This window comes from Stenotrophomonas sp. STEN023 (assembly GCF_056760135.1).
Genome location: NZ_JBRREF010000027.1, coordinates 1 through 55595, shown reverse-complemented (window position 1 = coordinate 55595; position 55595 = coordinate 1). Strand labels below are relative to the sequence as shown.

The window sequence follows — 55595 nt, the reverse complement described above, 5'->3', positions numbered from 1 at the left end:
GGCAAGCACAGCGCGGCTGGGAGGTACCGTTCTTGGCGGAAAGTACCTGGGGAGCCCCAGCCGCGCTGCGCTTGCCCGGGCCACGCAAGATGGCGCCGGCATTCAACAATCAACGTTCCGGCAATTACCGTTCGCGGAAGGCTTCGCGTGCCTTCAATACCGGCTTGAGCAGATACTCCAGCACGGTTTTTTCGCCGGTGCGGATTTCCACCGAGGCGATCATGCCCGGGATGATCGGCAGCTCTTTGCCGCCGGCTTCCAATGCGCTCTTGTCGGTAAGCACGGTCACACGGTAATAGGTGCTGTCGGGACGACCAGCGCCGCCTTTCTCTTCGTCCTTCAATGTGTCTGGACTGATCAACTCGACTTTGCCATCCAAGCCGCCGTAGATGCCATAGTCATATGCGGTTATCTTCACTTTCGCCGGCAAGCCAGGGCGTAGGAATGCGACATCGGAAGGACGGATCTTGCCTTCCACCAACAGCTGGTCTTCCAGTGGAACGATCTCAAGAATGTGCTCGCCGGGCTGGATCACGCCGCCCACCGTGTTGACCCGTACGTTCTTCACCGTGCCGCGTACCGGTGCGGTGATGGTGGTGCGCTCAACCACGTCGGCGCGACCGACCAGGTTCTCGCTGGTTTGCGAAAGTTCCATTTCCAGCTTGACCAACTCGGAGTTTGCATCCGAACGATAACGGTTTCGGCGTTCCACAATCTGCGAACGGATGTCGTTGGCCTGCCTGCGCATGCGCAACAGTTCCACATCTGAAAGCAGGCCCTTGGCCGCCAGTGGCTGTGCAAGGTTGATCTCGCGCATGGACAATGCATAGCTCTGCTCAAGCGAGGCGACGCCTTCTTCCAGGGCGCGGCGACGGGCGTTGAACGCGCGGGTCTCGCTGGCAACTTCGTCTTCGAATTGACGCACCTGCTCATCGAATACCAGTGGCTCGCCATAGGCTTCAGCGCGCAGGCGGGCGATGGTGGCCTTGAGCGAGATCACCTTGCTCAGCGCCTCGCGGTAGCTGGCGTTGGCGCGGGTGGGGTCAATCTTCAGCAGCACCTGGCCGCTTTCGACGACATCACCTTCGTGCGCCGACATTTCAGCCAGGATGCCGCCTTCCAGGCTCTGGATGACCTGCTCGCGGCTCTTCGAGACGATCTTGGCCTCGCCCTTGGTGATCTCCTCAACGCGGGCAAAGTGGGCCCAGGTGATGCCGACCACCACGACCAGCAACACCATGTAGGTGACGATACGCGAGCCCGGTGTGGTCTGGGCAAGCAACGATTCGGAGACATCATCCATGAAGGCCGCATCGGCGGCGCTGATCGATGCTGTGTCTTTCTTGGTTTTCTTCCAAGGGAACATCACTGAGCCTCCTGTTGTTGCGGCTTGGTTTGGCGCACACGGGCTGGCGCGGATTGGATGGTGGGTGCTGGTGCAGGTGCAGGTGCAGGTGCAGGTGCAGTGCCGTTCGCAGCTGTGCGCGCAACGGGGGTTGCAACGACAGTTGGGCTGGCTGTGGCCGCAGCCGCCGTTCCCGGCGGACTGACAGCTGGCGCAGCCGGTGTGCGTGGTTCGCCATTGGCATTTGCGCCCAATGCGGTGAGTACATTGGCCTTGGGGCCATCGGCGACGACGCGGCCGTTGTCCATCACGATCACCCGCTCCACTAGATTGAGCAGGGAAGGGCGATGGGTGACCACCACAAGTGTCTGGCCTTGTGTTGCACGGTGCAGGTGTTCAAGGAACAGGGCTTCAGTCTGTGCGTCCATGGCGCTGGTGGGTTCATCCATCAGCAACAGTCGTGGGCGAGCGAGCAGGGTCCTGGCCAGTGAAATCAGCTGCCGTTGGCCGCCGGACACGCCATCGCCGTTCTCGCCGATAGGCAGGTTGACGCCGCGTGGGTGTGAGGCGGCAAACTGGTCCAAGCCAGTCAGCCGCAGCACACGTACGAACTCATCAACACTGGCATCCGGGCAGCCCAGCATCACGTTCTCGCGCAGGGTGCCATGAAACAAACGCGCTTCCTGATTGACGAAGCCTACCGACTTGCGCCAATCGGCAGGATCAATCTGGTTGACATCCAGGCCGTCTGTGAATATTTGCCCCTCGGTCGGCGAGTACAGGCGTGACATCACCCGCAGGAGGGTCGATTTGCCGCTGCCGATGCGGCCGAGAATGGCGACGCGCTCGCCCGGTGCGATGGACAGGTTGATATCGGTCAACACCGGCGGGTTGGGCTGCATCGGTGGCGCTGGATAGGAGAAGCCTATCTTCTTCAGCGTAATTTGGCCGCTCAGATCAGGCGCCGGCAGGTAATCCTGGCCAGGGTCGCGGTCCTGCGGCATGGCCATCAGCTTGTTCAATGACTCCAGCGCAGCCTTGGCCTGCTGGAAACGCACGGCCAGGCCGATCACCTGGCCAAGTGGTGCAGTTGCACGGCCAGCCAGCATAACGGTGCCGATCAGCGCGCCCATGCTGAGCGTGCCGGCGGTGATCAGATAGACACCGGTGATGACCAGTACAACTGTCTGCAGCTGCTGCAGCAGGGTAACCGTACCGGTGGCAATGCTGGACAGCCGCCGTGACTTCATCGATGTGGCCGACTGCAGGGCGCTGAAATGCTGCCAGCGGCGCTGCATGTTGGCGGTGCCGCCGGTGGACTTCAGCGTCTCCATGCCTTCGATGGATTCGATCAGCACTCCCTGCTTGAGCGAGGACTCACGCAGGTTTTCCTTCATCACCCGGGCCAGCGGCCACTGGATGCTGACCGAGATGATGATGATCAGCGGCAGGATCAATAACGGAATCCAGCCAAGTGGGCCGCCAATGGCGAAGATCACGCCAACAAACATCAACACGAACGGCAGGTCGGAGATCGCCGCCAGTGTGGCCGATGTAGCGAAGTCGCGCACGGACTCGAATTCACGCAGCTGATTGGCAAAGCTGCCGGATGAGGCAGGCTTGTGCTCCATCTTCACTGACAAGGCCTGGCGGAACAGCATGGCGCCAAGGACCAGATCGGCCTTTTTGGCGGCAACGTCCAGCAGATGCGCACGCACGAAGCGGATGACCGCTTCAAAGACCATTGCGATGACCACGCCAATGCCCAACGACCAAAGCGTGACGAAGGCTTGGTTGGGCACCACACGGTCATAGACGTTCATGGTGAAAAAGATGCTGGCCAAAGCGAGCACGTTGGCCAGTACAGCCGCGATCGCCGCGCTGCGGTAGTAGCGACGGTAGCGCCACAAGGTGCTGAACAGCCAGTGACCCTTGGTCTCTGGCAGCGCCTCACCAGCACGATTGTCCACATGGGCGCGCGGCTTCACCAGAATGGCGTGCCCGGAATACATCGCTTCAAGCTCTTCGTACGACAGATCCACCGGCTCGGCGGAAACCTCCGGCAGAATCACCGAGAAGCGCAGGTGGCGTTTGTTCTCCTCGTCGCGCACTTCCCTGCGTTCAAGCAGGATGCAGCCACCCTGGCTCTTGCGTAGCAGGATGATAGGCATCACCTGCGCAGGCAGCTGGGCCAGGACACGCTTCACTACGCCGCCGGTCAGGCCAACATTGCTCAGCGCCTTCAAGGCAAGTGAGGGTGATAGCGCACCATTCCACGGCAGCCCGGCAACCAATGCCGCCGGGCTACGGATCATGTCGTAGTGATCACACATCCAGGACACGCTTTGCAGCAGCGTGTCCTCGATGCTGATCTGGTCTTTCGTCATCACGACGGCTTCATCAGCCGGTGCAGTTGGGTTGGTCATGGCAGTTCCAGATGGAGCCACCCGCAGCAGCAGGTGGGTTTTTATCCGGGAGTGCAAAGTTCCCATTGCTCCCGACGAGGAGCGAAAGTCTGGGGTCGGGCGCCGCAATGGCGAATAGGATTCGTCCCAAATTTGTCGATTTTGTTCGGCTTCTGCTTCGGATGCGGTGGCTTATGCCTTGCGCGGCGCAGGAGTGCCCGCTGTCGAGGGTGAGCTTTTCCGGGGCATGTCGTGAATGGTGTAGATCATGAGTGGCATCGCTCAAGTGATGAGCGGATTCATCGGGCAAAAAAACTCGGTACCACCTTCAATTTCGCCCACTGAAACTATGGGCGTGGTGATCTTACGTATGAACCGTGTCGGATCGTGCTGTGTAGTCGATCTTTAAGACTAACCCTATGTCAGTTCGCGAATACCAGCCCTACTGTTATCACGGGTGAAACATCCTGGCGTTGATGTCGCGAGCAGCGTATGTGCGAGTGACTGCCTGAGAGTGTACCCAATAGACCCGACGCTCTGCCGTCTGTAGGAGCTCCCTGGTTTCCTGCCTTGGAACTGGGGGCTCTTCACCAGATGGCTCTGCTCCATATAGAAAGACTCCATCGCAAGACGGCGAATCGTGCCGGAGCCTGGAGTCTCCAGTGACTCAAAAACAACGAGTGAAAAGTAATGACTGCGATGGTATCGGTGGTTAGTGATGGTTCTGTGGTGCAGGCTCAGCAGCTTGCGGGTATGGGCGGTGGCAAGACCAAGCGCATCAGCGCAGTCAAGGGTGCCCGCTATGTGCTGACTGAGATGCACGGCGGCGTTGCTGCCGGCGATATCAGCGTCAAGCGCGTTGGCAACAACCTGGTGATCGAGCAGGAACTGGCCGGCGCCGAATCGACCGCCGTGATCATCGAGGACTTCTATGGCAGCCATGGCCAGTTGCTTGGCCTCGGCGCCGACGGCGAGTACCTGGAGTATTTGGTCGTTACCGAGCACGGCACTGCCGATGCTGCTGCAATGAGTGATGGTGCCTCTTCGCTGATCACCTTGGCCGCAGGTCAGCCTGTCGCCAGCTTCCAGTTCGCAGAGGGCAGCTCCTCCGTGCTCAGCACCACACTGGCTGGTATAGCCGCAGTTGCGGGTGGCTTTGCCTTGAGCAGCAATAGCAGCGGCGGCGGAAAATCGCAGCCTGCGCCGGTTGCCAGCGGCTTTATGCTGGCGGATCAGGCTGCAGGAGCGATGGCGAACGATCCAGCTCCGAGTGCCATTGATACTTCGGCACCGACCGTGACGGATGATGGCAGTATCAGCACTGCAATCGTGAGCGAGGTTGCCGAAGCCGAAGCGGAGAGCATTGTCGCAGGGACGAACGCTGTCCCCGAATCTGCGGTTGTGGAAGAGATCAACGCAGACAATGAGCTCGGCCCTGAAGCGGGCGACAGCAAGAATCGCGTGCGCCCCAATTCTCCGTTGACGGACGGTGCGGTCAAGGCGGCTGGCTCGGTCGCGGCTTACTCCGTGGACACGGTGCCCGTCATCGAGAAAGTAGTGGACGACCATGGGGCGATCACCGGCACCATACAAAATGGTGGCTACACCGACGATGGCTACCCGACCATCATGGGCAGTGCCGATCCCGGCGTCAGGGTGCATGTTTACCGTGGCCGATACCTGTTGGGCTACGCTGACACCAACGCCGAAGGTGAGTGGAAGTTCACCCCGTCGTCCCCGCTCGCCACGGGCAAGCACTCGATTACGGTCATTTACGAATATCCGGACAATGATGTCAGTGAGGAGTCCGAGCCGTATGTGATCATCGTGGACAAGATCGCGCCGGGTATTCCGCAGATCACCGGCATTGTGGACGACGAAGGCCGTATCACCGGCGCTATCACCGACCAGGCCATCACCGATGACAGCCGGCCGACCATCAACGGTACGGCGGAAGCGAACGCAACGGTGATCATTTACGACAAGGGCAAGGAACTCGATCGTGTGCCGGTTGGCGCGGACGGCAAGTGGAGCTACACGCCGGGCACGCCGTTGGCTGATGGCCTGCATATGCTGAGCTACTCGGCGGTGGATCAGGCTGGTAACGTTGGTCAGCAATCGGCTGTTGCCGAGTTCACCGTTGATACGCGCCCGGAGAAGGTCAACATCTACTACGCCGGTGATGATGTGGGCAGCGTAACGGGTGAGGTGTTCAGTGGCGGCGTCACTGACGACAGTACCCCGACGCTGTTTGGCACCGCTACGGCCGGCGGTCTTGTGACCATTTACAAAGGCAGCGAAGTGCTTGGCCGGGTTACCGCCGATGTCGACGGCACCTGGGAGTGGGAGATCACCCCGGAAACCCAGCTGTCTGAAGGTACGCACAGCTTGCATGCCACGGTAACGCTGGTTGCCAAGGGCGAGAGCCTGCCGAGCAAGCCGTTCAATCTGACAATTGATCTGACGGTACCGAGCGTGCCCACCATTGAGCAGGTGCTGGATGATGTGGGTGCTGTACAAGGCCCGCTGCAGAAGGGTGCGACAACCGATGATGCGACCCCGACGCTGAAGGGTAAGGCGGAAGCGCACAGTACGGTGATCATCCTCAACAAGGGTGTAGAGGTCGATCGCGTTGTGGCCAACGCGGACGGTGAGTGGACGTACACGCTGGTGCCGGCGCTGAGTACTGGTGGGCACAGCATTACCGTGGTCGCGCTGGACAAGGCGGGCAACGCCAGTGATCCGTCGGAGGCGTTCGACTTCAGCGTGACTCTGCCGCTTGCTGTTGCGCCGAGCATCACCTCCATCTATGACGATTTCGGCGCTGAGAAGGGCGAGCTGTACAGCGGTTCCTCCACTGACGACACCAAGCCGCTTATCTCAGGCAGGACAGTACCGAATGGCATCGTGATTTTGATGGACAACGGTGTTGAGATCGGGCGACCGCAAGCTGATGCCTCTGGCAAATGGTCGTTTACTCCGCTGGAGGCGATGGCTTACGGTCTGCACAATATCGTTGCAACGGCGGTGGAAAGCTCGGCTTCCTCGGCTGTCTTTGGCTTCCGTGTTGTGGAGCCGAATCGTAGCAGCGGCTTTGAAGATTTCAGCAGCATGACGTCGATTCGTTTGGGTGAATATTTAACGAACCATGTGCTTCCGTCGGGTTTGGCGATCAAGGGGATCTACGCCAGTGGGGTCATGTCAGGGGGTACAACGGATCAGTCTCTGCGACCGGAAGATGCTGGGAATGCTCTTCAACTGGTTTCTGCTGGGTATCTTGTCGTAACGCTGCCCTCGGAAAGTGGCGAGGTAAGTTTCGCACTTAATGCCTACGCTAGTACGAGTTCAAAAATATATCGCATATATTTTTATGATCAATCTGGTAAGATTATCGGGACAGAATATAGCGAAGTTGGCGTATCCGGCTCTCAGCGTATTCACTACCAAGCACCGGCTGGAAAGGCGATCGCCAGTTTTCAGGTGCACGCAGCCCACTCGGAGGCCTCGTCTGCACTCCTCGATGGTGTGCAGTGGGGGCCGCATCGACTTCCGAGTGACATCTCCATCTCATCGGCGGAAACCGATGAAGCGGGCGCACGCATTGTCTACGGCAAAGTGGACAACATGCCCTATAACGTGCCGGACATGGTGATCCAGGTCTCCACCGATGGCGGGGTGACCTGGGTAAATGCAAGCTTCTCTGAGGGCTCATGGGCTGTCATCCAGAAGGACATGCCGCCGGGTGACTGGACGGCGCAGGTGCGTATCGTCGAGCTTTCGAGTGGGCTTTCGATTGGCTTGACCGACTCCAAACAGGTGCAAGCCATTGCGAACGGTGCGCCGAAAATTCAGCGCATCGCCGATGCCGAAGGCATGTATACGGCGGAAAAGGCTGCCGATGGCTCTGTCGTGGAGGTTTCGCTGATGGGCACGGGTGCAAAGGTCGGCGACAAGGTGCATATCAAATGGGGCACGGTCACCTATGACCATGTGCTGACGCAGGCCAATATTGACGCCGGTCAGGTTGCCATCAAGGTGCCTGCAGCGCAGGTGCTGATGCAGGGTGTGGATGCGGACTTCCTGGTCACCGCGCAGATCATTGCGGCCAATGGTTCGATTGGCCTTGTTTCGCAACCGCAGAAGGTGGTAGGTACGTATACCGTGTCGGCGGCAAAGGCCGATGCGCTGACGGCTGAGCCCGAGGACAATGCCTATGCGGTTGCTGGCTTCAAGGTCAGCACCAGTGGTGTGATGGCGGTGACCGGATTGACCTCGGCCACGCATGCCGGGTTGACGCTGAGTGATGCAGTGAAGGCCAACGCTACGTTTGTGATGGATAAGCCTGTTCGCGAGATCGCATTGCGGTTCAGTGGCATCGACAGCGAGCAGGGCGTGACGATCCAGTTCTATGACGTCAAGGGAAACCTGATCGAAGAACAGACGATTCACGGCAACGCCACAAGCTTCCATGCCAATGCATACAGCTATAGCCCGCAGGACGAGCGTGTGGACATCGGGTCGTTCAAAATCATTGCCAATGAGCCGAGCGTGACGCTGGATCGCTTCACCTGGAAGGAAGTCAGCCACAAGACGGAAAGCCGTGAACCGGCCATCATCGACTCCAACATGGAGAGCTTCTATGGCACGGACGGTGACGACGTGGTGACGCTCACCGTGAAGATGGATGATTACTTCATTGGTGCTGTTGCCGGCATCCATGGTGGTGCGGGCATTGACACGCTCAAGGTTGCCGGGCCATCTGGCACCATGGTGAAGGGTGTGGCTATCAGTTCGATGGAGATCATTGAGCTTATGGGAAGCGTCGCGCAAACTCTGCAGCTTGATGTCAGCGATGTGCTGCGTAACGGGCAGATCGATGCGTTCTACGCGGGCGAAACGAACCGCGTGCAGATGATGATAAAGGCGTCTGCCAGTGGTCACCTGTATCTTTCCGATCAGCTGGTCGGCGGGGCATCTGTGCAGAACGCAAGCGGTGGCACGCCCGGTGACATGGGGGATTGGGCCAAGGGTGCAACGGTCGCAATCGATGGCGTGAGCTATGTGTCCTATAAGCATTCGAATCTTGCTGTTGAGGTCTTGGTGCAGCAGGGCGCAAAGGTCACGCTTGAGAATAGAGCGGAGTACAAACAGTATGGCCTTCACTCTCTGATGAAGGGCGGTCTTGAGCTTGACCAGGCGCATGACGATGCCATTCGGGATATGGGCGGACAGGTGTTGGCTGGGTCAGAGGCCGCGTATTTCCCTGGTGGTACAGATAGCGCTGCCAGCCAGCATGCTGATCACTCCGCTGCATTGCCGCTGCACTCGACGCAGTTCAATGGGGTAGGTTCTTTCAACGCCACGGACTTCTCGATCGAGGCTTACTGAGGTTGCTGAAGAAGCAGCAGGCGCCTGTTTCCTGCTGCGGTCTGTGCCACTCCTGCTATATCAAGTGAAGTGAGTGCGGCGGTCGGCCTTCGGGCGGCCGCCGCGCAATTTCTGTCGATTCGCCTGATTCATGAAGTGCTGATGCCGGTTCTGCCGGGAAATTGCACGGTTGTGAGCGGGTTGGAAATTCAGGTCGCACTTGGCGATCCTGCGTCGCATCCGATGGTTATGGAACCTCTCGACAAGTTCATGAGAATTGGCGTTCGCTGCACCGAGTGTTGGGTAGCTCATCCGGAATATCCCCGCGCTTGAGAACTTCGAAGAAGCATTCGCATGCAGTGTTGTCGCCGCAGAATCCAGCCACCCTCATTGAGCACACCAGTGGATTGGCTTTCAGGTGATTCGTATGTTTGCCGCTTCGAAGCTGACTGCCAGGCAGCCATTCATACCGCTCGAATCAGCATCTGCCGGTCGTGTTGGTTATGCATCGGCCACTCCACGACACGTTGGTAAAGCAGGTCCAGGGCAGTACTCGGATACAGTTTGCTCTATTGCGTCTTGATCTCGGTGATATCAGTTAACCACTTGGTCTCTGGTTCCAATGCAGTCCAGCGCGCCACGGCAGTCTTCTTGCAGTTCGCAGATGAAACCGAGCAAGCGCTCGTTGTTGAGCTGGCGGGGCTGACCGGGTGTTTGCTCCAGTCGTACTAACCGCCGGGCGATACCCGCAGGCACCGGCTCATCAGTTGATCCGGAAGCGCTCCGCGGCCGCGTTCGATCACCTGATATCTCAGGTTGATCCTTTGGCAAAGAGCGTCGCCGCTTCTCAATAAATCCTGCTCATTCCTCACTCGCGCCAACTCACGCTTTGGCTGGGCAAGTTCTTCGTCTCAGCGTGCAAAGGTCGCTGGGCTCGGGCCTCACACCTCCAACGGGTCAGCAGGATTTCTCGAATCCGAGACTCCGGCGCTACCTGGACGCAACTGACTCCGGGACGGCTTGCTTGTTCAACCGCGCCACGCCTCAAATCTACGCTGAGAATCCTTCGTTCGGACATGAAAACTCATCAAGAACTCGGCCGGCCCTCTCGCAAGTGTTCGTGGAAACGAGGGTAACCGCTTTTAGGACTCAGCTGATGTCGGGGTGGCGATCACGGAGGTATCGTCGCAGCGGCTTGCGTCAACAGCAGCGCTGCACTTTTGCGGACGCTGCAAGCTATTGGGTCCTGTCAGCGAGTGATGGACCTTCTGCTTGCCCGCTTTATTTCTTTACGTAGATCAAGGTGCGAATTTTACCTTGGCGCTCGGCGTGTTTGCTGCGCCAAGGCAGCGTTCGCAGTTGCGGGTTCAGGAAATCAGCTGGAGCTAATCTGTATCCGCGCTTTTAGCCTGCTGCTGCATCGGTTTCGCGGCTTACTCGGTTCCAGCGGGATGTGGCTTGCTGTTCCTGAAGTTCGAGCCGTTTCTATTCGCATCAGTCACAGTGACTGTCCCGCTTGGTACGGCGCAGCGGTGGCGTGTGGGCATTCTTCCTAAGAAACGGTCAAAAAACGTAGCGCGGTTTGAGACTCGTCCTATGTATAGCTTGTATTGGGATGGGGATACTGCGCTCACCTAAGAAGCCGGCTTGAAAAAGTCGGTTCAAATTCTGTGGCGCCTGAAATATCGGGCCCATCAATCTACACATGATCATTCAGGTGCTTCAGCGATGAACGTCAGCGTTTCCGTAGTCAGCGATAAATCCATTGTTCTGAACAAGCCGCTGGCCAATGCCAAGGGTGGCAAGTCGGTGCGTGTCAAGGCAATCAAAGGCGGCCACTACCTGCTAGCCGAGGACGGCAGTGGTGTTGGCCCCGAGAACATCACCGTCAAGCGCGTGGGGAAGAACCTGCACGTCGCACTTGAAGGTTCCGATCCGGATCACCCTGAGTTGATCATCGAGGAGTTCTTTGGTTCGGACAGTCAGCTGGTCGGTCTTGGCGAAGATGGCGTCTACCATGAGTACATAGCCGCTGATGGCGATAGCGACAGCGCTGCAGCGTTCCTGATTGATGGCATGTCTTCGCCATTGGCGCTGGGTTATCCCCAGCTTGCCGGCTTCGGCGAAGGCCTGGCAGTTGCCGGCGGTGGCATGTTGCTGCCGTGGGCATTGGCAGGTATTGGTGGGCTGGCTGCTGGTGCCGTTGTCGAGCACAACAAGAGTGGTGACGACAAGGTCAAGGACACTACCCCGCCAGAAAACAAGGGCATTGGTTCCATCATCGACAACCAGGGCCCGACCAAGGGGGGCATTGCTTCGGGTGACGTGACCGACGATGGTCGTCCGACACTGGGTGGCTCTGGGCAGGATCCCGGTGACAAGGTCATTGTGATTGACAATGGCAAGGTCATCGGCGAAGTCATCGTCGATGGTGATGGGAATTGGAGTTTCAGGCCCAAGGAGGACTTGGGCGAAGGTGAGCATTCGCTGCAGGTCGAGGTCAAGGACCCTTCTGGCAATAGTTCAGGTCCGTCCGAAGAAATTGTGATCATCATTGACACGACGGCGCCTACCAAGCCAGACATTGAGAGTGTCATCGATGACCAGGGGTCGGTTACCGGTCCTATCGTCAACGGTGGCCATACCGATGATAGGCAGCCGACGTTGTCGGGCAAGGGTGACGCCGGTGACACTGTCACCATCATCGACAATGGCAAAGTCATTGGCGAAGTGCAGGTGGGCAAGGACGGGAGCTGGACGTTTACGCCTGACAAGCCGCTTGTCGAAGGCAAGCATGTGCTCGAGGTTGTAGTCACCGATCCCGCTGGTAATAGTTCCAAGCCGTCCGATGAGTTTGTCGTGAATGTCGATACCACGGAGCCGAGCAAGCCGAGTGTTGGAGGAGTCATTGATAACCAAGGCCCGATAACCGGCCCGGTGGATAATGGTGGGGTAACCGACGACAGCAAGCCGACGCTGTCGGGCAAGGGTGACGCAGGTGATACCGTCACCATCATCGATAATGGCCAGGTCATTGGCAAAGTGCCGGTGGGTGACGACGGTACCTGGACCTTTGTCCCGGAAGAAGCGTTGGAGGAAGGCAAGCATTCAATTGAAGTGGTGGTGACTGATCCAGCTGGCAATAGCAGCGGTCCGTCGGATGAGTTCGTGGTCATTATCGACACAACGCCACCGGCCAATGGCGGCATTGGCAGCATCATCGATGATGAAGGTGCGATCACTGGCCCTGTGAGCAACGGTGGCGTGACCGACGATGCCAAGCCGACACTGTCTGGCAAGGCTGAAGCGGGCAGCATGGTGTATATCTACGACAACGGTGTTCTGTTGGACAAGGTTCCGGCGGATGCCGCAGGCAACTGGAGCTACACCCCGAGCACACCGCTGACCGATGATCGGCATGACTTCACCGTGAAGGCGGTGGACAGCGCAGGCAATGCGAGCCCGCTGTCCGACGTGTTCTCGATCAACATCGACACCGTTCCGCCGGCAGCGCCGGTGATCCTGTCGGTGTATGACGACCAGGGCGACTCGACCGGTGAGCTGCTGTCCGGTGCCATCACCGATGACAGCAAGCCGATGTTCAGTGGTACCGCTGAGCCCAACAGCACCATTGTCCTGAAGAACAGCAAGGGCGATGTGATCGGTAGCGGCACGGCGGGCGCTGATGGCAAGTGGAGCGTCGAGCCGACGTATCCGCTGGGGCTGGACAAGCACGGCATCACCGCAGAAGCCGTGGACAAGGCTGGTAACACCTCGCTGCCATCTGATCGTTTTGATCTGCAAGTGATTGGTGACGTGGTGCCTGCGGTGCCGGCGATCACCTCGGTGATTGACGATGTTGGTAGCAGCACCGGTCCGCTGCAGAAGAACGCGGTCACCGACGACGCGCGCCCGACCATCACTGGTACGGTGCAGCCTGGCATGGATGTGTTCATCTACATCGACGGTGTGAAGTCGGGCAAGGCCGATGTGGCTGCCGATGGCACGTGGAGCTACACCCCGCCGGAAGACCTGACCGAAGGCCTGCACAACATCACCGCCAAGGCGACCAACAGCGCGGGTAACAGCAGCCCGGAAACCGGCAATTACCCGATCACCGTGGATACGGTGAAGCCGGACAAGCCGGCTGCAGGTGATGCGCTGCTGATGGATGACGAAGGCCAGGTTACCGGCCAGATCACCAATGGCATGCTGACCGATGACGCGACCCCGACCTTCACCGGCAAGGGTGAGCCGAATGGCAAGGTCATCATCTATGACAATGGCGAGGTGCTCGACATTGTGGATAGCGATGCCAATGGTGATTGGAGCTTCACGCCCAAGCCGTTGGTGAATGGCAATCACAGCCTGAGCTACGAAGTGGTGGACCAGGCTGGCAACGTGAGCCCGAAGTCCGATGCGATCAACTTCGAGGTCAACACTGCAGGTGTGCAAGTCACCATCATCGGTGCAATCGATGCGGTGGAAGGTGCGGATGCAACGACTGGCGAGATCGGCAAGAACGGTATCACCAACGATGCCAGCCCGACCCTGCACGGTACGGGCACCGTTGGCGGCACGGTCAAGATCTATGAAGGTGGCACGCTGGTGGGCGAAGCCGTGGTGGGCAGTGATGGCAAGTGGAGCACCCAGCCGTTCCTGCCGTTGAGCGAAGGCTTGCACAGCCTGACGGCAACGATCACTACCGCGGCCCATGGCGTGAGCGATCCGAGCAGCCCGTTCGATTTCCGCATCGATCTGACCGGCCCGGACAAGCCGAGCATCCTCAGCATCACCGATGATGTGGGCAGTATCCAGAAGGCGCTGCTCAATGGGGAGGATACGGATGACACCACCCCGACGCTGGCCGGCAAGGCCGAGCCGGGCAGCATGGTGTACATCTACGACAACGGCAGTCTGCTGAAGAAGGTTTCGGCCGATGCGCAAGGCAACTGGAGCTACACGCCGACCACGCCGCTGATCAATGACCGGCATGACTTCACCGTGAAGGCGGTGGATAGCGCGGGTAATGCAAGCCCGCTGTCCGACGTGTTCTCGATCAACATCGACACCGTTCCGCCGGCAGCACCGGTGATCGAAGCGGTGTTTGACGATGCAGGTGCAAAGACCGGCAGTCTGGCGCAGGGTGAGATGACTGACGATGCCAAACCGACCATAAGTGGTACGGCAGAGGCAGGTAGCATCGTGATCATCAAGGACAAGGGCGTCGAGATCGGCAGGGCAGAAGCTGATGGTGATGGCAAGTGGACATGTGAGCCGGAGAACGCGCTTGAAGCCGGTGACCACGAGTTCACGGCCGAGGCCATTGACGCTGCCGGCAATGTGAGCCCCCCGTCCAATGGCTTTGCGATCGGAGTGGATCTGGTACCGCCAACCACGCCGAAGATCACTGCCTTGAACGATGATGTTGGCTACTACCAGGGCCTGATCAAGAACGGTAGCGTCACCAACGATACCAATCCCGAGCTTCGGGGTGAGGGTATGGCAGGGGAGAGGATCGAGATCCGAATCAACGGTGTTGCGGAAGGATACGCGGACGTAAATGACAAGGGACGTTGGACCTACACCGTGAAGAATGCTTTGAGTGACGATCAGCATGTCTTCACTGCGGTAGCGATTGGTGCCGGTGGTGCCGAGAGCGCCCTCAGCAACGCTTTCCATGTTGAGGTCGACACAGCAGCGCCGGGTACCCCGCTCATTGTGAAGGTTGAAGACGACGCCGGCTCTTCGCAGGGCAGCCTCCACAGCGGACAGGTAACCGATGACCGGACCCCGACCTTCACCGGCAAGGCTGAAGCGGGCGCGTTGATCATGGTGTATAGAAACGGTGAGGAGTTTGGTGATGCCGAGGCTGATGAGGACGGAAACTGGACTTACTCGTCCAAGTTGCTCACCTTTGGTGAACACAACTTTGTCTTCTACGCAGTCGATAATGCGGGTAACTGGAGCGTAGAAACCGCGCCGTGGTCGGTGGTTGTTTCGCCGGCTGGCCGGTCGCTCGACAAGGGCGGTGAGATGGATGCTGTACCGTCGATGCAGGATCTTCTGGTTGATGCGCATGAGGACGTCATGGGTCAGTCAGACAGCTCAGTAATCGCTGCTGCAGGGCCGGTGCAGGAGATGGGTATTGGTCCTGGTGCTGAGGACGGACTGCAGGACAGCTGGGTATCCAGCAGCGTCCGTGTCGAATGCGGGGCTGCGTGGGTGATTGCAAGCCCGATTGAGATGGTTCACCCCTTCGAGCAGCAGTTGATGGGTTGATAGGCAGGTGATGTACCGGAGAGCCTCAGTGAGGCTCTCCGGACCTGGCTGTTGGGCAATAGCCCCGCTTGGCCGGCTGTCTTGGCGTGTTTGCGCGAAGGTTCTAGCTTCCGTAAAGGCTGCGCTAGTGTCGCCTCGGATGGGGTGGCACCGGATCCGCGGAGCTACGCTGCGCGGGCCGCTGGTAAAAGGCTGTTCGACGTTGACGCATATGTGTGCCTTCGATAGCTACGTTTGCTATTGGCGCATGAGGGTTCACGGTGCCGAGATTTTGCAATCGATCGAGGGTTGTTTGATTACGGTAGGTGTCCAGATTGGAAACCTACAGGCCTGGCAGTCAATACCATCGGGGAAACCAACGGGACGCCTTGGCGTCCCGTTCTCGTTGCCTGGCTGCTACACGACGTGCCCTGATTATTACCCTGTAGCCGCACTCTCACGTCGCCGGACTGTGCGACGTGAGGGTCACCTCGTACCATGTATATCTCAACGGAGCTGTTTGCTGATTGGGGCGGTTTTTTACGAACATTGGCAACTGCTACGCAAGCTGTGAATGCCGTTGCGACGTCAAGGCAGATCGAGGGAGAAAGCTTGACCGGGCTTTTCATCAGCACCCAGTTTTACTGGTGAAACTTATTATGCAATGGGATTCGTCCTGCTTTTGCCGATCTAAGACGGGTCTGATGTCTCACCCGTTCTCGCAAAAGCATACTGCCGCTGACAGATAGCCCTACTGCTTCGTGACCACTTGTCTGATTGCTTTTTCTAAAGTAGCCACAAGATGGTGTGAGTAGGCGCGAAAGGTGCTGAACAGGATCCGGGCTGAAGCTCTTGGGCGTGCATGAAGCAGCGCTTTGTCCGGGCCAATTGAACCGTTTGCAGTGCCGGAATGCCCTCAGTGCTCGCATCCAGCCATGGATATGGGGATGTGGAATTGGCTATCTGATAAATCGAATGCCGTTGCGCCTTGAGCTCTTCAGGGCGGCGACGCTGTGTTCGTCTCAATCAACAGCATAAGGCGTAAAGATAATGACGATGATCATATCGGTGGTAAGTGGTGGCTCTGTGGTGCAGACCCATCTGCCTGCTTCTGCAAAGAGGGCGGCGGTGCATATCAATGCAGTTGAGGGTGCGCGCTATATCCTGGCCGACTCACTTGGCGGTGGTGCCGTTGCAGGTATGGTCGTCAAGCGTGTTGGCCGGAATCTGATCATCAGTCAGGAATCGGAGGATGCAGGGTTGGATGCGCTGATCATCGAGGATTTCCATGGCAGCGGTGGGCAGCTGGTCGCGCAGGGCGCTGGCGGTGAGTATCTGGAATATGTGGCTGTTACGGAATCCGGCGCTGTCCACGCTGCGGATCTTGTCGAGGGTGGGTCTTCGCTGTTGGCGTTGATGACTGCTGCGCCTGCAGCCGGCTTTGAGTTCTCCGAGGGCGGCTCTTCGTTGTTGGGAGGAGCGCTGGCGAGCGCCGCCGCCATGGCGGGTGGCCTTGCGTTGAGCACGGGCAAGAGCGGTGGCAGCAAGGCATCGGCTGCGCCGGCTGCCAGTGCGTTCATGCTGGATGACAAGATTGCCGATGTTGCACCAGGTCGACTCACGCCGGCGGCTGTTGAGCCGGGTGCAGCTGCTGCTGTGCAGGAGTCCGCCAGTGCGGTGGACACGGCCAACAACGTGCCTGCTGACATTGGCGCCGAAGCAACCAGCGCCCGTGCTCCGGAGAGTGCGCCTGCAGCCATTGTGCCGTTGGCGGCGGGTGGTATTCCGGTCATCGAGAAAATTGTCGATGACCACGGGGCAATCACTGGCACCATCGAAGATGGCGGCTATACCGATGATGGCTACCCGACCATCATGGGCAGTGCCGATCCTGGTGTCAGGGTGCATGTTTACCGTGGCAAATACCTGCTGGGCTTCACTGATACTGACGCCAGCGGCAAGTGGAAGTTCACGCCATCGTCCCCGCTTTCCACGGGCAAACACTCGATCACGGTCATTTACGAATACCCGGACACGGGTGTCAGTGAAGAATCCGAGCCGTATGTGATCAGGGTAGACAAGGTCGCGCCGGGTATTCCGCAGATCACTGGCATTGTCGACGACGAAGGCCGTATCACCGGTGCAATCACCGACCAGACCATCACCGATGACAGCCGTCCGACCATCAGTGGCATGGCGGAAGCAAACGCAACGTTGATCATTTACGACAAGGGCAAAGAACTCGACCGTGTTCCGGTCGGCGCCGACGGCAAGTGGAGCTACACGCCGGAGAACCCGTTGGCCGATGGCCTGCACATACTGAGTTACTCGGCGGTGGATCTGGCCGGCAATATTGGTCAGCAAACGGACGTGACCGAGTTCATCGTTGATACGCGTCCGGAGAAGATCAACATCTTCGGCGCCGAGGATGATGTTGGCAGTGTGACGGGGGACGTGTTCAACGGTGGCATCACTGATGACAACCATCCGATGTTCTTCGGCTCTGCAACGGCCGGTGGCGTGGTCAAGATATATGAAGGTGGCACGCAGATCGGCGAGGGGATTGCCGGTGTGGACGGCACCTGGGCGATTACACCGACGCGGGAGCTGACTCCAGGCGCGCATGTGCTGCACGCAACGGTGACGCTGCCTGCCAAGGGCGAAAGCCCCCATAGCAAGCCGTTCAACCTTACCGTGAGTTCTGAGCTATCCGTCACCCCGACGATTCTGACGGTGGTCGATGATGTGGGTTCCATCACTGGCAATTTGGCCCAAGGTGGGATCACCGATGATGCCAAGCCGGAGTTCAGCGGCAAGGCGGAAGCCGGCAGCACGGTGACGCTTTGGGACAAGGGTGCGGTTATCGGTACCGGTACGGCCGATGCCAATGGCAAGTGGAGCATCACGCCGAGCAACGCACTGAGTGATGAAGCGCATAGCATCACTGCGACCGCAGTCAATCTGGTCGGCAACAAGAGCCAGGCGTCCGTTGCATTTGTCCTTACGGTGGATACGCTGGCGCCAGCCAAGCCAACGATCCTGACCGTGACCGACGATGTCGGCTCCATCACCGGAACCTTGACCCAAGGTGGGGCTACCGACGACACCAAGCCTCAGTTCAAGGGCAAGGCTGAAGCCGGCAGCACGGTGACGCTGTGGGACAACGGTGTGGATATCGGCAGTGCCAAGGCCGATGCCAGTGGCAACTGGACCATTACCTCGAGCAAGGTGTTGGCCAATGATGCGCATAGCGTCACTGCAGTGGCCGTTGATGCGGCGGGCAACAAGAGCGTGGCATCCGATGCGTTTGGTTTTACGGTGGACGCGACGCCACCAGCCAAGCCGACGATTCTGACCGTGCTTGACGATGTTGGCTCCATCACCGGCTACTTGGCTCAAGGTGGGATTACCGACGACGTCAAGCCTGAGTTCAGCGGCAAGGCTGAAGCCGGTAGCACTGTGTCGCTTTGGCGGAACGGTCAGCTACTCGATAACAAGACCACCATAGCCGATGCCAATGGTAACTGGACGATCAAGTTGTTCGAAGAGAGCATGTTCTCATTGGCGGAGGGCGCGCACAGTATCACTGCGATAGCCGTTGACGCAGTGGGCAACAAGAGCCTTGCGTCCGATGCGTTTGTCTTTACGGTGGACAAGACGGCTCCAGCCAAGCCGACGATTCTGACCGTGACCGACGATGTCGGCTCCATCACCGGAACCTTGGCCCAAGGTGGGGTTACTGACGACACCAAGCCTCAGTTCAAGGGCAAGGCCGAAGCCGGCAGTACCGTGACGCTGTGGGACAACGGTGTGGATATCGGTAGTGCCACGGCTGATGCCAGTGGCAACTGGACCATTACTTCGAGCAAGGTGCTGGCCAATGATGCGCATAGCGTCACCGCAGTAGCGGTTGATGCGGCGGGCAACAAGAGTGTGGCATCCGATGCATTTGCTTTTACGGTGAACGCGACGCCACCAGCCAAACCGACGATTCTGACCGTGCTTGACGATGTCGGCGCCATCACTGGCTACTTGGCTCAAGGTGGGGTTACCGACGACGCCAAGCCTGAGTTCAGCGGCAAGGCTGAAGCCGGTAGCACTGTGTCGCTTTGGCAAAACGGTCAGCTACTCGATGACAAGACCACCATAGCCGATGCCAATGGCAACTGGACGATCAAGTTGTTCGAGGAGAGCATGTTCTCATTGGCGGACGGCACGCACAGTATCACTGCGATAGCCGTTGACGTGGCAGGCAACAAGAGCGTGGCATCCGATGCGTTTGTCCTTACGGTGAACGCGACGCGACCAGCCAAGCCGACGATTCTGACCGTGACTGACGATGTCGGCTCCACCACCGGTACCTTGGTTCAAGGTGGCGTGACCGACGACACCAAGCCTGAGTTCAAGGGCAAGGCCGAAGCTGGCAGCAGCGTGACGCTGTGGGACAACGGCGTGGATATCGGTAATGCAAAGGCTGATGCCAGCGGCAACTGGAGCATTACCTCGAGCAAGGTGCTGGCCAATGGTGCGCACAGTGTCACTGCAGTAGCTGTCAATGCGTTGGGCAGCAAGAGCGTGGCATCCGATGCGTTTGGTTTCAAGGTCGACACGCTGCCGCCAACGCAGACGGCCACTCTCTCTTCTGTAGGCAAAGATAGCGGCGTAAGCAGTACTGACTTCCTGACCAACGACGGCAGCGCCGGCCGTCTGATGCAGGGTACGTTGTCAGCGGCGCTGGACGCCGATGAAGTGTTGCAGGTCTCGACGGACGGGGGTAAAACCTGGGCAGCAGCTCTTGTCCAAGGCAAACAGTGGAGCATGCAGGACGGCAGCGCTCATGCGGCAAGCTGGGTTGTGCAGACCCGGGTGGTGGATGGCGGCGGTAATGTCGGTGCCGTCAAATCGCAAACAATTACACTCGATACGGAGGCGCCCAAAGCCCCTCTTGCGGTGACCATGAACGGCTCGCAGGTCACTGTGCTTCTCGAGAAAGGCAATGCGCAGATTGGAGACCAAATTGTACTGCGCGAGGGAAATGCCAGCTTCGTCTATAAGCTTAACGCGGCGGACGTAGCAGCGGGGAAAGCGGTTCTTTCCCCTGGGTTCTCACCGACCGCGGCGATGACGCTGACCTCGGTGGATCTGGCAGGCAACGTAATCCAGAATCACAGCTACCGGCTGGTGGGGATGGGAGAAAACTTCAATCACTCTCCACTTTCGATCGGTGTTGGGAAGAGTAAAGTGTACAGTAATGCTACTGTCGTAAATGTTTCGGGAGGGGAGCTGGTGGATACCCCGTCCGTGGAGGGTAGTGCGCTCTTGATTGGGAGTAAAAGCGGGGGGAATAACAGCGTTGTGCGATTTGATCTGGACAGGCCGTCCGTTGAGGTTAGGCTTACTTACCTGGGGGGGGGCGATACAGTTACATTTCTGGCGGTCGATGGGACTGTGCTCGATAGGCAGGCCTTGGGAGGTACATTCTGGTGGACGTTACCTATTTCCTATACGGCTCCGGATGGAGTGTTGATTGGAAGTGTTATTATTACTACCCTCGCCGGTCAGCAAGTCTACATCGACGACATGAGTTGCTTCTCCTATTGGCCGGATTACGCTGAACAGCCTGTCAATCAAGAGGTAGGCGAAATGAACTTTGGCGGCAAGGATAATAATGTCTTCTCGCTTGCCAATGTTGCCACCATGTCGGGTGCCAACGCGGGGGTTCACGGCGGGCTTGGCCTGGATACGCTGAAATTGACTGGGGCTGGGCAGACACTTGATCTGACCGCTCTTAAGGAAAAGGTCAGTTCAGTAGAAATCCTGGATATCACCGGCACGGGCAACAACACGCTCAAACTGTCGCTGGTCGATGTAATGAACAACGGCGCGGCCAATGCGTTCTACACGGGCGACAAGAGTCGTGTGCAGATGATGGTCAAAGGTAATGCTGGCGACAAAGTCACCTTGAGTGATCTACTGGCCAACAATGCAGATCACGGCGATTGGGTGAAAAAGGCCTCGGTAGTGATCGGCGGTGTGACGTACGACGCATACCAGCATTCTTCGCTGGGCGCTGAGCTGCTGGTCCAGAAGGGTGTGGGCGTTACGTTGGACAACAATCTGCAAACCCGTGACATGCACGACTCGGTCCTTGGTGCAGATGCATTCGCCGAGCCGGTCGAGGTGCTTGCTGCCTCTTCGCTGCTGTCCTCGGTCGAGAATGAGCTGTTTGCGTCGGAGCCGACGCTGTTGAGTCAAATGGTTGTGACGGAGCCAAATGCTGGCGGTGCGGGTGGTTCGGCGTTGAGTTTCGGCTTTGACCTGCTGGATACGCACCTGGTGGCATACGCGGCATATTGATCTGTCTCGGTAGCGAATACTGTATTTGCTATCTATGGTTTCAAACCAACGGGGCACTTCGGTGCCCCGCTTTTTCTTGGTCGCAGCTACCGTGCTTCCAGAGCTGAGGTAGGGGGGGCGTGCAGCAGGCGGTTCCCGTGGTTGTGACAGATTCGGCGGAGGGCGGACTCAATGGTGAGTCTGGTGCGCAGCCAGATGCTGCGGCACTGTCTCAGCCAGGACCGGATCTGCTCCCGATTGGTATGCAGGAAACAGCGATTTTTGAAGTGGCGAGTCGGAGCGGCGCGTGATGGTGCGCACCGACGGATGCATCGGACGCCCTCCATCTTCAGGATCTCAGGCTGGAGGCATTCTGATCACCGGAGGAATAATGATGGAGATCTCCGCAACAATCCCGATTGCGGCGCTGCTCCGGTGCGGTACCAATCTGAGCCGGGGTGAAGGCATGGATGTGGCACATTGTTTGATGGAAAACACCACCAAACGAGCGTGCGCAAACAGAATTTTGGCGAGTCGCATGTCACTGCGCAATAAATAGGCCACTTCTCATAGTCTGGAGTCCGTGCTTGCTCCATCATGCGGCGGCATGTGATTGGCAGGTCTTCGGGCAGAGTATTTCCGGGGTGCGGCCAATCGATGGAGTGATGGTGCAGCGTGTGGGCTAGTGGATTTACAAGCTTTCAGTCATGCACTTTGGCGCTGTGAACGAAATTTCGTTGCCGATGAACGTCAGCCGTGTAACTCCAGTGTTAGGCCTTGTTACAGGGCGTCCATCCTTCGATTTGCCAGGGCATTGGTGCGTTGTGATGTGGCTGGAAATGGCTTTGACGTAGGCAAGGCGCATGCATTTAGGACGTGTCCCATGTACTTGGGGGGCGCGTATTTCTACGCTTGCTCCCCATCGAAGCTGCGTCGGGTAAGGCAGCTTGTTCCAGGTTGCGCCCTACGGCGTTCACCTTGGTTGGCAGGAATGAACGGCGATGCTCCGGGCTGCACTTCGAGTTCAGCACCCAGTGCTCTTTGAGTTCTTGTTCTACCCGAAACACGGTCTTCCTTGTTCTGGAAGCGAATACTTTTGAGGTTGCAGATGAGTAGTTTCGGCAGGGACATTGCGTTCCGGAATAAAAGAGCAGTACGCAGGCCCTTTACTGGCTTTTCGGTGATCGCGTTGGCGTGCATGTCGGCGATCAGCAACCAAGCCAGGGCTGATGAAGAACTGCTCCAGTTCGAGAAAGTTGCGCCGCGCAGTGCCGTTAGTGATGTCGCTTCGGTATCGCAGTCCGGCATGCGTGATGAGCTGGTCGGTAGCGCGCAAGCTGCAGTCTCGCCCTCCGCTGTCGTGCGTTCTGTTCGCGAAAGCCTGGCGGTTCCGTCGCCGGGTGACCTTGTCGAGGATGTGCTTGTATTTGAGCGCCTGCCGATTGCGCCGGTAAGCCCGCCGGATCTATCCGGGGAGGCTGCTTCTGCTTCCATCCCCTCGTTTGCTTCGCCCGCCATGCAGTTGAATATTCCGCACCCAATGCCGGGGGCCGCGATAGCGCCTGCGGTGGTGGCCGGGAAGGGAGAGGTGGCTGAATCAGATTTGCGTGACTTGTTCTTGAGCATGGTGGACGCCGCCGCCGGGCGGAGCCCGGCCGTGGCAGGCGCTCTGGCGCAGTACGCGGCTTCAAAGGCTGACATCGCCGAGGCCAAGGGTCAGCGCTATCCCCAGCTGGATATTAGCGCGCGCGGTCTCTCCCGCGAGTTTGGTGCCAGTGCAGCGTCGGGAACAGGTGATCCGTCGCTGACGCTGGGTATCACCACAACGCTGTTTGACTGGGGGCGTGTTCGCAAAACCATCGAGAGCCGTACGCACTTGGCTGACGCCGCTGATTCGGCAGTGCAGGCGCAGCTGGAATCTTCAGCCTACGACGTGACCTCCAATCTGGTTGAGCTGGCCAAGCAGCGCATCATTGTTGAAACCAGTCAGCGCTATGTTGACCGCATGGCGGAGTTGGTGAAGATGCTGGAAGGCATCGTCGCCGTCGACGCGGGTCGCGTCAGCGAGCTTACCCAGGCGCGTGCGCGGCTTCTGCAGGCTGGGGCGTCGCGTAGTGCGGCAGATTCCAAGGCCCGTGATATCGAGATCAACCTGCGTAGGATGGTTGGCGATAGAGCTTTGCCGTCATTACCTGGTTCGCAGTACTGGGATATTCGATTGCCCGAGCTAAATTGGTTACTGGCTGAATCACTGCATCACCCTACGGTACTGCAGGCCAGGGCTTCGGCACGCTCTGCTGATACCCAGGCTGATGCGGTGCGATCGGCGCTGCGGCCGCAGGTCAATTGGGTGGTAAGCAAGAACACCGGTGAGGATATCTATGGTCGCGATTCTGCATGGCAGACCGGGTTGACGCTGTCCTGGAGCGCGTTCCGCGGTGGTTCCGGACGGGCTTCGGAGCAGGCTGCGCGGCAGCGTGCGCAGGCGGGCTGGATGGGGGCCGAGCAGCAGGTCCAGGACTTGGAATATCGCATCCGCGCCGCCAATCAGGACGCGCGTTCGCTCGGCGACCGGGCGGATCTATATCGTGGATTGTCGCTGGAGTCGGACAAGATACGTGCAGCTTTCTATGAGCAGTGGTATCACCTTGGCCGTCGTACGCTGCTGGACGTGCTGTCTTCGGAGAGTGAGCACTACAACAATCAGATTGGCGAGGTTTCGAGCCGGTTTGATGGCTACCAGGCAGTCGTCAGGCAGTACGCGAGTGCTGGTGCGCTGGTGCGTTGGCTGAGCGCTGGGAGGTAGTCATCCGGTAGTGGCATCAGAAAGAAAAGTGATAGGCATGCCAGAGTAAGCGCTGGCATAGGAGAAGTGCTGGTTCAGGCGGCCCGCGTGCGTCGCATTTCACAGTGACTCGCAATTTGAGACTTTCCCTATGTATGGAGTCTCCAATGAAAAACATACTGGTAGCAATGGTGTGGCCGACTGGGATTCATCGGAACGTTTCGGCGTAAACCGTAGGTCAGTTGGTTTTACCTGAGAGACTTAATAAGAGCGTCCCATCACAGTGAAAGCGACTTGTTCGTCTTCACATCGCGCTGCGGGCCGAAAATACGATCTTGAGGAATAAGGCATGTCTTTAGACGGAACGATGAAACGTGCAGCAACGGCAGCTGTTGCTGCAGCGGCTTCTTTGCTTGCAGTTGGCGCGTATGCGGCAATCCCGGCGTCTGCGTTCGCAGATCCCTACCAGTCGGTACCAGCGGTGGCCGCCAATCAGAGTCAGGTGGTTTATTACCGCGACGGCACAGCGGGTCATCTGGCCAGCACGGCACACGTCTACATTGACAATGAGTTCCATACCAGTCTGCTGCCTGGTGGTTTTACCGTATTCTGCATCGCACCGGGCGCACATGGCTTGAATGCAGTGCTCGACGATGCGCCGCGGTATGAAGGCAAAAAAGCACAACCGCGGACCACCCTGGAAGGCGGTAAGACCTATTTCCTGAAGGTGAGCGAGGCTGGTGCAGTACTGCCGACGGCTGTGACTCGCGTTGATGCGGAAAGGGCACTTGCACGCAGTCCGCGCCAGACACACGTATTGTCACGCGCATCTGCAGTAAAGGCATGTAACTACACGGCGCCAGTTGAGCCTCAGGTGTACACACTCTCAGGTGACGTGCTGTTCGCATTCGGCAAGGCCGGCTATGCGGATGTTCGCGAGGATGGCCGGCGTGCAGTGGCGGGTATCGTGCATGAGCTGCAGAAAGAGGGCGTTGAGCTTGAGCGTATCGATGTGGTTGGTCATACCGATCTGATCGGTAGTGACGCGGCCAATGAGACGTTGGGCTTGGTGCGCGCACAGACCGTGCGCCAGATGCTGATCGAGAGCGGTTTGTCGGTTGGTTCCATAACCGTCGAGTCCAAGGGGCGTCGTGAGCCACTGGTGGATGATTGCCTGGGCGAGCGCTCGCATGTGATTGCCTGCAATTCGCCGAATCGCCGCGTCGTCATCCAGGTGTACGCACGCCGCGAGTGAGGCGTTAAGGGTGGGGCAGTAGCATTCGGCTGCTGCTCTGCATTGGTCAAACAACCCGCCTCCGCATGGTAGTGAGGGGGGCTACGGAGTGATGTTCAGATGTGCTGCGCGGTAGTTGATCGAATAAAAGGTATGTCCGTACTGATGTTGGTCGCTGCAGCCGGCGCATTGTTCGCAGTCGGGGAAGCGTCGGCGCAGGGTGATCGTGCATTTGGCAACAATTACTCTGCGGTGGCAGCGATTGGAAAGGACCAGGCGCAGGTTGTCTACTACCGGCCCGAAGGTGCGCATGGCTCTACTGTTGCCAACGTCTACCTGGACAGGGAATTCATCACTGCACTGAAGCCGGGCGGATACACCTCGTTCTGTCTGGCTCCGGGCCGGCATATGCTCGGCTCATATCTAGATGATGCACCCAGTTATTCCGGGAAGAATGACGAGCTGTACGCGGCAACATTCAAAGGTGGTTCCACCTACTACCTGAAGGTTCGTGAAGAGGGTGGCAACCATCCTTTGCCGGTGACCAGGACGGTTGCGTCCGCGGAGCTGGGCGAACAGCGGCAACAGGTCCATCTGTTGTCACGCGCTTCCAATGTGGAGCCGTGCCGCCACTACGGCTATCTGGATGCGCCAGCGGTGGTGTTACGCGAGTATGTTCTGTTGGCAGATGTGTCATTCAACAGCCGCAATGGCATGAGCGCGGCCGGAAATAGTCAGATTGAATCATTGCTCGCAGGTCTCCAGCGAGAGAACGCTCAGATTACCCGTGTTGAAGTAGAAGGGCATACCGATCCCATCGGTGCGGTAGCGGAAAATCAGATCCTGGGCCAACGCTGGGCAGACATTGTCCGTAGTGCCTTGGTCAGCAGTGGTGTTCCGCAGTCGATAACCCAGGCGAACAGTGCGGGTAGCCGCATGTTGGTAAAACACGGTTGTTACGGCAGTGCGGAACAACAGCGTACCTGCTATGCACCGAACCGTCGGGTTGTGCTTCGTGTGGAGGTGCGGAGGACGCCCGCGCCTTGAGTGTACGCAGCGGCCCCGGTCATTGGATCGAGGGCCGTCTGCATGCTGGATAGAAAGGATGACCGGTCCAGCTGGTTACCCGGTTTAATGGAGAGCGCCGAGCGGTAGGCTGTTCGGCATTCTATTCGTGTAACGGGGCTTTGCAGTGTAAAGGAGTTGATTCGGTGAAATGGTCAATAATGGCGCCACTCCGCATTGCGGTGTTGGATGACCATTCTTTAATCCAGATGGCATTGGAACTGCGCTTGTCACGTGAGGCAGATCTAAAGGTTGTTGGCGTTTACTCAAACAGCCGTGATCTGCTCGCGTCCTTGAGTGGTACCCCTGCAGACCTGTTGGTGCTCGACTATTCGCTGGGAGCAAGCGAGTTGGATGGTCTGCATTTGATAGGCCTGATCCGCCGCCGGTTTCCATCGCTCTGCATACTTGTTTCGTCTTCCGCGGAGTCGCCGTCGGTTGTCAACCTTTCGCTAAGTGTTGGCGCAAACGGTTTCTTCGGAAAGTCGGAAAGTGCCGAGCTGTTGGTTGAGGCTATCCGCAAGGTGGCCTCGGGTGAGACCTATGTGTCTCCCGGTTTGGCTTACCGCCTGGGTCGCCAACCGCTACCTGCAGGACGCGCATCGCCTGATATAAAAGGCGGGCAGCGCTTGTTGAATGACCCCTCACTATCGCCCAAGGAGCGTGAGGTACTGCGCTGTTGCCTGGACGGTATGTCGGTGTCACAGATATCCCGAAAGTTCATGCGCAGCATGAAAACCATCAGCGGCCAGAAGCAAGCCGCCTTCCGAAAACTCGGGGTCCGTACCGATGCGGAGCTGTTCAAGCTCCAGCATAGCCTCGCCACTAGCTGATTCAATCCCTGAGTAACCCACCATGCCGCAGATTACGTTGAGGCGTCGCTTCAAGCTTGCGGCATGGCCCCTCGTCGCCGTTCTTTCGCTGATTGCGAACATCGCTATCGCAGCGTCCAGTGATGTCAGGGATTTGACCTTGCTGGCGCGCAACAATATCCCCAATTCGCCGCTCGAGCTGGGCAAGGGGGATATGGAGTGGGTGCGGAACAAGAAGGTATTGGTGATGGGGGTCGCCTCGCCAAGCTTCATGCCATTGGAGGTGTTCTCCGGTAATGATTGCTATGAAGGAATTACTGCAGATACGTTTGGTGCCATTGGCGAGTTGCTGGGTGTCGAGCTGCGTGTGGTTCGCTATCCGGACCGCACGGCAGCGCTGCGTGCGCTGGAGCACGGTGCGGTGGATATGGTTGGAAGTGCCAACAACTATGAGCTCGCCGGACACGCGGTACGCTTGACCCAGCGCTATGTTGAAGACACCCCTGTGCTGTATGTGCGCAAGGCTGAGCGTAGGCGAATGCCACAGGAGCTGACCGGTATGCGTATCGCTGTGGCAGAGGACTATCTGCCACAAGTGCAGATACGCGACCTGTATCCGGATGCGATCATCGCAAACTATCGCTCACGCGAGCAGGCATTGGCCGCACTGGCTTTTGGCAGTGCGGATCTGTACCTGGGTGATACGGTGTCCAGCAACTACCTGGTGAACCTGAGCTACTTCAACTATGTGCGGACCGTTGCTGTGCCGCGCATTGATACCGGTGGTTTTGCTTTCGCTGTGCGTGAAGAAGCGTTGACGTTGGAACGGGTCATCAACCTTGCGCTTGCCAAGCTGCAGCAGACCCACGGTGCGGAGCTGCTGAAGCGCTGGTCCGGCGGTGGTGGCATGGTGCCCGTGGCGCGGATCGAGCTGACCACTGCCGAGCAGCGCTGGATAGCAGAGAACCCAGTGGTGCGTTTCGTCGCAAGTAACGACACCGCACCGCTTTCCTATTTTGATACCGATGGGCGATTCAGTGGCTTGAGTGCTGACATCATGCGCGCGATCGCGCAGCGCACTGGTCTTGAGTTCGAGCCTGTACGCGTATCGCGCCTTGACCAGCAGATGATGGCGTTGGAGGAGGGAAGCGCCGACCTGACCATGCTGGTGCCCACCTCATCGCGCGCACAGAGATTCAATTTCTCGCGCCCGTTCGTGCAGACCTCGTATGGGATCATCACGCGCGAGGAGCCCGGTAGCCCGGTATCGCTTGGTGACCTTCGCGGCAAGCGAATCGCGTTGCCGATGCAGCACGCGCTGAAGGACATGCTGGTCCCCGCAACGGACTATCAGTTCATCGATACCGATACCCTTGCAGCCGCCATGGAACTGGTGAAGGACGGCAAGGCAGATGCGACGATTGCGTTCCTGCCGATGGCGCTCTACTACACTGCTGTTCTGCACGATGAAAGGTTGCGCGTGTCCGACGTTGTGGAGGATACGCCTGCATGGTTGGCCATTGCCACGCGCAAGGACAAGCCCGAGCTTGCCAGCATCATCGACAAGGCCATGCTGCAGATTCCGCCTGATGAGGTGGATATTTTTCAGAACCGGTGGCGGCCGCGGCCCGATGCGTCACCGGCAACCTGGATGGACTTCCGCTCGCTGATTTACAAAATTGCCGCAGGTGCCCTGCTGCTGATCCTGGTATCACTGATCTGGAACGTGCATATCCGCTCTCAGTACCGCCGACGGCAGGTGGCAGAGGACGCGCTCGGCGAGCAGCTGAATTTCATGCGCTCGTTGATCAACGGTACGCCGCACCCAATATATGTCCGCGATGAGCAGGGACGACTGGTTACCTGCAATACCAACTATCTGGACATGCTTTCCGTCACTGAAAAGAAGGTGCTCGGCAAGACCTCGATGGACGGGGCGAAGATGGACCCGCGCGAGGCACAGAGCTTCCACGACGACTACTTATGGGTGATGGCCAACGGTAAACCGCTGGAGGTTGACCGGACCCTGCATCTGCCTGGACGGGTGCTGAGCATCTACCATTGGATTTATCCATATTTTGATTCGCAGGGCGTCGCCAAGGGCGTTGTCTGTGGCTGGATCGATGTCAGTGACCGCCTCCATCTGATGGAGGAGCTACGTCGCGCGCTCAACGCCGCAGACCAATCGAGCCGTGCGAAGACGACCTTCCTGGCGACGATGAGCCACGAAATCCGCACGCCGATGAGTGCCATTATCGGGATGCTGGAGCTTGCCCAGAAGCATGCTGATCAGGGGCGACTTGATAAGTCTGCAATCGCGGTTGCCTATGATTCGGCACATGGGCTACTGGAGCTTATTGGCGATATCCTGGATGTGGTGCGCATCGAGTCGGGTCACGTCAGTCTCAGCCCCAAGCGAGCCAATCTGCGCGAGATGACCGAGTCGGTCGCGCGCGTGTTCAATGGCTTGGCTCGACAGAAGACCCTGCATCTGCGGCTTGAGCTGGACCCAAGCGTTGATTGTGATGTATCGATAGATCCGATGCGCTTCAAACAGGTGCTGTCCAATCTGGTCGGCAATGCAATCAAGTTCACCGACCGTGGCGAGGTCATGATCAGGGCGCGTGGTGTTGCGGTAGCTGAGTCGCGCTTGCAGCTGCGGTTGGAAGTAGCTGATACAGGGATCGGCATCGCTGACAGCGATATTGCTCGCTTGTTTGATCCTTTCGCCCAGGCTGATCATGGGCATAGCTCGCGCGGCGGCACCGGACTTGGCTTGCCTATCTGCAAGTTCCTGTGTGAGCTGATGGGTGGTGACATCTCCATCCACAGCACGCTGGGTGAAGGTACCTCGGTGGTGCTCAACCTGCCACTGGACGTGCTGCCAGCCATACCAGGCAGCGCCGAGGTGCTGCAGACCGTTGACGCAAAACACCCGAGCATGAAGGTGCTGGTGGTGGATGATCACTCAGCCAACCGCACGCTGCTGACCCAGCAGCTGGCATTCTTGGGACAGAACGTACGCAGTGCATCCGATGGGCGTGAGGGCCTGGATTGTTGGCTGGAGGAGCCTGTCGATATAGTCGTCACTGATTGCAACATGCCAGTGATGAACGGTCACGACATGGCACGGGCAATCCGGCGTCACGAAAAGGAAAATGGGCTCCCGCCGTGCATCATCATTGGCTTCACCGCCAATGCCCAGCCAGAGGAACGGGCCAAGTGCATCGCCTCGGGCATGAACGATTGCCTGTTCAAGCCAGTCAGCCTGAGCACGCTGTCTGGCCTGCTGGTGAGGCTGGGAGAGAAAGCAGGGGCTGGCGTGCCGTTACCGCGTCTTGCGCAGAGCAAGGACATCACGGCCGCACTGCATGAGCTGACGGGGGGCGACGCGGAAATGACGCGTCACCTGGTGGTTGAGGCGCACCGGAGCTTTGTCCGTGATCTGAGCGAGCTGCAGGCCTTGCTGGAAAGGTTCGAGCCGCGCGCCATGTCCAACCTGGTGCACAGAATCAACGGTGGCGTACGCCTGTTGCAGGTGGCGCACCTGATGGATATCTGTGATCGCGTCGAATTTCTATGTGATCAGCAGGAGGTTGAACTGGACGAGGTTGTGGCCAACGTCCAGTTCATCGCAAGCGAACTGCCCATCATCATCGACGTGCTGGACGCGATGCGCGAGCCGGAAACGATTGATTTCTCTGCAATGCTGTAGCCAGGGCGGCGGCGTCAGCCACGGGCAATGGCAAGGATGCGCTCGGCAATGCGGTCCAAGGGCAGCACTTCATCGGCAGCGCCCAAACGCACGGCGCTGCCAGGCATGCCCCAGACCACGGAGCTGGCTTCATCCTGGGCCAAGGTTGGGGCGCCGGCCTGCTTCATCTCCAACAGGCCGCGGGAACCGTCTTCGCCCATTCCGGTGAGGATCACCCCGACCGCATTGGCGCCTGCATTGGCGGCAACCGAGCGGAACAGAACATCCACGGCGGGCTTGTGCAGGTTGACCGGCACGCCGTCGTCGACCCTGCAGCGCCAGCGGGCGCCGTCGCGTATCACCCGCAGATGCTGACCGCCCGCCGGCAGATAGGCGTGGCCGGGGAGGATGGCTTCGCCATCGCTGGCCTCGCGCACCGACATCGCCGAGTGGCGGTCCAGGCGCTCGGCAAAGGCGGTACTGAAGCTGGCGGGCAGATGCTGGGTCATGACGATGGCCGGGGCATCTGCGGGCATGGATTCCAACACCACCCGCAGGGCTTCGGTACCGCCAGCGGAGGCGCCAATGGCGATCAGGCGATCGGTAGTGCGGAAGCCGAGGTTGCTGGCGCTTGCTGGGCGCTGCACCGGCCGGCGCGGGCCGCCGGCAATTGCCCGGACCCGCGAGCGGGCGGCCATTTTCACCTTGCTGCGGATTTCTTCTGCATACGCGTCCAGGCCGCGGGCGACGTCGAGTTTTGGCTTGGCGACAAAATCCACCGCGCCCAATGACAGCGCCTGCAGCGTGGTATCGGCGCCGCGCTCGGTCAGCGAGGACACCATCACCACCGGCATGGGATGCAGGCGCATCAGGTTTTCGAGGAAGGCCAGGCCGTCCATACGCGGCATCTCGACGTCCAATGTCAGCACGTCAGGGTTGAGCCGTTTGATTTTCTCGCGTGCCAGCAACGGGTCCGCTGCGGTGCCGACGACTTCGATGGCCGGGTCGGCGGCGAGGATCTCGGTCAGCACCTGGCGGACCAGGGCCGAGTCGTCGACGATCAGAACCCGGCACGGGGACTGCAGATTCATTCAAACAACTCCACGCCACCACTGACCGGGGTGTGCGACAGACGGGCGCGGACGGCGGATTCGGTGGCGACCACTTCGGCGTCGTGCGCATGCGGCAGGCGTTGCACGACCACCCGGCCGGTGATGGGGAAGAACCAGATCTTGCGCGGATGAATGCCGCACAGGTCTTCGGCAACGATGGGAATATGCTCGGCGCGCAGGTATTGGCGGACGAATTCCGCATTGCGGGTGCCGACCGGGTTGCTGGTGAAACCCTTGAGCACGTTGGCGCCGCCGAATACCTTGGCCTCCAGGCGCTTGCGATGCGCGCCGCGCTTGAGCAGGTCGTTGATCAGCAGTTCCATGGCGTAGCTGCCGTAGCGTGCGGGCGCGCCATCACCGATATTGCCCTCGGGCAACAGAAAGTGATTCATGCCACCGATGCCCAAAATGGGGTCGCGGATACAGGCGGCGACGCAGGAGCCGAGGATGGTGGTCAAGGCGGTATCGTCGTCCACCACCAGGTACTGGGTTGGCAGTAATTTGGCGGCAATCGTCTGGAAACGCGTGTCGCGATAGCGCATCACCTCATCGGGGTGCTGCTGGGAGTTCTTCATGCGCCATTCCTGCGGCTGCGGCGGTATAGCGTGCGACCGCAGGGCTGGATCACATCGGCAGCATGCAGGTAGTTTTCCGAATGGCCGGTGTAGAGCAGGCTGTCATCGTCCATGTGCTGCACCAGTCGCGAGAGAATGCCGCGCTGGGTGGGCTTGTCGAAGTAAATCATCACATTGCGGCAGAACAGCGCATCGAACGGGCCGCCCACGTCGTAGCGGTTGGCCAGCAGGTTGAGCGGACGGAACTCGATGAGCGAGCGCAGCGCCGGCACGACCCGGCACTTGCCTTCATTGGGGCCGCTGCCGCGCTGGAAATAGCGCCGCTTCATCGCCGGGTCCAGCCCTGCGATGCGGTCCATCGCGTATACGCCCTGGCTGGCGGTGGCCAGCACCTGGGTATCGACGTCGGTGGCGATGATGCGTACCGGCGGCGTCATTGACGAGAACGCCTCGCAGGCGGTGATCGCCATGGAGTAGGGCTCCTCACCGGTGGAAGCGGCACACGACCATAGCTTCAGGGGCGCTCGTGGGGCGCGCATCTGCAGCTCTTCACGCAGCTTGTCAAAGTGATGCGGCTCGCGGAAGAACGAGGTCAGGTTGGTGGTCAATGCATTGGTGAATGCCTGCCACTCGTCGCCGCCATGCTGTTCCAGCTGGTCCAGGTAGTCCTTGAACGAGCGCAGGCCCAGGTTGCGCAGCCGTCGCGACAGACGGCCGTAGACCATGTCGCGCTTGGCCGGCGCCAGCGCGATGCCTGCACGTGCGTGGATCAGCTCGCAGACGCGACGGAAGTCACGGTCATTGAACTCGAAGTCGCGCTCGGTGCTGTCGATGTCGATCATGGAATATGCGTGCTCAACTGGCCATGGCCAGCGTTTGTGGCTGCTTTGCCGCAGCGGGTTGGGCGCTCAGCTGGAATACCGCCACCGCTTCATCCAACAACGTGGCCTGTTCTTCCATTGCGCGTGCTGCAGCGGTGGCCTCTTCGACCAGTGCGGCGTTCTGTTGGGTTGTCTCGTCCATCTGCATGACGGTCTGGTTGACCTGTTCGATGCCTGCCGACTGTTCCTGCGAGGCAGCGGATATCTCGGCCATGATGTCGGTCACGCGCTGCACCGCGGTCACGATCTCGCCCATGGTGGTGCCGGCCTGCTGCACCAGCTGCGAACCTTCGTCCACGCGCTCGACCGAATCTTCGATCAGCGATTTGATTTCCTTGGCGGCACCGGCCGAGCGCTGGGCGAGGGTGCGGACTTCGGCGGCAACCACTGCGAAACCGCGGCCCTGCTCACCGGCACGCGCAGCTTCAACCGCGGCGTTCAGCGCCAGGATATTGGTCTGGAAGGCGATGCCGTCGATCACGCTGATGATGTCGGCGATGCGACGTGAGGACTGCTGGATCTGGCCCATGGTGGTGACCACTTCTTCCACCACCAGCCCGCCGCGCGAGGCAACCCCGGCTGCACCGATCGCCAACTGGTTGGCCTGGCGCGCGGATTCCGCGTTCTGGCGGACGGTGGAGGTCAGTTCTTCCATCGACGCCGCGGTTTCCTCGAGGTTGGCTGCCTGCATTTCAGTGCGACGCGAGAGATCGGCATTGCCGGTGGCAATCTCGCCAGCAGCCAGGTTGATGCTGTCGGCAGACTGCTGGATACCGGAGACGATGCCGGACAGCTGGGAGACGGTGCTGTTGGCGTCTTCACGCATGCTGGCGAAGACGCCCTGTGCGTCGCCGCTGAGTTTGACGGTGAGGTCGCCATCGGCAAGTGCCTGCAGCAGGCGCGATACCTCGCCCAGGTTGTCATCGCTGACCTGCATCATGGTGTTCAAAGCACGCACCATTGCCTGGAAGTCGTGCTCGAAACGGTCTTCGTCGCCGCGCTGGCTGAAGTCACCCGCAGCGGCAGCGCTGCCAAGGCGCTTGATCTCGCTGTTGATCGCTGCAAGGTTGGTCTTGATGGCGGCCATGGTGTCGGTGATGACGCGCTTGTCGCCCGGCAGCACTGGCATGTCCTGGCTGAGGTCACCGATCGCATAGCGCTGCGCCAGTGCGATCACCTGCATCTTGACGTCGATGTGGTTGCTGACCAGTACATTGGTTTCTTCGACCATGACGCCGTAGTCGCCGGGGAAGCGGCTGGCATCGATGCGGTAGCCAATCATGCCGGCGTCATGCTGGCGCGCCATTTCGGCCTGCGCGCCAATCACTGCGCGAAGCTGGTCCTGCATGTGCGCCATGCTGCTGAGCAGTTGGCCGGTCTCGTCCTTGCTGGGTGCCGCGATATGGTTGTCCATGCGGCCCTTGGCGATGGCGGTGGCCACTGCAGTGGCGTTGCGCAGCGGCAGCACGATGCGGTTGCCGATGATCCAGCTCAAGGCCAGCACAAGCAGTACCAGCACGCCACCAGCCACCGTCATGATTGCGGTGAACTTCAAGGCCTGGCCCTGCAGATCGTCCATGTAGACGCCGCTGGAGACCACCCAGTTCCACGGCTTGTACATGCCTGCATAGGCGAGCTTGCCGACCACGCCATCCTTGCCCGGCTTGGCCCAGCTATAGGCGACATAGCCGCCACCCTTGCGTGCGGCTTCGACCTGGTCGTAGTAGACGCGGACGCCGTCCTCGCCACGGAAATCCTTCATGTCCTTGCCGACCAGGTCAGCACGGAACGGATGCATCAGCAACACGTACTTGGTGTCGTAGATGTTGAAGTAATTGACGTCGGCATCGGAACGCATCTTCTGCAGCGCGGCCATGGCGTACTTCTGTGCGTCAGCGAGCGGCATCGCGCCGGTTTCCGCTTCCTTGGCGTAGTGGTCGAGAACGCCGTAGCTCATTTCCACCTGGGCACGCAGCGCCGCCTTGCGGGTTTCGTACAGATCCAGGTACTGCATGCGGGCAGCGATGACCGCCAGCGTGATCACACCGATCACGATCAGGGCCGTCAGCAGGTTCAGCTTGCGCCTGACGGAAATGTTGGAAATGTAGTTGTTCCAGAGCGAGGAGATAGTCATCGAATCCGCTGGTTACCTTGCGGTATCAGCGCTGCGTGAGGGGATACCGGTTTATCGGCCGCGAAGGGCATGAGTTGAGTGGCCTGAAGAGGTACTCCAGCTAGAGCTGTCGATCTGTTCACGTATGCGAAGACGACTGGCCAGCTTGCAGTGTCACGGTGTTGTAGGAGCGGCGTAAGCCGCGAAGCTAGTGGTGCTTGCAGCCGCTCGCGGGGCCTGGGCCGACGGTGTGTCAGCTTCGCGGCTTATGCCGCTCCTACAAAAAAAATCCGATGCCAGGGACTGGCATCGGATTCCGGGTGACTCAATCGCTCTGGTTTGCGGCGTTACTGCCGCAGCCGACGACGTTGGTGCTTAGAACTCCTGCCAATCCGAGTCGGCCAGTTCGGCAACTGCGGTACGGGCGGCGGCTGCGCGACGGCGAGGTGCCGGTGCTGCTGCCTGGACGGCGGGGCGGGGCGCCGGTTCACGTGCGGAAGTCGGGCTGCTGGTGACCGCGGCGCCTTCTTCCAGTTGGAACACGGATACCACGTTGGCCAGATGCGCAGCCTGTTCTTCCATCGAGCGGGCCGACGCGGTGGCTTCTTCGACCAACGCGGCGTTCTGCTGGGTGGTTTCGTCCATCTGCACGATGGTCTGGTTGACCTGCTCGATGCCGGCCGACTGTTCCTGCGAGGCAGCGGAGATCTCAGCCATGATGTCGGTCACGCGCTGCACCGAGGCGACGATCTCGCCCATGGTGGTACCGGCCTTGCGGACCAGCGCCGAACCATCGGCGACCTTGCCGACGGAGTCGTCGATCAGCCCCTTGATTTCCTTGGCCGCACCGGCCGAGCGCTGGGCCAGCGTACGAACCTCCGAGGCAACCACGGCGAAGCCGCGACCCTGTTCGCCGGCACGTGCGGCTTCCACCGCAGCGTTCAAGGCCAGAATATTGGTCTGGAAGGCGATGCCGTCGATTACCGAGATGATCTCGGCAATCTTGCGCGAGGACTGTTCGATCTGGGTCATGGTGGTGACCACCTGGCTGACCACTTCACCGCCCTGCGAGGCCACCGAGGCAGCGCCGATGGCGAGCTGGTTGGCCTGGCGAGCCGATTCTGCATTCTGCCGCACGGTGGAGGTCAGCTCCTCCATCGATGCCGCGGTTTCTTCCAGGTTGGCGGCCTGCTGCTCGGTACGACGCGACAAGTCGTTGTTACCGGCGGCAATTTCGCTGGCGGACGAGTTGATCGACACCGAGGACTGCTTGATGCGGCCAACGATGCCGGTCAGCTGTTCGGCGGTGGCGTTGGCGTCGTCACGCATGGTGGCGAACACGCCTTGGTACTCGCCGTGCATGCGCACGGTCAGGTCGCCGCGCGAGAGCGCCGACAGCAGTGCCGAGATCTGCTCCAGGCTGCTCGCATTGGCGTCCAGCAGGCTGTTGATCTGTTCGGCCAGCTGCAGGAAGAAGCCATCCTTGTCGGCGGTGCCGATGCGGCCGCTGAGGTCGCCGGCAGCGGCGGCTTCCATGATGCGCGCCACTTCCTTCTCGACCTGTGCCTCGGTGCTGCGATCGCGCCACTCGACCACGTGACCGACCGGCACATTGTTGTCGTCGCGGATCACCGAAATGGTCTGTGCGAACTCGGCGTCACCGAAGCGCATTTCACGCTTGAATACGCCGTTCTTTTCGAGACCGTCGAGAACCTTGCGGTCAACTTCGCCGCCGTGCTCAAGCACGGTGACCGGCTGGCCGACCAGCGGCTTGCTGGCGTCGAAGTCGGTCAGCGCGCCGCCGATTTGCTCGTGGTGCTCGCTGAGCTTGTCGAGCAGGGCGCGGTTGGCGTAGACGATCTCAAGATCGTTGTTGGTCAGGAACACGCCGGTGGACGAGTAATCCAGCGCAGTACGGATACGCAGGTTTTCGCTGGCGATGACCTGGTCACGGTCGATGCGTTCGCGCAGGTCGCGCTGCATGCGCTGCATGGCGCGCAGCAGATCGCCCACTTCGTCGGCACGCGAGACGTCGATGGAACCATCCAGCTTGCCGCTGGCCACTTCATTGGCTACGTCTACCGCGCCACGGATGGTTGCAACCAGCGAGCGGGCAAACAGCCAGATCAGTGCCAGACCGGCAGCACCACCGACCAGCACGGCAATGATGCCGACCAGGGCGGAAGCGCGATAGGTTTCTTCGGCCTGCTTGGCTGCGGCCTGGGCGCGGGTATTGTCGTTCGCGGCAAGTGCCTGCAGGGCGTTATAGGCATTGCGGTGCAGGTTGCGGGTTTCGCCAACAAAGGTGTCGATGGCGTCATCCGGCAGGTCCAATGCCAGCATTTCGGTTACCGCGTCGTACGAGGACGCCGCCTTGCCCCAGTCGGCGACAAAGGCCTCGAACAACTTCTTCTGCTCCGGGCTGTCGATCAGCTTCGGATAGGCAGCGATGGTGGTGTCGATCTGCATGCGCAGTTCGGTGGCACGTGCCTTGGCATCGGCTTTGACGTCGTCGCTGGCGCGCACCAGGCTCTGGTAGGACGCGTTGCGGTACTCGCTGACCATGCCGCTCAACTCACCGGTGGTGCGAAGACTGGGCATGCGGTTTTCAGCGAGGTCGGTGGTGACGTTGTTCAACGAGTGCAGGCCGCGATACGCGACGACACCCTGCAACAACATGACGAACAGCACGACGCCGAAAGTAAGCATCAGCTTCGGCTTCAGTTTCAGCGAGTTGATCCACTGCATCTTGCGCGATCTCCGGGAACAGGCCCGGCCATGTCACAGGCGCGGGGTGGCACGCCGGCAATGCCGGCGTGACGAAAGGCGGATTACTTGATGTTTGCCAGCTTCAGGTTGGCCGGCGATGCCACTTCGATTTCGGCACGCGATGCGTCGCGCTGGATCTTGCCGATCACGCAGACGGTCTTGCCTTCCAGCGTCTCCAGCGGGAAACCAAACTTGCTGCGGTTGCTACCGGCGATACGTGCCGAGAAGGTATGGCGCGGGAACATGCCGCCCATGTGCAGGAAGGTCGGCTGGCCTTCCGAGCCTTCGGCGTAGCGGGCCTTTTCAACCTTGCCGCAGACCATGCCGTCCTTGCCGGCGAAGCGCGCAGCGGTTTCCGGCGGGATCATCTCGGCATCGGCAACGGCGTCGAACGCGACGGTGGCCAGAACGGTGGCGGCAAACAGCGGAAGTACATGCTTGTACATCGGAAACTCCGGGAAGGGAAAGTGGGGCCGGTCGGGGAGGACGGGCATGCAATGGCTATCGGCCCGCAGTTGCCGGGCTTGAGTTGCATGCATGGAACTGTGATCGACTTTGCGAAATTTCCGCTCAAGCCGCCTCTTCGGCAACGCTCGGCTGGCCGAGGTCGGCGGTATCGAGCAGGGTTTCGATATCCAGCAGGATCAGCATGCGATCGTCCTGGGTGCCGATGCCGGAGATGAAGCGGGTATCGACGGCGGCGCCGAATTCCGGGGTCGGGCGGATCTGCTCGGCGTTGAGCGGGATGACGTCGGAGACGCTGTCCACCACGATGCCGACGACGCGGTCTTCGACATTGAGCACGATCATCACGGTGAAGGCGTCATAGCGGGCTTCGTCCAGGCGCAGCTTCAGGCGCAGGTCGATGACCGGCACGATGGTGCCGCGCAGGTTGATGACGCCCTTGATGTAGTCCGGCGCATCCGGAACCCGGGTAACAGCGTCATAGCCGCGGATCTCCTGCACCTTGAGGATGTCCACGCCGTAGTGCTCGTTGCCGAGGGTGAAGCTGAGGTATTCGCCGCCGGTGGTATCGGTGGCGGTGGTGCGGGAGTCATTCATGGCGGATCCTGGTCCTGGCGGGCTGCCGATGCGATGCGGCTGATGCACCGGTATCGGCGCTAGCGGGTGGGACTTTAGGCGCCGAGGCAGGAATCGCGGGATGGGGTGCCCGGAGTGTGATTTCGGGCAGGATTGGCCGTGGCGCTAGCCCCGGCTTGCGCCGTATGCCGTCATTCCCGCGTAGGCGGGAATCGCTCTCGGCTTGGCTTTGGTTGTGGTTCTTGACCGCGCGACATGAGGCAGAGCCGCGGTCGGAGCAGGAGCTCAGGGCGATTCCCACCTTCGCGGGAATGACGGCTTGAAAGCCAAAGCCAAAGCCAAAGCCCAACAGACGCGCTTGCCTTACTCCCCGTTGCTGCGTGCTTTGCGCAGGCGGTCGATCCGGAAGATGTAGCGCTGGATGATGTTGTCGGCACCGCGCGGAAGGTCGTCGAAGCGCAGGCCGATGCGGGTCATCTCCGAGCCGTTGGGCTGCTTCTGCTGACGCAGGTTGCAGACCACAAACGAGGCCTTGATCGGCGCCCCTTCGGGAACCTCCAGCAAGCAGCTGTAGCGGCTCTGCAGCTTGAGCAGGTTCTGCTCGGGCGGCAGCAGCAGGGCCATGCCGCCTGCGCTGATGTCCAGTACGCGCCAGCGGCTGGATTCGCCGCCGTCCGGGTCAGGCAGCACGCAATACGGCGAATCGCCAACCGGCGTTTCCAGGCGATAGAACTCGCGCCGCTGCAGGTGGTAAACCTCCTCCGGCAACGGCATCTCAAAGGCGGTGTGGTCGCCGCGCTCAACGCGGTGGTGGCCCTGCAGCTGGAAGCGCACCATGACTTTGTCGACCTGGCCAAAGCAGAGCAGGGTGCTTGCGGTCTCCACGGAACGGTTGATTGACGGGACCGGGCTGGCATCCAGCACCAGGCCCTGCATGTCCACCTCCAGCACCGCCGAAGGGAAAGACTGGTCGCGTCCATCGGGGTGCACATTGATCATCGAACGCTGATCGATCATGGCCTGCAGCAAATGCCTTACCTGGTGCGGGTTGCGCACCATGTAGCGATCATCGGCATACAGGTTGCCGGCGTGTGGCGAGGGCGTCGGTGCAGTCGATTCGTGGTCGGGCATGGACACTTTACGATTGGGCGGTGATCAGTGTGGCCGCGGTGGAGGCGGTACAAACTGTGATAACGGCCGCCTTTTTAACATCTTTAGTCTGTCTGTTACGAGCCCAGCAACAGCACGCGTTGATTTAGCTACCTGTCTACGCGCTCGCGACATTCCGCCGATACTGTAATGTCCGGACTGCCGGGCTTTTGACGGCTTCACACGGGAACCTGAGTGGCGGCTTAATGTTCGAGATGACACCGTGAAATAGTTTTAAAAAGTGATGTGCATCACAATTTAACATTCAGTGATCCGTGAGCATCTGCAACTTCCGGGCAGTACCCTCAATGAAAGGGAACAGCAGATGAGCAGGGAAGCAGCAGATCAGTTTGATCAGTTGGGCGCGCTCTACGAGGACATGGCAACCTGGCCATTCCGGAAGTACATCGAAACCCCAAGCGTGTTTGCTGCGCTGGGCCCACTCGATGGACTCGATGTCCTGGAGTATGGCTGCGGCAGCGGTTACTACTCGCGTCTGCTCAAACGCGCTGGTGCTCGCAAGGTGGTGGGATATGACCTTGCCGAGGGCATGCTCGACTATGCCCGCCGCTGCGCGCAGCGCGATGGTCTGGACATCAGCTTCCGTTCCACGTTGGACGAAACCACCAACGGCAACTTCGATCTTGTGCTGGCGGTCTATGTGCTGCCCTATGCCACCACCCTGGCCGAGTTGGATCAGATGGCGGCGGAGATGATGTCGCCACTGCAGCCCGGTGGCCGTTTGGTCGCGCTGCCGATCCATGCGCGTTACGCACCAGCGCCGAGCTACTACCAGGGCTGCGGCTTCACGCTGACGCCGGATGATGACGCCAATCCCTGGCAGGAAGGCGGGCGTCTGCGCCTGGATCTGCGTTATCGCCAGTACGAGGCCAGCGTGCATGCCTGGTACTGGTCGCAGCAGGCAATCGAGGCGGCGCTGCTCAGGGCCGGCGCGGAAGAGATCAAATGGTCGAATCCACGGCTGATGGCGGGTCATGATCTGGGCGAGGTGCCGCCGGCGCTGCAGGCCTATGTCGATGAGCCGCATGCGGCAATCATCGAGTGCCGCAAGCGCTAGCTGCCAGCAGCTAGCGGTACCTGACAACACGTACTTGCTGTCATTGAATCATGCCTTCGCTCCTGCCCTTGGTCTGGTCACCGGGGGCGGTGAGCGTCCCCGAGGGTAGAGCGATGCCCATTGAAGTGGAAATACTGAATTCCATCGAACAGATGGATGAAGGCGAGTACTGCGCGTTCCACTGCGCCAGTGGCGCCTCGTTCTTCTACGACTGGCGCTTCCTGTGCGCTGCGGAGCGTTCGCCCTTGTTGGCGATCAAAGGCGCGTTTTACCTGCTGGCACGCGAACACGGGAGGCTGGTCGGCTTCGTGCCAGCCTACCTGCAGTTGGTGCGGACCGTGGACCCTTTTGGTCTGCTTGCGCGCACTGCGGGCATTCAAAGTGATCGTGAGCAGTGCGCGCTCTTCAGCCATGCGATGCATTGCTTTGACAGTGGTGTGATCGTGCTGCTGGGTGTGGCGGCAGAGGATGCATTGGTCACCGCGTTGAAGGCGTTGGCGGTCGAGTTGGACGCGCAGTACGTAGGTGTGTTGAACGTTGCCAGTGATCAGGCCCGGCAGCAATTGGCGGAGCAGGGGTTGACAGTGCGGTACCTGGTCGATCGCTACTTCATGGACATGACACGGTTTGAAGGTTTCGACGCGGTGATCAAGGCATTGCCCAAGGATGGGCGCTATGAAATGACCCGCCAACTGCGCAAGTTTGCAGCAGGAAGCGGTGTTATCAATCTGCTCAGCCCGCCGTTCGATCATCGCCTTGAGCAGCTCACCGAGTTGTGCCAGCAGACCACCGCGCGTAACGGAACGCCGCAGTACTTCCCGGCGCAGACGCTGGCACGCTTCGTGCGGACCTGTGACGGTTTGATCCGGCTGGTATTGGTGGAAGACCAGGGTGTGGTGGTCGGCGGCCTGATCTGCTTCCTGGATGGAGCCTTGATGTGCATCTGGTCGGCCGGGATGCGCTACGACCTCACTGATTACAGCCCCTATACCGTCAGTTTCGCCTATGCCTACGAATGGGCGTTGGGCGCAGGCATACACACCATTGAAGCAGGGCGTTTGAACGCACGCATCAAGACCCGGCTTGGCCTGCAGCCGTTGCCACTTTACTCGGCAACAAGCGCTGTCGCCGTCTGACTTCAGTCTTCTGGATGATCCGAGGAAACCACCATGGACCCGCAGCACGTAAAGATGCTACCCGACGACTATCGAGCTTTCTCGCAGACATTGGAAGGCAAGGTCAGGTCCCGTCATCATGCCGAATACGCCAGCTGGTATTACAGCACGGCGTGGAACCGACGCCATTTCGAACGGTTCCCCGAGTACATCGTGCGTGCCGCGTCGGTGGAGGACGTGCTGAAAAGCGTGAACTTCGCGCGTCTGCATGGGCTGAGGGTTGCGGTCAAGGGCTCGGGGCACAGCTACGCAGGCAGCTTCCTGCATCGTGGTGGCCTGCTGCTGGACCTGGCCCACCTCAACGCGATCGAGGTAGATGTTGAGCAGGAAACAGTGAGCGCAGGTCCAGGTGTGACCAGCGCCCAGTTGACGCATGCCTTGGCACCACACGGATTGGCATTTCCAACTGGTCACGGTGCGAAAGTAGGCTTGTCCGGGTTTCTGTTGGGCGGTGGATTGGGCATCAACTGTGACGCCTGGGGCGGCATGAGTACCTTCAACATCCTTGCATTGGACGTGGTTACCGCCGACGGCCGCTTGTTGCATGTCAGCGAAACCGAGAATACGGAGCTGTTCTGGGCGGCACGGGGCGGTGGTCCCTGCCTGTTCTTTGTGGTCGTTCGATTTCACCTGCGCACCTGGCCTGCACCCAAAGCGATGCTGGCACGCGGTTACATACTGGATACGGCCAAGCTCAAACCCTTGCTGATGGCCTTGTGTGCACGCAGGCACGATCATCGCGTGCAGGTCATGCTTGTGCTTGGTGGTGCGCCTGGTGTGCCTGCGGCCTTGAGTGTCAGCGTGTTCTGCGATGATGCCGCCGAAGCCGGATCACTGCACGGGGCGCTGGAAATGGATCTGCAGCCTTGGCTGGGCGAATTCATCGAGCAGGCGTTCGACAGCTTCGATCCCATCTACCGGCAGACCGAGCAGGCCATGGTCAGCAAGCGCTACCGGGCCGACAACATATTGACCGATGCAGTCGGCAAGGTTGCCGATGTGCTGGTTGCAGGTATGCAGGTGCGGCCTTCGCCAGCTACGTTCTGCCTGCTGATTCTGCGTCCCAATCATGAGCATGCCGATGCGGCGTACTCGATCCATGGGCGGCTATCCGTCTCAACCTACGCGCAGTGGAACGACGAGGACGAAGACGATCTGAACCGCGATTGGCTGCGTGGTGTATTTGATCAGCTGGCGCCTTTTGCCACCGGTAGCTATATCAATGAGTTCGATCTCGAATCGCGCTCGAGCGAGGTCGCAAGCTGTTACTCCGCCGATGCCTGGCGGCGACTGCAGAAGCTGCGCCAGCGCTATGACGAACACGGGATATTTCCGGGGGTGTCGCTGCTGGCGGCGGATGTCAGCGAACGCGTTGTCTGATTTGGATGTTCTGAAAAAACCGCAGGCGGCGGGTGGACAGGAGAGTGTCCGCCCGCCGCCCGCCGCCCGCCGCCCGCCGTAATGCCCTAGAACTCCTGCCAATCGTCGGTGCTGGCGACCGGGGCGCGCGTTGCCGGTTTCGGGATAGAACGCAATGCAGGCCGGCCACGCGGCGGCGCTGCGCTTGCACTGGCAGCAACCTTGGCAAGGGTTGCGCTTACCGAGCCAGCCAGACGGAACTGCGCAACTGCAGCGGACAGCTGTTGTGCCTGATCTTCCATCGAACGTGCTGCGGCCGTGGCTTCCTCGACCAGCGCGGCATTCTGCTGGGTGGATTCATCCATCTGCATCACAGTCTGGTTGACCTGGTCGATACCGGTGGATTGCTCCTGCGAAGCTGCGGAGATGTCGGCCATGATGGCGGTCACGCGCTGTACCGAGGCAACGATGTCGTCCATGGTGTTGCCGGCATTGCGGACCAGTTGCGAGCCTTCGGCGACTTTGTCGACCGAACTGTCGATCAAACCCTTGATCTCCTTGGCCGCTGCGGCCGAGCGCTGCGCCAGCGTGCGCACTTCCGAGGCCACGACTGCGAAGCCGCGGCCCTGATCACCGGCGCGTGCCGCTTCCACCGCAGCGTTGAGCGCCAGGATATTGGTCTGAAAGGCGATGCCGTCGATGACGCTGATGATGTCGGCGATCTTCTTCGATGAGGCTTCGATCGCGCTCATGGTGGTGACCACTTGCCCGACTACGCTGCCACCCTGTGCGGCAACTTCGGCGGCACCGCGTGCCAGCTGATCGGCCTGGCGGGCGTGATCGGCGTTTTGGCGGACGGTGGAGGTGAGCTCTTCCATGGAGGCGGCGGTTTCTTCCAGATTGGCTGCCTGCTGCTCGGTGCGACGCGACAGGTCGTCATTGCCGGTGGCGATCTCGCTGGCCGACAGGCTGATGCTGCCGCTGGCCGCCTGGATGCCTGCGACGATGCTGCCCAACTGGTCGACCGTGGCATTGCCATCGTCGCGCATGCGTGCAAATACGCCATGGAAATCGCCTTCCATGCGCTGGGTGAGATCGCCTTGCGCTACCGCCTGCAATAGCTTGGAGAGGTGGCCAAGATTGACTTCGGTGGTTTCCATCAGCGAGTTGACGCCACCGACCATGTCGCGGAAATCGTGCTCGAACTGATCGGCATTGCCACGCTGGCTGAAGTCGCCTGCCGCCGCCGCATGGGCCAGCCGCTTGATCTCGTTGTTGATCGCCGACAGGCTGGCCTTGGTGCTGTCCATCGCCTGGGTGATGGCGAATTTCTCGCCGGGCAGGCGGTCCATGTCCACCGACAGGTCACCGCGTGCGTAGTGGCGCATTACCTCGACAGCGCGCATCTTGACGCCGATGTGCTGGGCAACCAGGGTGTTGACCTCGCGCACCATCCGGCCGTACTCGCCGGGGAAACGGGATTCGTCGATGCGAAAGCTGATCGCGCCCTGATCGTGCTCGCGCACCATCTCGTTCTGCGCGCCGATGACGGCCTTGAGCTGGTGCTGCACGCGTTGCATCGAAGCGAGCAGCGCGCCTACTTCATCTTTGCGGCTACTGTCGATGTTGCTGTCAAGGCGGCCATTGGCGACGTCGTCGGCGGCGCGCAGGGCATCATTCACCGGACGCACGATGGCGCGCACGATCACCACGCCCAAGGCCACGGACAACAGGCCCAACAGCAGCATGCAGACAATGATGGCGGTGGTGCTGCGGGTCTGCGCGGCATTGGCGTTGGCCACTTCCTTGTCCAGTACCGAGGCTACTTGGCTGCTGAGCTTCTCGACGGCATCAAACAGATCGCGACGGCTGATCCGCGACTGGTCGTTGGAGACGCTCTGGGCCAGCTCGAATTGACCTTCGTTGATGGCCTTTTCCATGAGCGCGTGGGCACTGAAGTAGGCGTCCAAGGTCTTGCCCATTTCCGCGTACAAGCCTTGCTGGGTGGTGTCGGCAGACAAGGCTTCGTATTGCTTGCGGTGCTCGGCCAGCTTCTGCCGCTGATCGCTGATGCGCTGGTTGTACTCGGCGACAAAGGCAGGTTCGTGCAGGTGCGAGAGCTGCGACAGCTCGGCGATACGGATCTCAGCCAGATCGGCACGCATCCGCTCCAAGTACTGCACGGCAGGCATGTAGCGCGAGCTGACCTGTTCCAGCTGTGCGGTGGCCTGGTTCAGCCGCACTACGGCGAAACCGCCCATGGCCAGGGTGGTGAGGGTGGTAAGAGTGAAAGCAACTGCAAGTTTTCTGGCGATGCTGAGGTTGCGAAAGAACTCCATCTCTAACTCTCCGGATCGACTGCAGATTTGGACGCTGAGGAGGGGTGTCATCCAACCCTGGATTACACAGCGTAGTGTCCACGCCGCAAGCCTATGCGGGTGTTGTCATAGCCGATAACGGCGCTTTCTCACGCTGCTGTAGGAGTTTTCACGTCCGGAATTCTGAAGGATTCAGCACAATTGATTGAATGCGCATCACAAGTCTTAGCGGTTCAAAGACGTCAGGACGATTTAGTGATGTGCCGCTTGGACTGAATGTGCGCGCATTCACGGTTTCAGCCTGTTTCACTGACTCTCTTACGATCAGGTGTAACTGGTGGCTTGCATCGCTTGGTGGCCATTGAGGCGACGCAAACAAAAAGCCCCCGGCACAGAGTGCCGGGGGCTCGATGTGACATTGGGACGATCAGAACTCCTGCCAGTTGCCATCGTCCAGCTTGCGCACTGGCTGTCCGCTGCGAGCGCTGGCGGCAACCGGCCGCAGGCGTTGCTGTGGATGTTGTGCAACGGTGGCGACCGACCCCTTGATTGCAGGCTTGCTGGCGGCATCCGCAGCGGTGCGGAATACCGCAACCGCCTCGCTGAGCTGGTTGGCCTGGTCTTCCATCGAGCGCGCGGCGGCGGTGGCTTCTTCCACCAGCGCGGCGTTCTGCTGGGTGGTTTCGTCCATCTGCATGACGGTCTGGTTGACCTGGTCGATGCCGGCGCTCTGTTCCTGCGAGGCCGCCGAGATCTCGGCCATGATGTCGGTCACGCGCTGCACCGAGGTGACGATCTCATCCATCGTGGCGCCTGCCTGCTGGACCAGTACCGAGCCTTCGCCGACCTTGCCGACCGAGTCATCGATCAGGCCCTTGATTTCCTTGGCTGCCGCCGCCGAGCGCTGGGCGAGGGTGCGCACTTCCGAGGCGACCACCGCAAAACCGCGGCCCTGCTCACCGGCACGCGCGGCTTCCACCGCAGCGTTCAGCGCCAGGATATTGGTCTGGAAGGCAATGCCATCGATGACGCTGATGATGTCGCCGATCTTCTTCGAGGAGGCCTCAATCGCGCTCATGGTGGTGACGACCTGGCCGACGACGTTGCCGCCCTGGCTGGCGACACCATGCGCGCCGATGGCGAGCTGGTTGGCCTGACGGGCGTGCTCGGCGTTCTGGCGCACGGTGGAGGTCAGTTCCTCCATCGAGGCGGCGGTTTCTTCCAGGTTGGCGGCCTGCTGCTCGGTGCGGCGCGACAGGTCGCTGTTGCCGGTGGCGATTTCGGTGGCGGCCAGGTTGATGCTGGACGCTGCGTGCTGGATGCGGCTGATGATGTCGGTCAGCTGGCTGACGGTGGCGTTGGCGTCGTCGCGCATGTTGGCGAACACGCCGTGGAAGTCGCCCTGCATCTTCGCGGTCAGGTCGCCGCGGGCGATGGCCTGCAGCAGCTGCGAGAGCTCGGACAGGTTGCCGTCGGTGGTTTCCATCAGCTGGTTGAGGCTGCTGACCATGTCGCGGAAATCATGCTGGTAGGCATTGGCATCGCCGCGCACCGAGAAGTCACCCTGTGCAGCGGCACCGGCCAGCCGCTTGATCTCGCTGTTGATCGCCGACAGGCTGGCCTTGACCGCATCCACGGTCTCGGTGATGACGGCCTTCTCGCCGGGCAGGCGTTCGATGTCGACCGACAGATCGCCGTTGGCATAGCGTTTGATGACTTCCAGTGCGGACAGCAGCATCTGGATGTGCGAGGCGACCAGTGCGTTGCTTTCCTTGACCATCACCCCGTAATCACCCGGGAACGCTGCTTCATCCATGCGGTGACTGATTACGCCGGCATCATGCTGCCTGGCCATTTCGCGTTGCGCGCCGATCACCGACTGCAGCTGGGACTGCATGCGCTGCATCGAGGTCAGCAGGGCACCCAGCTCATCGTCACGCTGCACGCTGACGGCATTGTCGAGCTTGCCTGCTGCGATGTTGTCGGACAGTTTGACGGCCTCGTTCAGCGGCTTGAAGACGAACCTGCGCAGCAGCAGGAACAGGGCGCCGCACAGCAACAGGGCAGCAACCACGCCGACCACGACGATGGTCCACAGCAGGGCGCGTGCCTGTTCCATCAACAGGGCGCGTGGTACCACGACGCCGAAGGCGAAGTTCTGCTCGGCGTTGCCGATCTTCAACGGTACATAGGTTTCCACCACCTCTTCGCCGAGGGCCGCATCGTGGCGCTGCTCGAAGGTGATCTTGTTGCTGGCGGTGTTGGCCAGCATCGCACGCGTGTCCGCATCATCAGCCTTGGTACCGACCTTGGCCGGATCACGGTCGGCAATGATGGTGCCCACCGGCGACAGCAGGCGGACATAACCTTCCTGCATCGGGCGCATTTTGGACAGACGATCCTGCAGCGACTGCAGGGCGAAGTCCACAGTCACCACACCCAGGAACTGGCCATCCTGGACGATAGGCGTCGCCAGCGTGGTCATCAGGATCTTCTTGCCGCCGATCTCATAGCTGTAGGGTTCCAGCACGGAGGGCTTCTTGGTCGCGGCCGGCTGCAGGTACCAGTCACCGTCGCCGGGCACGTCGTAGCCGCGCAGCGGTTCCTGCACCGGTGCGCCGTCCTGCCAGGCCCAGTAGCTCATGAAGCGGCCGCTGGCGTCATGGCCGTCGGCATCGATATGGTTGGCATCGTCGCCGTCGAAGGCCTGCGGCTCCCACAAGGTGCCGACGCCGACCCACTGCGGATTGTTCAATGCTTGCGAATGCAGCACCTGCGCGGCGCTCAAGCGGCTGAAGCCACCTTGCTGGCGCAGTGCCAGGAAGCTGCGCGACAAGGTGTCGTTGGCTTCAAAGCCGTGGCCGAGCTCGGTGGAGATGCGCTGGGCCTCGAGCTGGGCGATGTTCTCAAGACTTACCCGCGAGGCCGACAGCAGAGCATCGCTGCTACGCAGGTAGATGAACAATGCGGTGAGGCCGAATGCGAAGGTCGCGACCAATGCCGTTCCCAGCATCAAGCGCATTGCAATACTGCGGGTGAGGAAATTTGTGGGCAAAGACATGGGTTACTGCTGGCCTGATAAGGAGGGGGTTTGTCAGTACATCGGCATCTGCAGGCGGAGCTGGAGCGTTTTCTTGCACTGAAATGACGACGCCCCTATTCAGGGGCGTCGTTCATGCGTGTGCAGTTGGCGATCAGAATTCCTGCCAGTCGCCGTCGTTGTCGACGCGCACGGCGGCATTGCCGCGTTGCGCCGGGGCGACTGCGCGCAGGCGACGCGCCGGGGCAGGAGCTGCGGGAGCGAATGTAGCCTTGGCCTGCTGGGGCTGCGCGACAACTGCCTGCACGGCGTCGATGCGGAATACCGCAACCGCCTCGCTGAGCTGGTTGGCCTGGTCTTCCATCGAGCGCGCGGCGGCGGTGGCTTCTTCCACCAGCGCGGCGTTCTGCTGGGTGGTTTCGTCCATCTGCATGACGGTCTGGTTGACCTGGTCGATGCCGGCGCTCTGTTCCTGCGAGGCCGCCGAGATCTCGGCCATGATGTCGGTCACGCGCTGCACCGAGGTGACGATCTCATCCATCGTGGCGCCTGCCTGCTGGACCAGTACCGAGCCTTCGCCGACCTTGCCGACCGAGTCATCGATCAGGCCCTTGATTTCCTTGGCTGCCGCCGCCGAGCGCTGGGCGAGGGTGCGCACTTCCGAGGCGACCACCGCAAAACCGCGGCCCTGCTCACCGGCACGCGCGGCTTCCACCGCAGCGTTCAGCGCCAGGATATTGGTCTGGAAGGCAATGCCATCGATGACGCTGATGATGTCGCCGATCTTCTTCGAGGAGGCCTCAATCGCGCTCATGGTGGTGACGACCTGGCCGACGACGTTGCCGCCCTGGCTGGCGACACCATGCGCGCCGATGGCGAGCTGGTTGGCCTGACGGGCGTGCTCGGCGTTCTGGCGCACGGTGGAGGTCAGTTCCTCCATCGAGGCGGCGGTTTCTTCCAGGTTGGCGGCCTGCTGCTCGGTGCGGCGCGACAGGTCGCTGTTGCCGGTGGCGATTTCGGTGGCGGCCAGGTTGATGCTGGACGCTGCGTGCTGGATGCGGCTGATGATGTCGGTCAGCTGGCTGACGGTGGCGTTGGCGTCGTCGCGCATGTTGGCGAACACGCCGTGGAAGTCGCCCTGCATCTTCGCGGTCAGGTCGCCGCGGGCGATGGCCTGCAGCAGCTGCGAGAGCTCGGACAGGTTGCCGTCGGTGGTTTCCATCAGCTGGTTGAGGCTGCTGACCATGTCGCGGAAATCATGCTGGTAGGCATTGGCATCGCCGCGCACCGAGAAGTCACCCTGTGCAGCGGCACCGGCCAGCCGCTTGATCTCGCTGTTGATCGCCGACAGGCTGGCCTTGACCGCATCCACGGTCTCGGTGATGACGGCCTTCTCGCCGGGCAGGCGTTCGATGTCGACCGACAGATCGCCGTTGGCATAGCGCTTGATGACTTCCAGTGCGGACAGCAGCATCTGGATGTGCGAGGCGACCAGTGCGTTGCTTTCCTTGACCATCACCCCGTAATCGCCGGGGAATGCGCTCTCGTCCATGCGGTAGCTGATCATGCCAGTCTCATGCTGGCGCGCCATCTCACGCTGTGCGCCAATCACCGATTGCAGCTGTGCCTGCATGCGCTGCATGGACAGCAACAGCATGCCGACTTCGTCACGGCGCGAGGCATCGATACGGCGGTCAAGCTTGCCGGCAGCGACATCGTCGGCCACGCGCACGGCGTCGGCCAGCGGCAGCATGATTGCGCGGATGATCGCCCAGCCCAGTGCGGCGGCCAGCAGCAAGGCCACACCGAGGCCGATCACGATGGCGATCAACGAACGCTGATGCGCCTGGCGTGATTCGGCCGTTTGCTTGGTCAGCTGCTCCTGGTTGTACTGCGACATCTGCTTGAGCTGGTCGAACAGGGCGCGGCGCAGCTTGCGTGAATCGCCACTGGAGATGGCGTTGGCGGTGACGAAGTCGTCGGCGGCGATCGCGGCGGCGATGCGGTCGTGCGCTTCGAAGTAGCCTGCACGCTGCTGCTTCATGTTGTCGTACATGGCCAGCTCGCTGGCACTGTAGTCGGCTTCGATGTCATCGTAGGCCTTCTCGGCTGCTTCAATCAGCTTGCGGCTGTCGGCCATGCGCTTGTCGTAGTCGGCCAACTGTTCCGGGTTGCCCTGGTAATTCAGCTGGGCCTGCTCGAAGGTACGGTATTCACCGAGCTGGGCGCGCATTTCGCCAAGCTGCTGGACGGCCGGCATCCAGTTGTTGTTGACCTGCTGTATCTGGGTGTCGGCCACGTTCATCCGCCACAGCGCGAACAGCGCAAGCAGCAGGGTGAGCAGGCTGGTGCTGCAGAATGCAAGCACCAGCTTTCGCGTGATCGACAGATTCTGGAACCACTTCATTGCAGACATCTCCGTAGGCGGGCATAGGGGGCGATCCACAGGTCCGGCGCTGCTGTGGAATGTCGTGCGAGCTGCTGGTCGCGACGGCGACCCAGGTTGATTGACAAACCTGATTGCATTGCGATGCGGTATCGGCAACTTTCCGAGCTTCTTGAAGGCGCGCTGCGGTTGTGATTCAGCCAGCTGCAACGGCTGAACGTTCAGCGTCAATCGTCGCGCCCGGCAGCAGCGGACGCGCAGCAGAACGCCACCCGCCCAGGTGGTGGGCGAGCGGCGTCAGTTACGTCATGGCGGGATCAGGCGGCTTGCTGGGTACGCAGCGAGCGCACCAGGCCGCCGATATCGACGATCAGCGCAACCCGGCCATCGCCGAGGATGGTCGCGCCGGAGACGCCGCTGATACGCCGGTAGTTGTTCTCGATGTTCTTGACGACGACCTGTTGCTGGCCAATCAGCTCATCGACTTCCAGCGCGATCTTCTGGCCGTCACCTTCTACCACGACGACCAGTGGTTCGGCCTGCGGATTGTCGGGATAGCCGTAGTACTGGCCCAGCGAGAGGATCGGCAGGTATTCGCCGCGGACGCGCAGAACGCGGCCTTCGCCAGCCATGCTGCGGATATCGTCCGGCTGCGGCTGCAATGCTTCCAGTACGTAGGCAAGCGGCAGGATCAGGGTTTCGCCGGCAACCGAAACAGTCATGCCATCGAGGATGGCCAACGTCAGTGGCAGCCGGATCAGCACACGGGTGCCGGCGCCGGTACGGCTTTCCAGCTGCACTTCGCCACCCAGTGCCTGGATGTTGCGGCGTACCACGTCCATGCCAACGCCACGGCCGGACAGGTCGGTGACAGCGTCGGCGGTGGAGAAGCCGGGTTGGAAGATCAGATCCCAGACCTGTGAATCGGTCGGGTTGTCCGGCACGCTCAAGCCGCGTTCCAGCGCCTTGGCGAGGATCTTGTCGCGGTTCAGGCCGCGGCCGTCGTCGCTGACTTCAATGACGATGTGGCCGCCCTGATGCGAAGCTGCCAGGGTAATCGTGCCGGTTTCGTCCTTGCCGGAGTCGCGGCGCACGTCCGGCATCTCCAGGCCATGGTCGATGGAGTTGCGGACCAGATGCACCAGAGGATCGGCGATCTTTTCGATCAGGCCCTTGTCCAGCTCGGTGCCTTCACCGATGGTGCGCAGGCGCACCTGCTTGCCGAGGCGGCTGGAGAGGTCGCGGACCAGTCGCGGGAAGCGGCGGAACACGGCATCCACTGGCAGCATGCGTACGCCGATAACGGCTTCCTGCAGGTCGCGGGTATTGCGTTCGAGCAGATCCAGGCCGGCGAGCAACTGCTCGGCGTGGGCCGGATCCAGTCCGCCGGAAACCTGCTTGAGCATGGCCTGGGTGATGACCAGTTCGCCGACCAGGTTGATCAGTGCATCGACCTTGTCGACGCTGACCCGGATCGAGCTTTCGGCTTCGTGCTGCTGGCCGCCGGTTGGTGCCTTGACGGCGGCCTCGGCGATGTTGGCAACGGCAGCGACCGGTGCTTCGACGGCCAGGCTCGGCGGTGCGGCCGGACGGATGTCCAGTTCGCAGTCGTCGACCACCCAGGCAAAGGTATCTTCGATGCGGCTGCGCGGCACCTTGCCGACCAGGCCAAGGTCCCAGGCCAGGTAGGCTTCCAGTGGATCGAGCTGATCGAAGCTGGGCAGGCGCGCCATGCGCGGTTCCACGTGCAGCGAGCCCAGGGTTTCCAGCTCGCGGATGATGCGCAGCGGATCATTGCCGCTCATGAACAGTGACGGCGCCGGGGCGAAGCCAATCTGCCAGGCATCCGGGGTTTCTTCCTGCTTCACTGCAGCCACCGCAACCGGTGCCGTGCCGGACAGTACGGCCTGCAGACGATCGGTTACTGCCTTGACGGCGGCCGGGTCGGCGGCCTGGCCATGTTCGACTTCGCGCAGCAGGGCGCGCAGCACGTCCACCGAACCCAGCATTGCGTCGACCGCGTTGCCTTCCAGCGCACGCTTGCCGGAGCGCAGCTCATCGAGCAGCGTCTCCAGTACATGGGTCAGTGCGGCGATGGCATCAAAGCCAAAGGTGCCGGCACCGCCCTTGATGGAGTGGGCGGCGCGGAACACGGAGTTGATGACTTCAGGGTCGTGCTGGCCGTCTTCCAGTGCCAGCAGGCCGGCCTCCATTGCATCCAGCCCTTCGCGGCTTTCTTCGAAGAAGGTGGCGTGGAAACGTTGCAGGTCCATGCTCATTGGCGCGGTATCCGATCGGTGGGGCAGGTGGGCAGATCAGCCCAGGACTTTCTGTACGGTGGCAATCAGCTGTTCGGGATTGAACGGCTTGACCAGCCAACCGGTGGCGCCGGCGGCCTTGCCTTCGGATTTCTTGTCGGCAGCCGACTCGGTGGTCAGCATCAGCATCGGCGTGAACTTGTAATCCGGCAGCTGGCGCAGTTCGCGGATCAGCGAGATGCCGTCCATGTTCGGCATGTTGACGTCAGTGACCACGGCGTTGAAGCGCTGGCCCTTGGCCCGGCCCAGGGCGACCGCGCCGTCCTCGGCCTCTTCAACCGAAAAGCCGGCCGAGGTGAGGGCGAAAGAGACCATCTGGCGCATCGACGCCGAGTCGTCCACCACCAAGATTCGTGCGCTCATGCAGCGTTCTCCACAGATTTCGTTGTGTCAGGGGTTGCTTCCAGACCAAGGGTCCGGAGGACACCGAGCAGGCGCGCGGCATCACGGAAGGTGTCGGTAGCGTTGTCAAAGACGGTGCCATTGCCTGCCTGCTGGCGTGCCAGCACAAAGGCGCACAGCACCTGCATCGCGGCGGTGTGCACACGGCCCACCTGGCTGGCATCCACGCGCAACTCGCCCGCTTGCGGCAGGTGGGTTGCCAGGTGTTGTTTCAACTCGCTGGTGGACTCGATGCCGAGATCCTGCGCCAGGGCCACAGTGCTCATCGTTGCTCCGAACAAACGTTACTGGGAGAGATAGCGGCGATATGCCAGTGATCTTTAGGGTTGCGGTGCGTTGCAGTAGATAGTGTTAACGAGCGCACGGTTTTGTAGCTTTTCCCCCTCCCTTTCGCGTAGCGAAGGGGAGGGCTGGGGAGGGGTAGGCTCTGCTCCCTCCCTTGCGCCGAAGGCGGAGGGGAGGGCCGGGGAGGGGTAGTTCTTAGCTGGGTAGTGGGGGGCCCAGCAAAGCAACGGACAGTAAAAGAAAAACACACAAACGCAGAGCGAGCGAGCAAGGAAGGAAAATAACACCAA

27 protein-coding genes and 1 pseudogene are annotated in these 55595 nt (G+C 60.4%); 11 read left to right on the top strand and 17 right to left on the bottom strand.

Annotated elements, in window-relative coordinates; translation table 11 throughout:
* Positions 1-124: 124 nt before the first annotated feature.
* Together ACVOLV_RS09975 and ACVOLV_RS09970 are read right to left on the bottom strand one after the other, a co-directional pair.
* A complete protein-coding gene (locus ACVOLV_RS09975) occupies positions 125-1366 on the bottom strand; it encodes an HlyD family type I secretion periplasmic adaptor subunit (RefSeq protein ID WP_481554250.1) in 1242 nt (413 codons plus the stop codon).
* The gene (locus tag ACVOLV_RS09970) at positions 1366-3771 is read right to left on the bottom strand and encodes a type I secretion system permease/ATPase (RefSeq protein WP_481554249.1); all 2406 of its coding nucleotides are present in this window, start codon (positions 3769-3771) and stop codon (positions 1366-1368) included. Before ACVOLV_RS09970 ends, ACVOLV_RS09975 begins: the two co-directional genes overlap by 1 nt.
* A 669-nt stretch (positions 3772-4440) precedes the next feature.
* Between ACVOLV_RS09970 and ACVOLV_RS09965 the strand changes: the two genes are divergently transcribed.
* On the top strand, positions 4441-9138 hold the full coding sequence (locus ACVOLV_RS09965) for an Ig-like domain-containing protein (RefSeq protein ID WP_481554248.1): 4698 nt from the start codon (positions 4441-4443) through the stop codon (positions 9136-9138).
* 192 nt (positions 9139-9330) lie between these two features.
* Here the strand turns inward: ACVOLV_RS09965 and ACVOLV_RS09960 are convergent.
* Positions 9331-10195 (bottom strand): annotated as a pseudogene (locus ACVOLV_RS09960) (transposase family protein); the annotation flags it as partial.
* Positions 10196-10845: 650 nt separating this feature from the next.
* Between ACVOLV_RS09960 and ACVOLV_RS09955 the strand changes: the two are divergent.
* The 7 genes from ACVOLV_RS09955 to ACVOLV_RS09925 all read left to right on the top strand — a co-directional run bounded on the left by ACVOLV_RS09955 (position 10846) and on the right by ACVOLV_RS09925 (position 31325).
* On the top strand, positions 10846-15399 hold the full coding sequence (locus tag ACVOLV_RS09955) for an Ig-like domain-containing protein (protein WP_481554247.1): 4554 nt from the start codon (positions 10846-10848) through the stop codon (positions 15397-15399).
* A gap of 1029 nt (positions 15400-16428) precedes the next feature.
* A complete protein-coding gene (locus ACVOLV_RS09950) occupies positions 16429-21735 on the top strand; it encodes an Ig-like domain-containing protein (RefSeq protein ID WP_481554246.1) in 5307 nt (1768 codons plus the stop codon).
* 1087 nt (positions 21736-22822) lie between these two features.
* The gene (locus ACVOLV_RS09945; protein WP_481554245.1) at positions 22823-24520 is read left to right on the top strand and encodes a TolC family protein; all 1698 of its coding nucleotides are present in this window, start codon (positions 22823-22825) and stop codon (positions 24518-24520) included.
* Between the two features lie 328 nt (positions 24521-24848).
* Entirely contained in the window at positions 24849-25754 is a 906-nt protein-coding gene (locus ACVOLV_RS09940; protein ID WP_481554244.1) for an OmpA family protein, read from the top strand.
* A gap of 132 nt (positions 25755-25886) precedes the next feature.
* Complete coding sequence (locus tag ACVOLV_RS09935) at positions 25887-26780, top strand: OmpA family protein (protein WP_481554243.1); 894 nt, start codon at positions 25887-25889, stop codon at positions 26778-26780.
* A 164-nt stretch (positions 26781-26944) separates the two neighbouring features.
* Positions 26945-27631 (top strand): response regulator, encoded by a 687-nt coding sequence (locus ACVOLV_RS09930; protein ID WP_481554242.1) that lies wholly within the window; start codon positions 26945-26947, stop codon positions 27629-27631.
* 22 nt (positions 27632-27653) lie between these two features.
* The gene (locus ACVOLV_RS09925) at positions 27654-31325 is read left to right on the top strand and encodes a transporter substrate-binding domain-containing protein (protein WP_481554241.1); all 3672 of its coding nucleotides are present in this window, start codon (positions 27654-27656) and stop codon (positions 31323-31325) included.
* A 14-nt stretch (positions 31326-31339) separates the two neighbouring features.
* On the opposite strand, the gene ACVOLV_RS09920 is transcribed toward ACVOLV_RS09925, so the two are convergent.
* From ACVOLV_RS09920 to ACVOLV_RS09885, 8 genes are all read right to left on the bottom strand, one after another.
* Positions 31340-32395: a protein-glutamate methylesterase/protein-glutamine glutaminase gene (locus ACVOLV_RS09920; protein ID WP_481554240.1), complete on the bottom strand. Its 1056-nt coding sequence runs from the start codon at positions 32393-32395 to the stop codon at positions 31340-31342.
* The gene (cheD, locus tag ACVOLV_RS09915; protein WP_481554239.1) at positions 32392-32991 is read right to left on the bottom strand and encodes a chemoreceptor glutamine deamidase CheD; all 600 of its coding nucleotides are present in this window, start codon (positions 32989-32991) and stop codon (positions 32392-32394) included. The genes ACVOLV_RS09920 and cheD overlap by 4 nt, the downstream gene beginning before the upstream one ends.
* Positions 32988-33833, bottom strand: a complete 846-nt coding sequence (locus ACVOLV_RS09910; RefSeq protein ID WP_481554238.1) for a CheR family methyltransferase — start codon at positions 33831-33833, stop codon at positions 32988-32990. Before ACVOLV_RS09910 ends, cheD begins: the two co-directional genes overlap by 4 nt.
* 13 nt (positions 33834-33846) lie before the next feature.
* Entirely contained in the window at positions 33847-36006 is a 2160-nt protein-coding gene (locus tag ACVOLV_RS09905) for a methyl-accepting chemotaxis protein (RefSeq protein ID WP_481554237.1), read from the bottom strand.
* 354 nt (positions 36007-36360) lie between these two features.
* The gene (locus ACVOLV_RS09900) at positions 36361-38733 is read right to left on the bottom strand and encodes a methyl-accepting chemotaxis protein (protein WP_481554236.1); all 2373 of its coding nucleotides are present in this window, start codon (positions 38731-38733) and stop codon (positions 36361-36363) included.
* Between the two features lie 83 nt (positions 38734-38816).
* Entirely contained in the window at positions 38817-39200 is a 384-nt protein-coding gene (locus tag ACVOLV_RS09895; protein WP_405051672.1) for a hypothetical protein, read from the bottom strand.
* A 124-nt stretch (positions 39201-39324) separates the two neighbouring features.
* Entirely contained in the window at positions 39325-39816 is a 492-nt protein-coding gene (locus ACVOLV_RS09890; protein WP_303749786.1) for a chemotaxis protein CheW, read from the bottom strand.
* A 342-nt stretch (positions 39817-40158) separates the two neighbouring features.
* Entirely contained in the window at positions 40159-40926 is a 768-nt protein-coding gene (locus tag ACVOLV_RS09885) for a flagellar brake protein (RefSeq protein WP_481554235.1), read from the bottom strand.
* A 343-nt stretch (positions 40927-41269) separates the two neighbouring features.
* On the opposite strand from ACVOLV_RS09885, the gene ACVOLV_RS09880 reads away from it, so the two are divergent.
* The 3 genes from ACVOLV_RS09880 (at position 41270) to ACVOLV_RS09870 (ending at position 44577) form a co-directional block, all read left to right on the top strand.
* Entirely contained in the window at positions 41270-42022 is a 753-nt protein-coding gene (locus tag ACVOLV_RS09880) for a class I SAM-dependent methyltransferase (protein ID WP_481554234.1), read from the top strand.
* Between the two features lie 113 nt (positions 42023-42135).
* Positions 42136-43158, top strand: a complete 1023-nt coding sequence (locus ACVOLV_RS09875) for a GNAT family N-acetyltransferase (protein ID WP_481554233.1) — start codon at positions 42136-42138, stop codon at positions 43156-43158.
* 33 nt (positions 43159-43191) lie between these two features.
* Positions 43192-44577, top strand: coding sequence for an FAD-binding oxidoreductase (locus ACVOLV_RS09870; protein WP_481554232.1), 1386 nt, complete (start codon positions 43192-43194; stop codon positions 44575-44577).
* Positions 44578-44663: 86 nt separating this feature from the next.
* Here the strand turns inward: ACVOLV_RS09870 and ACVOLV_RS09865 are convergent, their stop codons facing one another.
* The 6 genes from ACVOLV_RS09865 to ACVOLV_RS09840 form a co-directional block, all read right to left on the bottom strand.
* Positions 44664-46895, bottom strand: a complete 2232-nt coding sequence (locus ACVOLV_RS09865) for a methyl-accepting chemotaxis protein (protein WP_481554231.1) — start codon at positions 46893-46895, stop codon at positions 44664-44666.
* Positions 46896-47301: 406 nt separating this feature from the next.
* Complete coding sequence (locus ACVOLV_RS09860) at positions 47302-49935, bottom strand: methyl-accepting chemotaxis protein (protein WP_481554230.1); 2634 nt, start codon at positions 49933-49935, stop codon at positions 47302-47304.
* 133 nt (positions 49936-50068) lie between these two features.
* A complete protein-coding gene (locus ACVOLV_RS09855) occupies positions 50069-52321 on the bottom strand; it encodes a methyl-accepting chemotaxis protein (RefSeq protein WP_481554229.1) in 2253 nt (750 codons plus the stop codon).
* Positions 52322-52617: 296 nt separating this feature from the next.
* Complete coding sequence (locus ACVOLV_RS09850) at positions 52618-54579, bottom strand: chemotaxis protein CheA (protein WP_481554228.1); 1962 nt, start codon at positions 54577-54579, stop codon at positions 52618-52620.
* Between the two features lie 36 nt (positions 54580-54615).
* Positions 54616-54981: a response regulator gene (locus tag ACVOLV_RS09845; protein ID WP_057628682.1), complete on the bottom strand. Its 366-nt coding sequence runs from the start codon at positions 54979-54981 to the stop codon at positions 54616-54618.
* The gene (locus tag ACVOLV_RS09840; RefSeq protein WP_303749795.1) at positions 54978-55286 is read right to left on the bottom strand and encodes an STAS domain-containing protein; all 309 of its coding nucleotides are present in this window, start codon (positions 55284-55286) and stop codon (positions 54978-54980) included. The genes ACVOLV_RS09845 and ACVOLV_RS09840 overlap by 4 nt, the downstream gene beginning before the upstream one ends.
* Between the last annotated feature and the right edge of the window lie 309 nt (positions 55287-55595).

Bases quoted from the DNA above. Each gene is read 5' to 3' on its own strand.
- ACVOLV_RS09855 (WP_481554229.1), bottom strand. From the start codon at position 52,321: ATGAAGTGGTTCCAGAATCTGTCGATCACGCGAAAGCTGGTGCTTGCA.
- ACVOLV_RS09845 (WP_057628682.1), bottom strand. From the start codon at position 54,981: ATGAGCGCACGAATCTTGGTGGTGGACGACTCGGCGTCGATGCGCCAG.
- ACVOLV_RS09970 (WP_481554249.1), bottom strand. From the start codon at position 3,771: ATGACCAACCCAACTGCACCGGCTGATGAAGCCGTCGTGATGACGAAA.
- ACVOLV_RS09945 (WP_481554245.1), top strand. From the start codon at position 22,823: ATGAGTAGTTTCGGCAGGGACATTGCGTTCCGGAATAAAAGAGCAGTA.
- ACVOLV_RS09940 (WP_481554244.1), top strand. From the start codon at position 24,849: ATGTCTTTAGACGGAACGATGAAACGTGCAGCAACGGCAGCTGTTGCT.
- ACVOLV_RS09965 (WP_481554248.1), top strand. From the start codon at position 4,441: ATGACTGCGATGGTATCGGTGGTTAGTGATGGTTCTGTGGTGCAGGCT.
- ACVOLV_RS09920 (WP_481554240.1), bottom strand. From the start codon at position 32,395: ATGAATCTGCAGTCCCCGTGCCGGGTTCTGATCGTCGACGACTCGGCC.
- ACVOLV_RS09880 (WP_481554234.1), top strand. From the start codon at position 41,270: ATGAGCAGGGAAGCAGCAGATCAGTTTGATCAGTTGGGCGCGCTCTAC.
- ACVOLV_RS09860 (WP_481554230.1), bottom strand. From the start codon at position 49,935: ATGTCTTTGCCCACAAATTTCCTCACCCGCAGTATTGCAATGCGCTTG.
- ACVOLV_RS09935 (WP_481554243.1), top strand. From the start codon at position 25,887: ATGTCCGTACTGATGTTGGTCGCTGCAGCCGGCGCATTGTTCGCAGTC.
- ACVOLV_RS09895 (WP_405051672.1), bottom strand. From the start codon at position 39,200: ATGTACAAGCATGTACTTCCGCTGTTTGCCGCCACCGTTCTGGCCACC.
- ACVOLV_RS09885 (WP_481554235.1), bottom strand. From the start codon at position 40,926: ATGCCCGACCACGAATCGACTGCACCGACGCCCTCGCCACACGCCGGC.
- ACVOLV_RS09890 (WP_303749786.1), bottom strand. From the start codon at position 39,816: ATGAATGACTCCCGCACCACCGCCACCGATACCACCGGCGGCGAATAC.
- ACVOLV_RS09840 (WP_303749795.1), bottom strand. From the start codon at position 55,286: ATGAGCACTGTGGCCCTGGCGCAGGATCTCGGCATCGAGTCCACCAGC.
- ACVOLV_RS09910 (WP_481554238.1), bottom strand. From the start codon at position 33,833: ATGATCGACATCGACAGCACCGAGCGCGACTTCGAGTTCAATGACCGT.
- ACVOLV_RS09975 (WP_481554250.1), bottom strand. From the start codon at position 1,366: ATGTTCCCTTGGAAGAAAACCAAGAAAGACACAGCATCGATCAGCGCC.
- ACVOLV_RS09870 (WP_481554232.1), top strand. From the start codon at position 43,192: ATGGACCCGCAGCACGTAAAGATGCTACCCGACGACTATCGAGCTTTC.
- ACVOLV_RS09905 (WP_481554237.1), bottom strand. From the start codon at position 36,006: ATGACTATCTCCTCGCTCTGGAACAACTACATTTCCAACATTTCCGTC.
- cheD (WP_481554239.1), bottom strand. From the start codon at position 32,991: ATGAAGAACTCCCAGCAGCACCCCGATGAGGTGATGCGCTATCGCGAC.
- ACVOLV_RS09850 (WP_481554228.1), bottom strand. From the start codon at position 54,579: ATGAGCATGGACCTGCAACGTTTCCACGCCACCTTCTTCGAAGAAAGC.
- ACVOLV_RS09925 (WP_481554241.1), top strand. From the start codon at position 27,654: ATGCCGCAGATTACGTTGAGGCGTCGCTTCAAGCTTGCGGCATGGCCC.
- ACVOLV_RS09955 (WP_481554247.1), top strand. From the start codon at position 10,846: ATGAACGTCAGCGTTTCCGTAGTCAGCGATAAATCCATTGTTCTGAAC.
- ACVOLV_RS09875 (WP_481554233.1), top strand. From the start codon at position 42,136: ATGCCCATTGAAGTGGAAATACTGAATTCCATCGAACAGATGGATGAA.
- ACVOLV_RS09900 (WP_481554236.1), bottom strand. From the start codon at position 38,733: ATGCAGTGGATCAACTCGCTGAAACTGAAGCCGAAGCTGATGCTTACT.
- ACVOLV_RS09950 (WP_481554246.1), top strand. From the start codon at position 16,429: ATGACGATGATCATATCGGTGGTAAGTGGTGGCTCTGTGGTGCAGACC.
- ACVOLV_RS09865 (WP_481554231.1), bottom strand. From the start codon at position 46,895: ATGGAGTTCTTTCGCAACCTCAGCATCGCCAGAAAACTTGCAGTTGCT.